General features: G+C 56.2%; 54 protein-coding genes and 1 pseudogene. 43 read left to right on the top strand and 12 right to left on the bottom strand.

Going from position 1 to position 49,952, the window contains the following annotated elements; all coding sequences use genetic code 11:
• The 25 genes from RTK01_RS03225 to RTK01_RS03105 all read left to right on the top strand — a co-directional run.
• On the top strand, window positions 1-1,260 hold a 1,260-nt coding region (locus tag RTK01_RS03225), incomplete at its 5' end, for a proton-conducting transporter membrane subunit (protein ID WP_312279598.1).
• A gap of 16 nt (window positions 1,261-1,276) precedes the next feature.
• Window positions 1,277-3,226, top strand: a complete 1,950-nt coding sequence (locus RTK01_RS03220; protein ID WP_312279597.1) for a proton-conducting transporter membrane subunit — start codon at window positions 1,277-1,279, stop codon at window positions 3,224-3,226.
• 186 nt (window positions 3,227-3,412) lie between these two features.
• Complete coding sequence (locus RTK01_RS03215; protein WP_312279596.1) at window positions 3,413-3,883, top strand: terminase small subunit; 471 nt, start codon at window positions 3,413-3,415, stop codon at window positions 3,881-3,883.
• Complete coding sequence (locus RTK01_RS03210) at window positions 3,861-5,105, top strand: PBSX family phage terminase large subunit (protein ID WP_312279595.1); 1,245 nt, start codon at window positions 3,861-3,863, stop codon at window positions 5,103-5,105. The genes RTK01_RS03215 and RTK01_RS03210 overlap by 23 nt, the downstream gene beginning before the upstream one ends.
• 19 nt (window positions 5,106-5,124) lie before the next feature.
• On the top strand, window positions 5,125-6,288 hold the full coding sequence (locus tag RTK01_RS03205) for a serine/threonine protein phosphatase (RefSeq protein WP_312279594.1): 1,164 nt from the start codon (window positions 5,125-5,127) through the stop codon (window positions 6,286-6,288).
• A gap of 46 nt (window positions 6,289-6,334) precedes the next feature.
• On the top strand, window positions 6,335-7,258 hold the full coding sequence (locus tag RTK01_RS03200; protein ID WP_312279593.1) for a hypothetical protein: 924 nt from the start codon (window positions 6,335-6,337) through the stop codon (window positions 7,256-7,258).
• A gap of 107 nt (window positions 7,259-7,365) precedes the next feature.
• Window positions 7,366-7,710: a hypothetical protein gene (locus RTK01_RS03195; protein ID WP_312279592.1), complete on the top strand. Its 345-nt coding sequence runs from the start codon at window positions 7,366-7,368 to the stop codon at window positions 7,708-7,710.
• Window positions 7,711-7,725: 15 nt separating this feature from the next.
• Window positions 7,726-8,757 carry a phage major capsid protein gene (locus RTK01_RS03190; protein ID WP_312279591.1) on the top strand — a complete coding sequence of 344 codons (1,032 nt, stop codon included), beginning with the start codon at window positions 7,726-7,728 and terminating at the stop codon, window positions 8,755-8,757.
• A 41-nt stretch (window positions 8,758-8,798) separates the two neighbouring features.
• Window positions 8,799-9,146, top strand: a complete 348-nt coding sequence (locus RTK01_RS03185) for a hypothetical protein (protein WP_312279590.1) — start codon at window positions 8,799-8,801, stop codon at window positions 9,144-9,146.
• Window positions 9,143-9,451 (top strand): hypothetical protein, encoded by a 309-nt coding sequence (locus tag RTK01_RS03180; RefSeq protein WP_312279589.1) that lies wholly within the window; start codon window positions 9,143-9,145, stop codon window positions 9,449-9,451. Before RTK01_RS03185 ends, RTK01_RS03180 begins: the two co-directional genes overlap by 4 nt.
• Entirely contained in the window at window positions 9,448-9,936 is a 489-nt protein-coding gene (locus RTK01_RS03175) for a hypothetical protein (RefSeq protein ID WP_312279588.1), read from the top strand. Before RTK01_RS03180 ends, RTK01_RS03175 begins: the two co-directional genes overlap by 4 nt.
• Entirely contained in the window at window positions 9,933-10,997 is a 1,065-nt protein-coding gene (locus RTK01_RS03170) for a phage tail sheath subtilisin-like domain-containing protein (protein WP_312279587.1), read from the top strand. Before RTK01_RS03175 ends, RTK01_RS03170 begins: the two co-directional genes overlap by 4 nt.
• 34 nt (window positions 10,998-11,031) lie before the next feature.
• The gene (locus RTK01_RS03165) at window positions 11,032-11,421 is read left to right on the top strand and encodes a hypothetical protein (RefSeq protein ID WP_294855579.1); all 390 of its coding nucleotides are present in this window, start codon (window positions 11,032-11,034) and stop codon (window positions 11,419-11,421) included.
• On the top strand, window positions 11,418-11,732 hold the full coding sequence (locus RTK01_RS03160) for a hypothetical protein (RefSeq protein WP_312279586.1): 315 nt from the start codon (window positions 11,418-11,420) through the stop codon (window positions 11,730-11,732). Before RTK01_RS03165 ends, RTK01_RS03160 begins: the two co-directional genes overlap by 4 nt.
• Entirely contained in the window at window positions 11,729-12,352 is a 624-nt protein-coding gene (locus RTK01_RS03155; protein WP_312279585.1) for a hypothetical protein, read from the top strand. The genes RTK01_RS03160 and RTK01_RS03155 overlap by 4 nt, the downstream gene beginning before the upstream one ends.
• Window positions 12,353-12,372: 20 nt before the next feature.
• The gene (gene safA, locus RTK01_RS03150; RefSeq protein WP_312279584.1) at window positions 12,373-12,948 is read left to right on the top strand and encodes a SafA/ExsA family spore coat assembly protein; all 576 of its coding nucleotides are present in this window, start codon (window positions 12,373-12,375) and stop codon (window positions 12,946-12,948) included.
• Window positions 12,945-13,886: a hypothetical protein gene (locus RTK01_RS03145; RefSeq protein ID WP_312279583.1), complete on the top strand. Its 942-nt coding sequence runs from the start codon at window positions 12,945-12,947 to the stop codon at window positions 13,884-13,886. Before safA ends, RTK01_RS03145 begins: the two co-directional genes overlap by 4 nt.
• Window positions 13,887-13,911: 25 nt before the next feature.
• Entirely contained in the window at window positions 13,912-14,334 is a 423-nt protein-coding gene (locus tag RTK01_RS03140) for a hypothetical protein (protein WP_312279582.1), read from the top strand.
• Complete coding sequence (locus tag RTK01_RS03135) at window positions 14,331-14,669, top strand: hypothetical protein (RefSeq protein WP_312279581.1); 339 nt, start codon at window positions 14,331-14,333, stop codon at window positions 14,667-14,669. Before RTK01_RS03140 ends, RTK01_RS03135 begins: the two co-directional genes overlap by 4 nt.
• An 11-nt stretch (window positions 14,670-14,680) precedes the next feature.
• Window positions 14,681-15,739: a baseplate J/gp47 family protein gene (locus tag RTK01_RS03130; protein ID WP_312279580.1), complete on the top strand. Its 1,059-nt coding sequence runs from the start codon at window positions 14,681-14,683 to the stop codon at window positions 15,737-15,739.
• Between the two features lies 1 nt (window position 15,740).
• Window positions 15,741-16,307, top strand: coding sequence for a hypothetical protein (locus RTK01_RS03125; RefSeq protein ID WP_312279579.1), 567 nt, complete (start codon window positions 15,741-15,743; stop codon window positions 16,305-16,307).
• A gap of 1 nt (window position 16,308) precedes the next feature.
• Complete coding sequence (locus RTK01_RS03120) at window positions 16,309-16,605, top strand: hypothetical protein (RefSeq protein ID WP_312279578.1); 297 nt, start codon at window positions 16,309-16,311, stop codon at window positions 16,603-16,605.
• Entirely contained in the window at window positions 16,602-16,868 is a 267-nt protein-coding gene (locus tag RTK01_RS03115; RefSeq protein WP_312279577.1) for a hypothetical protein, read from the top strand. The genes RTK01_RS03120 and RTK01_RS03115 overlap by 4 nt, the downstream gene beginning before the upstream one ends.
• Before the next feature lie 12 nt (window positions 16,869-16,880).
• Window positions 16,881-17,132 (top strand): hypothetical protein, encoded by a 252-nt coding sequence (locus RTK01_RS03110; protein WP_312279576.1) that lies wholly within the window; start codon window positions 16,881-16,883, stop codon window positions 17,130-17,132.
• A complete protein-coding gene (locus RTK01_RS03105; protein WP_312279575.1) occupies window positions 17,129-17,824 on the top strand; it encodes a CHAP domain-containing protein in 696 nt (231 codons plus the stop codon). Before RTK01_RS03110 ends, RTK01_RS03105 begins: the two co-directional genes overlap by 4 nt.
• A 57-nt stretch (window positions 17,825-17,881) precedes the next feature.
• Here RTK01_RS03105 and RTK01_RS03100 read toward each other — a convergent pair whose 3' ends face one another.
• A complete protein-coding gene (locus tag RTK01_RS03100; RefSeq protein ID WP_312279574.1) occupies window positions 17,882-18,172 on the bottom strand; it encodes a helix-turn-helix transcriptional regulator in 291 nt (96 codons plus the stop codon).
• Window positions 18,173-18,281: 109 nt separating this feature from the next.
• On the bottom strand, window positions 18,282-18,923 hold the full coding sequence (locus tag RTK01_RS03095; RefSeq protein WP_312279573.1) for a superoxide dismutase: 642 nt from the start codon (window positions 18,921-18,923) through the stop codon (window positions 18,282-18,284).
• Between the two features lie 170 nt (window positions 18,924-19,093).
• On the opposite strand from RTK01_RS03095, the gene RTK01_RS03090 reads away from it, so the two are divergent.
• Window positions 19,094-19,252, top strand: coding sequence for a hypothetical protein (locus tag RTK01_RS03090; protein WP_294855566.1), 159 nt, complete (start codon window positions 19,094-19,096; stop codon window positions 19,250-19,252).
• 72 nt (window positions 19,253-19,324) lie between these two features.
• Here RTK01_RS03090 and RTK01_RS03085 read toward each other — a convergent pair whose 3' ends face one another.
• From RTK01_RS03085 to RTK01_RS03070, 4 genes are all read right to left on the bottom strand, one after another.
• Window positions 19,325-19,570 carry an IreB family regulatory phosphoprotein gene (locus tag RTK01_RS03085; protein ID WP_294855565.1) on the bottom strand — a complete coding sequence of 82 codons (246 nt, stop codon included), beginning with the start codon at window positions 19,568-19,570 and terminating at the stop codon, window positions 19,325-19,327.
• Window positions 19,571-19,671: 101 nt separating this feature from the next.
• Window positions 19,672-22,374: a phenylalanine--tRNA ligase subunit beta gene (gene pheT, locus RTK01_RS03080; RefSeq protein ID WP_312279572.1), complete on the bottom strand. Its 2,703-nt coding sequence runs from the start codon at window positions 22,372-22,374 to the stop codon at window positions 19,672-19,674.
• 18 nt (window positions 22,375-22,392) lie between these two features.
• Complete coding sequence (gene pheS, locus RTK01_RS03075) at window positions 22,393-23,418, bottom strand: phenylalanine--tRNA ligase subunit alpha (RefSeq protein WP_312279571.1); 1,026 nt, start codon at window positions 23,416-23,418, stop codon at window positions 22,393-22,395.
• Window positions 23,419-23,796: 378 nt separating this feature from the next.
• Entirely contained in the window at window positions 23,797-25,278 is a 1,482-nt protein-coding gene (locus tag RTK01_RS03070) for a hypothetical protein (RefSeq protein ID WP_312279570.1), read from the bottom strand.
• A 210-nt stretch (window positions 25,279-25,488) separates the two neighbouring features.
• Here RTK01_RS03070 and RTK01_RS03065 point away from each other — a divergent pair, with 210 nt between their 5' ends.
• The 16 genes from RTK01_RS03065 (at window position 25,489) to RTK01_RS02990 (ending at window position 42,044) form a co-directional block, all read left to right on the top strand.
• Complete coding sequence (locus tag RTK01_RS03065; RefSeq protein ID WP_312279569.1) at window positions 25,489-26,391, top strand: NAD(P)H-hydrate dehydratase; 903 nt, start codon at window positions 25,489-25,491, stop codon at window positions 26,389-26,391.
• Between the two features lie 14 nt (window positions 26,392-26,405).
• Window positions 26,406-27,017 carry a hypothetical protein gene (locus RTK01_RS03060; RefSeq protein ID WP_312279568.1) on the top strand — a complete coding sequence of 204 codons (612 nt, stop codon included), beginning with the start codon at window positions 26,406-26,408 and terminating at the stop codon, window positions 27,015-27,017.
• A 44-nt stretch (window positions 27,018-27,061) separates the two neighbouring features.
• A complete protein-coding gene (alr, locus tag RTK01_RS03055) occupies window positions 27,062-28,234 on the top strand; it encodes an alanine racemase (RefSeq protein WP_312279567.1) in 1,173 nt (390 codons plus the stop codon).
• Window positions 28,235-28,440: 206 nt separating this feature from the next.
• The gene (locus RTK01_RS03050; RefSeq protein WP_293008253.1) at window positions 28,441-28,812 is read left to right on the top strand and encodes a type II toxin-antitoxin system PemK/MazF family toxin; all 372 of its coding nucleotides are present in this window, start codon (window positions 28,441-28,443) and stop codon (window positions 28,810-28,812) included.
• Between the two features lie 93 nt (window positions 28,813-28,905).
• Window positions 28,906-29,367, top strand: coding sequence for a hypothetical protein (locus RTK01_RS03045; RefSeq protein WP_312279566.1), 462 nt, complete (start codon window positions 28,906-28,908; stop codon window positions 29,365-29,367).
• Between the two features lie 132 nt (window positions 29,368-29,499).
• Window positions 29,500-30,015 (top strand): hypothetical protein, encoded by a 516-nt coding sequence (locus RTK01_RS03040; protein ID WP_312279565.1) that lies wholly within the window; start codon window positions 29,500-29,502, stop codon window positions 30,013-30,015.
• A 180-nt stretch (window positions 30,016-30,195) separates the two neighbouring features.
• Entirely contained in the window at window positions 30,196-30,651 is a 456-nt protein-coding gene (nrdR, locus tag RTK01_RS03035) for a transcriptional regulator NrdR (RefSeq protein ID WP_293008259.1), read from the top strand.
• Between the two features lie 753 nt (window positions 30,652-31,404).
• Window positions 31,405-32,412: a 4-hydroxythreonine-4-phosphate dehydrogenase PdxA gene (locus RTK01_RS03030; RefSeq protein WP_312279564.1), complete on the top strand. Its 1,008-nt coding sequence runs from the start codon at window positions 31,405-31,407 to the stop codon at window positions 32,410-32,412.
• Window positions 32,413-32,430: 18 nt separating this feature from the next.
• Window positions 32,431-32,886: a tripartite tricarboxylate transporter TctB family protein gene (locus tag RTK01_RS03025; protein WP_312279563.1), complete on the top strand. Its 456-nt coding sequence runs from the start codon at window positions 32,431-32,433 to the stop codon at window positions 32,884-32,886.
• 12 nt (window positions 32,887-32,898) lie between these two features.
• The gene (locus RTK01_RS03020) at window positions 32,899-34,428 is read left to right on the top strand and encodes a tripartite tricarboxylate transporter permease (protein ID WP_312279562.1); all 1,530 of its coding nucleotides are present in this window, start codon (window positions 32,899-32,901) and stop codon (window positions 34,426-34,428) included.
• Window positions 34,429-34,480: 52 nt separating this feature from the next.
• On the top strand, window positions 34,481-35,527 hold the full coding sequence (locus RTK01_RS03015) for a tripartite tricarboxylate transporter substrate-binding protein (RefSeq protein ID WP_312279561.1): 1,047 nt from the start codon (window positions 34,481-34,483) through the stop codon (window positions 35,525-35,527).
• 93 nt (window positions 35,528-35,620) lie between these two features.
• A complete protein-coding gene (locus RTK01_RS03010; RefSeq protein WP_312279560.1) occupies window positions 35,621-37,549 on the top strand; it encodes a sigma 54-interacting transcriptional regulator in 1,929 nt (642 codons plus the stop codon).
• Between the two features lie 85 nt (window positions 37,550-37,634).
• The gene (locus RTK01_RS03005; RefSeq protein ID WP_312279559.1) at window positions 37,635-38,939 is read left to right on the top strand and encodes an MATE family efflux transporter; all 1,305 of its coding nucleotides are present in this window, start codon (window positions 37,635-37,637) and stop codon (window positions 38,937-38,939) included.
• A gap of 261 nt (window positions 38,940-39,200) precedes the next feature.
• On the top strand, window positions 39,201-40,484 hold the full coding sequence (locus RTK01_RS03000; RefSeq protein WP_312279558.1) for a lactate racemase domain-containing protein: 1,284 nt from the start codon (window positions 39,201-39,203) through the stop codon (window positions 40,482-40,484).
• 96 nt (window positions 40,485-40,580) lie between these two features.
• Window positions 40,581-40,865, top strand: coding sequence for a UxaA family hydrolase (locus RTK01_RS02995; protein ID WP_312279557.1), 285 nt, complete (start codon window positions 40,581-40,583; stop codon window positions 40,863-40,865).
• A gap of 15 nt (window positions 40,866-40,880) precedes the next feature.
• Window positions 40,881-42,044, top strand: coding sequence for a UxaA family hydrolase (locus RTK01_RS02990; RefSeq protein ID WP_312279556.1), 1,164 nt, complete (start codon window positions 40,881-40,883; stop codon window positions 42,042-42,044).
• A gap of 283 nt (window positions 42,045-42,327) precedes the next feature.
• Here the strand turns inward: RTK01_RS02990 and RTK01_RS02985 are convergent, their stop codons facing one another.
• The 6 genes from RTK01_RS02985 to RTK01_RS02960 all read right to left on the bottom strand — a co-directional run bounded on the left by RTK01_RS02985 (window position 42,328) and on the right by RTK01_RS02960 (window position 49,214).
• Window positions 42,328-43,509 carry an amidohydrolase family protein gene (locus tag RTK01_RS02985; RefSeq protein WP_312279555.1) on the bottom strand — a complete coding sequence of 394 codons (1,182 nt, stop codon included), beginning with the start codon at window positions 43,507-43,509 and terminating at the stop codon, window positions 42,328-42,330.
• A gap of 4 nt (window positions 43,510-43,513) precedes the next feature.
• Window positions 43,514-45,010 (bottom strand): tripartite tricarboxylate transporter permease, encoded by a 1,497-nt coding sequence (locus tag RTK01_RS02980; RefSeq protein WP_312279554.1) that lies wholly within the window; start codon window positions 45,008-45,010, stop codon window positions 43,514-43,516.
• A gap of 13 nt (window positions 45,011-45,023) precedes the next feature.
• Window positions 45,024-45,488, bottom strand: coding sequence for a tripartite tricarboxylate transporter TctB family protein (locus RTK01_RS02975; protein WP_312279553.1), 465 nt, complete (start codon window positions 45,486-45,488; stop codon window positions 45,024-45,026).
• A 27-nt stretch (window positions 45,489-45,515) separates the two neighbouring features.
• The gene (locus RTK01_RS02970; protein WP_312279552.1) at window positions 45,516-46,529 is read right to left on the bottom strand and encodes a tripartite tricarboxylate transporter substrate binding protein; all 1,014 of its coding nucleotides are present in this window, start codon (window positions 46,527-46,529) and stop codon (window positions 45,516-45,518) included.
• Window positions 46,530-46,790: 261 nt separating this feature from the next.
• The gene (locus RTK01_RS02965; protein ID WP_312279551.1) at window positions 46,791-48,692 is read right to left on the bottom strand and encodes a sigma 54-interacting transcriptional regulator; all 1,902 of its coding nucleotides are present in this window, start codon (window positions 48,690-48,692) and stop codon (window positions 46,791-46,793) included.
• 84 nt (window positions 48,693-48,776) lie between these two features.
• A complete protein-coding gene (locus tag RTK01_RS02960) occupies window positions 48,777-49,214 on the bottom strand; it encodes a DUF3842 family protein (protein WP_312279550.1) in 438 nt (145 codons plus the stop codon).
• Window positions 49,215-49,669: 455 nt separating this feature from the next.
• Between RTK01_RS02960 and RTK01_RS02955 the strand changes: the two are divergent.
• A pseudogene (locus RTK01_RS02955) lies at window positions 49,670-49,952 on the top strand (TIGR00268 family protein); the annotation flags it as partial.

The following is a 49,952-nucleotide window of genomic DNA, read 5'->3' as shown; positions in this document are numbered from 1 at the left end:
ATTGATTGGTGCTCGATGGTATATGGGGCCATTGTGTCGGCCCTGTGGCCTCTGATTACGCTGTACAGTCTGGATTACATGTCCCACGAAGGACACGAAAGCCGGTTTTTCGGGTTCTGGATCGCAAGCTTCGGCGTGGTGCTGGGGATTGCGTTTGCGGAGGATTTTCTCACCCTGTATCTGTTCTATGAGCTGCTGACCTTAGCGACACTGCCGCTGGTAATGCACTTTATGGACGAGAAGGCCCGGTACGCCGGGAGAAAATACTTGGTGTATTCCCTGTCGGGGGCGGCGTTCGCTTTTATCGGCATTGTGTTTCTGCTGCGCTATGGGACAACGCTGGACTTTACCTATGGCGGTGTGCTGGACTTTGCAAAGGCAGCGGGGAACGAGACCACGCTGTGGGCGGTGTTCGTTTTGGCGTTTTTCGGCTTTGGCGTGAAAGCGGCCGTGTTCCCCTTTGGTGGGTGGCTGCCGGATGCGTCTGTGGCGCCTACGCCGGTGTCCGCCCTGCTTCACGCGGTGGCGGTGGTGAAGGCAGGGGCCTTTGCGGTGCTGCGGCTGATCTATTTTGGATTTGGCGCGGATTTTCTGCGGGGAAGCTGGGCGCAGTACGTGGTGATGACGGCGGCGATTCTGACGATCATTTACGGTGCGGCCAGGGCACTGCGCACGCCCCACCTGAAGCGGCGGCTGGCTTTTTCCACGGTGAGCAATCTGAGCTACATCCTCTTTTCACTGACGCTGATGCTGCCCGCGGGACTGGTGGGTGCACTGACCCACATGGTTTATCACGCAGTGGTGAAAATCACCATGTTCTGCTGCGCCGGTTCCATTATCCAAAAGAGTGGGCGAGAGTATATCTATGAATTCGAAGGATTGGGACGGCGGATGCCGGTGGTATTCGGGACGTTTACCGTGTCGGCCTTCGCCCTGATCGGCGTGCCGCCTTTGGGGGGCTTTGTGGGAAAGTGGATGATTTGCACGGCGGCGGTGATCTCGGAGAACCCGTGGGCCTATTTCGGAATCGGGGCTTTGATTTTATCCACGCTGCTGACCACGCTGTATATGATGACTATTTTCGTCCGGGCATGGTTTCCGGTGGGCGCGGTGGACCATGAGGCGCTTTCCAAAATCCACGACCCGGGACCGGCGATGACAGTTCCGTTGGTGGTGCTGGCGGCGGCGGGAGTGGTGCTGGCGCTGTTTTCCGCGCCGTTGATTGAATTCTTACAGGCGGTAAGTCTGAATACGCTATAAAAGGAGGAGACGCTGAATGAGCTCGTTTTTACTGCTGTTTTTGGTGTTTTTTCCGTTTTTGGCGGCGTATTTTGTATACCCCATGCGAAGAAGGGGACGTGAGTACCGCAATCTGTATGTCCGAATTATTCCGGGAGTGGAGATTTTTGCGGCGTTGCTGCTTCTGCTTGCGCCGGGAACTGCGGTGCTCCCTCAATTGTGCGGGCTGGGGCTGCGGTTTGAGGCGGGAAGCCTCCACACGACCATGGCTGTTATGGCGGCGTTTTTGTGGCTGATGACGGCGCTGCCCAGCAAGGAATATTTTGCGGACCGGGAGGGCGTGAACCGCTACTACTGCGCATGGATGGTGACACTGGGGGCGCTGATGGGCGTGTTTCTGGCGGCGGATTTTTTTACGCTGTTTATATTTTTTGAAATAATGTCCTTCGCTTCCTATGTATGGGTGGCGCAGAATGAGAATCCCGACGCACTGCGGGCCGGACAGACCTATCTGGCGGTGGCGGTGTTTGGAGGAATGATGCTGCTGGTGGGGCTGTTGATGCTGGACCATCTGCTGGGCTCGCTGGTATTTCGGGAGCTTCCCGCGCTGGTGGCGGCGTTGGAGGACGGACGGCGGGGAGAACTGCTGGCGGCAGGCTTGTTCTGCCTGACGGGCTTTGGCGCGAAGGCGGGCATGGTTCCCCTGCACATCTGGCTGCCCAAAGCCCATCCCGTGGCACCCGCGCCGGCGTCGGCACTGCTGAGCGGAATTCTCACCAAGAGCGGAATTTTCGGTATTTTAATCATTTCCCGGTATCTGCTTTTTTCAAGCGTCGAATGGAACGGGGTGCTTCTTATCTCCGGAACCGTGACGATGGTGCTGGGGGCGGTACTGGCGTTGTTCTCCGTCAATCTGAAGCGGGCGCTGGCCTGCTCGTCCATGTCTCAGATTGGGTTTATCCTGCTCGGCGTGGCCATGCAAGGGTATCTGGGGGAAGATAATGTGCTGGCGGCATGGGGCACTGTGCTGCACATGGTGAATCACGGGCTGATTAAGCTGGTGCTGTTTGTGTCGGCGGGCGTGATTTATCTGGCGACCCACGCGCTGGACTTAAACGAGCTGCGGGGCTGGGGACGGAACAGGCCCATGCTGAAAGCGGTATTTTTTGTGGGCGCGGCGGCGATTGTGGGCATACCGGGAACCTCGGGTTATATCAGCAAGACGCTGCTGCACGAGAGCATTGTGGAATACGTTCACTATCTGGAGCACACAGGAAGCTCTGCGGCCGGGTTCCAGACGGTGGAATGGCTGTTTTTAATTTCCGGAGGGCTGACGGCGGCCTATATGACGAAGCTGTTTGTGGCAATTTTTGTAGAAAATCGGGCGGAGCGACAGAGATTCAGCGCCCGTGAGTACATGACCCCGGCTACGGGTCTGGCGGTGGGATTGACGGCGTTTTTACTGGTGGTCTTTGGGTTGACGCCCTGGGTTTCCATGCAGGTGATCGCGGAGCGGTCCTCCGTGTTTCTGCGGGCGGGGGAAAGTCACGGGATATTCCGCTATTTTTCATGGGTGAATTTGCAGGGAGCACTGATTTCTCTGGGCATTGGCGCGGTGGTGTATCTGCTGATTGTGCGGCTGGCGCTGTGCAGGAAGACAGCAGAGGGAACCGTATACCTGGAGCGATGGCCCAAAGGGTTGGATTTGGAGGAGCTGGTATACCGTCCTGCCGTGCGGGGGCTTGCGTTCCTTGGGGCGATGTGCGCCCGGACGGCGGCGGGCCTTGGCGACCTTTTGGTAGTGGTGGGGGAGAAGCTGCTGTATCTGAAGGCGCCCGGCATCTTCGTACCCAAGAAGAACGAAAATTTTGGCGTATACGCCCGTAAGCCCAAGCGGTTTTTGATTGGCGAAACTTTTGCCTTCGATTTGACGCTGGCGGGAATCGGGTTGGTGGGGGCGCTGACTTATATCTTTTTTACCGGGTAGTGTCTGCACGGGAACAGAATAAAAACGGGCGGGAAGCTGATGGCTTCCCGCCCGTTTTCTGATTCATGCGGCGGGGCCGCCCACTCCGCCGAAGGGCGGATGTTTTTTTGAAAGTTTTCAAAGATGTACGCGGACGTGCAAATTTGGGGCAATGGGGGGACTGGTATAGAAGAGCGAGGTGATTGGATGGGAAAGAAACTGACGGGCGCGGAGCGGGATCGGTTTTGCCGGGAATTTCTGATCTCTATGGATCCAAACCGGGCGGCAAAAAGCATCGGGAGGGCTGATGGCTACGCGCTGCTGAGAAAAAGCGAGGTAGCCGAGCGGCTGAAATGGATGCGGCGGATGGAGCTGCCCACCCGGCAGGACATTTTGCGGCGGCTGGGGCAGATGGCGTTCGGGCGGGTGTCCGACGCGGCAAAACTGGCAAGCAGGGAGCTGGTGGAGGCGGGAGAGTTGGATTTGTCCGATGTGGCGGAGCTGAAAATTACGGACAAGGGCACGGAAATGAAGCTCATCGACCGGGTGCAGGCGCTGGAGACGCTGTGGGGCCTTTTGGAGGAAGGTGGCGAGGACGGTATGGAGCGGTTTTTGCAGGCTCTGAAGACCGAGGACGAGAAGGAGGGGCCCGGACGTGGAGGCGGTGCGGTTCTCTGAAAAGCAGCGGCGGGCGCTGCGGTGGTGGCAGACGGACGGGGAGAAGTACGACGCGGTGATCTGCGACGGAGCGGTCCGCAGCGGGAAGACCTTTTCTATGGGGTTATCTTTCTTTCTATGGGCCCAGAGCGGCTTTAATGGGCAGCAATTCGGCGTGTGCGGGAAGACAATTCTCTCGCTGCGGAGGAACGTGCTGGGAGAAATTGTGCCGGAGCTGAGGAAGCTTGGGATGCAGTGCACGGAAAAACGGTCTGAAAATCTGCTGGTGGTGCGCAGCGGAAAGCGGCGGAACAAATTTTACTTGTTCGGTGGGAAGGATGAATCCAGCGCGGCACTGATTCAGGGAAGCACCTTTGCCGGGATATTGCTGGATGAAGCGGCGCTGATGCCAAGGTCCTTTGTGGAGCAGGCCTGCGCCCGGTGTTCCATTGCGGGAAGCAAGCTGTGGATGGATTGCAACCCGGAAGGCCCGGGGCATTGGTTCTACCGGGAGTGGATTTGCAAGGCGGAGGAGAAGCGAGCGTTGTATCTCCACTTTACCATGGAGGACAATCCGGCGTTGTCGGCGGAGGTCAAGCGGCGGTATCGGAGCTGTTACAGCGGAATTTTCTACCGGCGGTTCGTGCTGGGGGAATGGGCTGCGGCCCAAGGGCTGGTATACGACTTCTTTGACCGAGAGAAGTTTTGCCGGAACGCGCCGGAGGAAGAGCCGGAGCGGTGGCGCATATCCGTGGATTACGGGACGGCAAACCCCGCGTCCTTTGGCCTGTGGGGCTTGTGGGATGGGGTGTGGTTTCGGGTGAAGGAATATTACTACAATTCCCGGGCGGAGGGACCGCAGAAAACCGATGCGGAATATGTGGAGGATTTACGGAAGCTGGCGGGGGAGCGGCGGATTGAGACAGTGGTGGTTGACCCGTCGGCGGCCAGCTTTATCGCGGCGCTGCGGCAGGCGGGATACGACGTTGAAAAGGCAAATAACGATGTGCTGGACGGCATCCGCACCACGGCGGACGCGCTGAAGAGCGGGAGAATCGTGATTTGCGAAAGCTGTGAGGACTGCCTGCGGGAGATGGAGGCCTATTGCTGGGAACCGGGAGGAAAAGACGCGCCTAAGAAGGAAAACGACCACGCCATGGATGATCTGAGGTATTTTGCCATGAGTCTGGCAAAGCCGCGGAGCGGCGGCTTCGCGGCGACGTGGGTGGAGCGGGAAGCGTAAAAATGCGGGAGGAGCGAGGATGAGATTCGGAAAGAGGAAACAAGAGCCGGGAAAGGCTGCCACTGCGGTACAACTGCGAAACGCGGAGCGGCATCCTTTCGGCGTGCTGGATGGGTATGTGCCCCTGCGGGGCGGCGAGCTACGGCTGTATCGGGCGATCCGGGAGGGCGTTCCGGTGGTGGATGCGGCGGTTTACAAGCTGATTCGGATGACCGGAGGCGTGGATGTAAAGTGCGCGGACGCGGCGGCGCAGCGGGCGCTGCGGGAATTTTTGCGGACAGTGCCAACGGGGCGCGCGCAGCGGGGCATTAACGCATTTTTGGAGTGCTATCTGGATTCACTTTTGACCTGCGGCCGGGCCATTGGTGAAATTGTGACGGCGAAAAACGGACGGGAGATCGGTGCATTGCTGTGCGGTCGGGCAGAAGACCTGGAAATTTACGAGGGGGACAATCCGCTGGATTTTCAGCTCTGCGGAACGGATGAGCACGGGAGAATAGGTCCGCTGCCCCGGCAGGAGCTGCTGCTGTTCACTCCCTTTAATCCGGAGACGGAAAACCCTTATGGAGTATCGCTTTTGCGCTCCATGCCGTTTTTGACGGATATCCTGATGAAGATTTACCACACGGTGGGAGTCAACTGGGAGCGGTGCGGCAACGTGCGGTTTGCGGTGACCTGTAAGCCCGGAGAGGACGGACGGGGACAGGCGGAGGAGCGCAGCCGGCAATTGGCGGAGGAGTGGTCCGCCGCTATGCAGGACGCAAAAAGCGGCCGGGTGCGGGATTTTGTGGCGGTGGGCGATGTGGAAATCAAGGCCATCGGCGCGGATGAGCAGATTTTGGACAGCGAGGTGCCGGTGCGGCAGATTTTGGAGCAGATTGTGGCCAAGACGGGGATCCCTCCGTTTATGCTGGGGCTGAGCTGGAATTCTACCGAGCGGATGAGCGCCCAGCAGGCAGATATGCTGACCACCGAGGTAGCCGCCATCCGGCGGACGCTGAATCCCGCTGTGGAGAGAATTTGCAGTCTGTGGCTGCGGATGCACGGCTACGGATGCGGATTTGAGACGGTTTGGGAGGATGTCAATTTGCAGGACGAGGTGGAAGACGCCCGGGCGGCATTATATCTGGAGCAGGCACGGAAGCTGAGAATTGAGAACGACGCGGCGGAGAAAAAGGCGTGATGCTGCGGGCAATTAGTTTACATAATAGTTAAAAAGGGGCGAGAAAATGGACGTGCGAAAGGATGCGGGCGCGGCGGAGCGGTGGGCGGCCGGAGAGGACGACATGGGTCTGATTAACCGCTTTTCCAAAGGGACGCTGACGGCGGAACAGGTATACACCTTTGCGGTGCGGCTGTGCGACAACGAGGTGGACCGGGACTTTGAGCGATTTGACGAGGCGGCGCTAAACGCGCTGGGAGATTTGTTTGTGGGGAAAAGCGGCGTGTTTGACCACCAGTGGTCCGCGCTGGGGCAGACGGCCCGGATTTATCGGACGGAGCTGGTGCGCGAGGCAGGCTGCAGCACGGCGGCGGGAGACGGCTATTGCTATCTCAAGGCGTGGGCCTATCTGATGAAGACCGAGAAAAACGCGGACCTGATTGCGGAGATTGAGGGCGGCATTAAAAAGGAAGTATCTGTTGGGTGCGCGGTGGGGCGGAGTGTTTGCTCCGTATGCGGCGAGGAAAGCGGAAGTTGCCAGCACCAGAAGGGACAGAGCTATGGCGGGAAGCTGTGTTATGTAGAGCTTCGGGAGCCGAAGGACGCCTATGAGTGGTCGTTTGTGGCAGTGCCTGCACAGAGAGAGGCGGGCGTGATGAAGCGCTTCGGCGGTCAGTCGGGCGCGGAGCTGGGGCAGTATGTGGGACAGCGGAAGGAATTTCAGGAGGCGTGGGACACCCTGCGCAAGCAGGCGGAGTTGGGGCGGAATTACCTTTCCGGTCTGCGCCGGGAGGTGGTGCGGCTGGCGCTGGTGAGCGACGAGGCTTTGAACGGAACGGTGTTTCAGTCCATCGCGGACAAGCTGGAGGAGGCGGAGCTGCTGGAGCTGAAAAAAGCCTATGAGGCACGGGCGGAAAAGGTATTTTCCGTGCAGCTTCGCCGGGTGGACCGGGGCGCGGAGCGGGGAGACGGCGAACTGTTTCGGGTGTGACGCGATCCCCGCTGCATTGAGAAAGGGCCGGAAAGCGTTGGCGGTGACGGATATATCAGGCGGCTTTTTGGCGTTTTCAGAGTAGATAAATTTTGAGGAGGAGCACGATGAACATTTCTTTTGAGGGAATCGGACAATGGGGGGCCACATTTTCCTGCACTGAGGTGCGGGAAGGCGAGCTGGTGAAAGTCAGCGGGAACGGAGCCGTCGGCCCCTGCGGCGAAGGGGAGAGCTTTTGTGGACAGGTGATTTCCATGGGCAAGGGCGGTGACGCCTGCGCAGTGCAGCTTGGCGGGTTTGTTACCGCCGGTTACACGGGAAACGCGCCGGGTTTGGGCTGGTGTGGCCTGAGCGGCGACGGTGACGGCGGCGTAAAGACGGACGCAGAGGGGCGGCAGTATCTGGTGGCAGAGGTGGACGCGTCGGCAGGCACCGTCACCTTCGCACTTTAAGAAGGAGGAAGAAGTATGGCTTATCATTACGAGAATATCAAGCTGGAAAAAGGTATGTACGGCAGAGCGGGCAGCAGCTTTTCCAAAACATTGGAGGAGCTGGACCCCAGTGAAAATTACAGAGGCACCCCGGCGGAGGGACTGGACGCGTTTCAGCGCCAGCTCAAGCGCTTTGACATCAAGGTGAAGGGCGCGGGCAGCGACATGGTGGAGAAATTTTTCAAGACCAGCGATTCCGCCGTGCTGTTCCCGGAATTTGTCTCCCGGGTGGTGCGCCAGGGAATGGAGGAAGAGAGTATTCTGCCTGCCATCACTGCCACGGTGACAAATTTCGAGGGAATGGACTATCGCTCTATTGCCTCCGTACCCACGGAGAAGGAAAAAGAGCTCAAGCGCGTGGAGGAGGGCGGCGCGATTCCCTCCACCACCATTCGGATGCAGGAAAATCTGGTGCGGCTGCACAAGCGGGGCAGGATGCTGGTGGCTTCCTACGAGGCGATCCGGTTTCAGCGGTTGGACCTGTTTTCCGTGACGCTGCGCCAGATTGGCGCTTACATCGGCAGAATACATTTGCAGGACGCCATCCGCGTGCTGTGCGACGGCGACGGCAACAAAAATCCGGCGAAGATTTACAGCATTGGGACAGAGCCCATTTCCGGGACCAAGGGAACTCTGAGCTATGACGCGCTGCTGGAATTCTGGAGCCAGTTCGACCCCTACACCATGAACACTATTTTGGTGGGCGGGGACGTGATGCTGAAGCTTCTGAAACTGAGCGAGTTCCAGAATCCTCTGACCGGTCTGAATTTTCAGGGGACCGGCACGCTGACCACCCCGTTGGGTGCGACGCTGCTGAGAACCAGCGCCATGCCCGCGGGCAAGCTGATCGGTCTTGACAAAGGCTATGCCTTGGAGCAGATTTGCGCCGGAGACGTGCTGGTGGAGTATGACAAGCTGATTGACCGGCAGATGGAGCGGGCCGCCATTACCTCTATTTCCGGGTTTGCGAAGCTGTTTACCGAAGCGAGCCGGGTGCTGGAGATCTGATAAACTCCAGCGCGAAAGCAGCAGAGAAGGGAGACGCGAGAATGCAGGAGGAAATTTTAACGCTGGCGAGGACTCTCTCCGGCGCGGGAGAGGATGAAGAAACGGCGCTGGCACTACTGTGCGGTGCGGCTGAGAAGGCGTGGACAGGAAGACTCCGGGAGGGCGTAGAGCCAGAGGAATGCCGGGAGGCATTCCTCTGCGCGGCGGCACTTTTTGCAGCGGCGGGCCTGTCGGCGAGCCGGGGCGGCAGGCAGTTTACGGCGGGGGATGTGTCCGTGACGGAGCCGGGGGGCGGCAAGGATGCGGAGGCCCTGCGCCGGGAGGCGGAGCGGCTGATGGAGCCCTATGTGACGGCGGCGGAATTCCGCTTTCGGGGGGTGCGGGGATGACGGGACGGTTGGACCGCATCTTCCAAAAATACGGACAGGCGGTGACGGTGAACGGCACGGCGGCACGGGCGTTTTTTCAGCCTGCAAGAAAATCAGAAAAAGACGCGCCGTTTGAGGTTACCTCTCTGGGAACTATGGATGACCGGCGGTGGACCTATCTTGGCAGAACGAAAGCAGGCCTGGGGGACCGGGTGGGATTTCAGGGGAGGACCTATACGGTGCGCAACTGCGAGGAAATACACCTGGGGGACGAAACCGTTTGCTGGTGGGCCGTTTTGACGGAGCGGAGAAAGGCGGCGGAATGAACGGACTGAATCAGGTGCGGGACGCGGTGATTAACGCGCTGAAGGGCGCGGGAATTGCGGCGATGTCCGCCTATGAGGGAGCGGCAAAGGAATATGAAGGGCCGGTGGTGTCTGTGGACGTGGCGGCGGCGGAGGGAAAGTCCGTGGGGCTGAGCGGATATCTTGGCGAGAAGCGGGATGAGACAGGCAGCGTCCGGGAGCTGTATGGAATGCAGATGGACGTGACGATCTCCCTCGGCGTGCGCGCGGCGGGGGCGAGTGACTGCGAGACGGCCATGGAAATTGCCGCCGGTGCGCTGATGGAAAAGCTGCCCGCAGGCCTTAAGCTGGAGAAGATGAGCTGGAACGGCATTGCGTGGGACAAAGCAACCGGAATGTTTTTACGGAAGGGGAGCGCGGCTTGCAGGGCTGTGTTCCTGGCGGAGGACTCCGGCGACACGGGGACTTTGCTGGACTTTATACTGAAAGGGACAATCAAAAAATGAACATGACCAAGCATGAGCGGCCGGGGGTGTATTCCTCCTATGACGTGTCCTCCGTGGTATCCGCCGGTGGCGGGACCAAGACCGTGGGCGTGGCCGCGAGAGCGGCCAAGGGCGACGAGGGCGCGATGGTGACGCTGACGGGGTATTCTGAGGGCATCGGGGCATTCGGTGAAGACACAAGCACAGCGGGAATGAGTGCAATTCTGCGGCTGCTGTTTTTAAATGGCGTGTCCAAGGTGGCGGCGGTCCGGGTGGCGGACGACGGCACGGTCTCGGACTATACGGCGGGATTTGAAGCGCTGGGCGGCGTAGAGGACGTGCGCATCATGGTATGCGACAGCACGGACGCTGCGGTACATCAGGCGCTGCGCACGGCCGTAGAAACCTTGTCTGCGGGACGCAGAGAGCGAATTGCGGTGGTGGGAGCCGAAGGAGCGACGGCAGCGGAGCTGACGGCCCACGCGGCGGAGCTGAACAGTGAGCGGATGGTGCTGACCGGGCCGGACGGGACGGCTGGTGAGGGTGCGCCCTCGGGCGTGCTGTGCGCGGCGGCGATGGCAGGCGCCATGGCCGGGGGAAGCGACCCGGCAGCTCCGCTGAATGGGGCGGCGCTGTACGGCTTGAGCGGATTGAGCACGGCTTACCGAGATAACGACATTGACGTGTTGGTGCGGGGCGGCGTGACGCCGCTGGAAAGCATGGCGGGAGTGATTTCCCCGGTGCGGTGCGTGACCACCAGAACCACCACGGACGGAGCGTCGGACGCCACTTGGCGGGAGCTGAGCACCATCCGGATTGTGGACGATGTGATTCCGGCGGTACGTTCCTCGTTGCGCAGCAAATTTTCCCGCACCAAAAACACGGCGCAGAATCGGGGAGCCATCCGTTCGCAGGTAATTGTGGAGCTGGAGAAAAAGCTGGCCGCGGAGATCATTGACAGCTACGGCGAGGTACGGGTGAGCGTATCTGCGGACGAGCCCACCGTGTGTCTGGTGGAATTCAGCTTTGCCGTGGCCCACGGGCTGAACCAGATTTATCTGACGGCCCACATCACGGTGTGAGCGGAAAACAAATATCTGAAAAGGAGCAAAAGCCATGGAGGTTATGGGATTTCCCACCAGCGCGGACATTTATCTGGAGCTGAACGGGAAAAAGGTGGCGGTGGTGCAGAGCTACACCGCCAAGGCCAGCAAGACCAGCAAAAACGTGGAGGCATTTGGAGAGCGGGAGCCGGTGGGGACCATCGGGGGACAAAGCAAGTACACTTTGGAGCTGACCCGCCTGTACGCCACCGACGACGCGATTTCCGACGGAATCAATTTTTACGAGCTCAGCGATTTTTCGCTGGTGATCTGCAAGCCGGACCGGAAGATCATCTACTCGGGCTGTCAGTGGAGCACGATCTCCGAACAGGGCGAACTGGACGCCATGGTGGCGGAAAAAATTACCGTGGTGGCTTCCCGGCGCATTGAGACGACGGCATGAAAACGGCGCCGGACAGACTGACGCCGCTTTCGGCGGGACTGCTGCTGGGTATTTGGCGGGATGTGGCCGCACAGGAAGAAAACGAGACGGTCCGAGGGCTTTTGTGCAATGCACGGGTGCTGGCGGAAAGCTGCTTTCTTGGAGAAGCGCGGCTATTTGAGAGTGCGGAGACGGTTCTGGAGGAGCTGACGGCGGGAGAGATGGAGACGCTTGTGCGGCGGCTGGCGGGGGAGGAACCTGCTTTGCCCGCCGGAGTAAACGTCGGGTTTGACCCGGAACGGTTTCGGGCGATGCGGGGAGAGCGGGCATGAATTACATAGAAGACGCGCTGCGGCGGCAGGCGGCGATGTTTGCCGTTTTGCTGGGTGGCGGGCAGCGGCGAAAGGAAGACGAGGAGAAACAGGCTGGGAGAAACGGGGAGACAGCGGCGGAGAGCGGCGGAGACGGCGCTCTCCGGCTCCGCTCCTTCGACGAGGAGCCGGAAGAGAGACAGGGCTTTCCGGGAGAAATGGCGGCATGGAATCGGCTGCTGGCACGACGCGGGGAAGGGCGGCTTCATCAAGCGACAGGGACGCGGGAGATGACGGTCGCGGAAATTCCCACAGCGGAGAGTATGGGAGCGGAGAGCCCATTTATGGGAAGTGGGCGGAGAGAGACAACACGGCTGAACGCTGGAGAGAATGCGGTTCGGAGGAAAAACGGTGACGGCACGGGACAAGGGGTTGGCGCGGCGGAAATGATCTCCCCGGAGGGAGTTTTCTTCGGGAGCGGAGGGACTCATGCTGGAATTGCGGGGACCGTTCCGGTGGCGGAGGGCGGAGTGTCTGCCGGGACCATGCTTGTAGTGGACGGAGGAATGTCCGCCGGAGAGCTGTCCCGGGCGTTTCAGCGGGACGCAAGACGGTATGACGGCGGGTATCCGCTGTATTGAGACAGGAGAGGTGAGATGGCGTGGAACTGACGCCGATGCGGTACAAGGACTATATATGGCCCCACAATCCGGAGACATATTCCGTCACATGGCAGAGAAAAATTGCGGTGCACAAGGTTCCCTTCGGGCGGTACTGTATGCAGGAGTTGGGGCCGGGGCACCGGGTGATGCGGGGACAGGGCGCGTTTATGGGAGCGAATGCCTATCAGGAATTTCAAAAGCTGGCGGCGGTATTTGAGCGGGATGGTCCGGGGCTGCTGGTGCATCCCGTCTGGCAGGCGGCGGAGGCATATTTTGTGTCTTTGCAGTTGACGGAGGAGCCGCAGCCGGATTTTGTGGGATATGCATTTGAGTTTTGGGAGGATTGCCGACAGAATGCATCTCTCACGGCGGCGGCGACTGCTGCGGAGAGTACCGGCACGGGGGAAACGGGAAAGAGCGCGGACTCCGCCGTATGGTACACGGTGAAGAAGGGAGACACGCTGTGGGGGATTGCAAAGCGGTATGGCGTGACGCTTCAGAGCCTGATTGCGGCAAATCCCCAGATTAAAAATCCAAATCTCATCTACGCGGGAAATCAGGTGCGGGTGAAATGACGGGAAGAATTACGACGTGCGACCATGGAATGTTTGATTTACCCGCGCTGCTGACTTGGGATGTATGCTATACGGGTACTGTGCCCTGCGACAGCTTTGCGGTGACGTGCCTTTACACGGCGGAAATGGAGCCGGTGCTGCGGCAGGCGGCGGGGTTTACGCTGATGGACAGGGACACCGTGCTGCTGCGGGGCATTGTGGATGAATACGAGATTCGCCAGACGGAGGAGGGCCTCAGCGCGATGGTTGCGGGACGGGGCTATGCCGCCCGGCTGCTGGACAACGAGGCACGGGCCGCCGCCTATCAGGGGGCGACGCTTGAGGAAATCGTCAGAAACCATGTGACGCCCTATGGGATTCCCTGTGATAAAACGGCAAGCCTCAGCAGCGGCGGGGAAATGTACACCGTGGCGGCGGGGAGCAGCCAGTGGAAGGCTCTAGAGGACTTTTGCAGGACCTATGGCAACTTTACGCCAAGTTTTGACCGGTTTGGACGGCTGTGGGCGGACAAGGGAGATGCGGGAAAAACATTTGAGATTACCGATTCAACAAACGTTTTGTCACTTGTAAAACGAGAGGATCACTACGGCGTGTTGTCGGAAATACTGGTAATCGACAAGACAAGAAACCAGACGTACAGCGTGCGCAACGAGGAGTGGATTGCCCAGGGAGGGCAGTGCCGCCGAGTTTTGTACACGCCGGGACAGAGCACCTGGGCCAAAATGCGGTATACGGGGGAGTATCAAATTGCGAAGTCTAAAGAGGACGAGACTTCCGTGGAGGTGACGCTGGCGGGGGGCTTTCTGGCATTTCCCGGCGACGTGGCGGCTTTAAGGCTGGCGCGGATGGGGCTGACGGGGACCTATCGCGTGGTGGAAGCCAGAACCCGGGCCGACGGCGGCGGAGAATCCGTTACGCTGACGCTGCGTGAGAAATGACCCAGAGGGAGAGGAGCAAAAAGCGATGTGGTTATCAAAGCAGACAAAGCCGGGGGTATCCGCGTCCGGGGCTGATCTGGGCGTGACGAGTATTTCGGGAGAAAGTGCGGGCGTAGTCACCAGAGGCGAGGTGCGGGCGCTCCCGGTTTATGGGCCGGGAGGATATGCGTGGCGGCCCGCGGCGGGAGAGACGGTGCTGGTCATCAAGGGCGGAACCGGCGGGGAGGAGTCCTGCGTGGCGGGTGCGAAGCAGACGGTCGCACCTGCCGGGCTTCGACCCGGCGAGGTATACATTCACGCCGAAGGCGGAAGCGTATACCTCAAAAACGACGGGACGGTAGAGCTGCAGGGCAGAATTGTTCTGACGGGACAGGTGGAGGTAACCGGAGCGCTGCGTGTGAACGGTAAGCTCTACAAGCCCTGCACATGCGGAGGAGAGTCAGAATGACAGAGCTTAAAATCAAAGACGGAGACTATGTGGCCGACGGTGTGGGCGGAACGGTTCGAGTGAAAGGCCGGGACGCACTGCTGCAAAGGGTGCTGTTCAGACTGACGGCAAGGCGGGGCGGTTTTCCGCTTTTAGAGGATTTGGGCAGCACATTGTACGCGCTGGGAGGCGAAGCCCCTTCTCACAGGCAAAGCGCCGCGGAAGCGGCGGTGGCACAGGCGCTGGCGGAGGAAAAAAATCTGCGTGTGGAGCAGGTGGGGCTGAATGGCGATCATCTGACAGTGCAGATGAACTATGAGGGGGAGGAGCTGAATCTGCAGCTTACGGTGCGGTGACAGAAGAAAACATGAGAACAACGGATGAAATTTATCAGGAACTGCTCTCGGCGTTCCGGGAGCGGTCCGGCTATGGCGCGGAGGATGCCTGCGATCTGGCGGTACGGCTATATGCGGTGGCGGCGCAAGTGCAGGCGCTGGAATGTCAGGCGGACTGGGTGCTGAATCAAAGCTTTCCACAGACGGCCCAAGGTGCTTATCTAGACGATCACGCGGCCATGCGGGGGATTGTCCGTCAGGCGGCGACCCGGGCGGCGGGGACATTGAGGTTTTCTGTGGAGGAAGCGCCGATACAGGATTTGAGCATCCCAATTGGAAGCGTGTGCATGACGGAGGGTGGGATGCGATTTCAGACCACCCGGGCGGCGGTGCTGGCGGCGGGGACACTGACGGCGGACGTGCCCGCAGAAGCGCTGGATTCTGGAAACGGTGGCAATGCCGCGGCGTGGAGTATAACGGTACTGGCGGCATGTCCTATGGGAATTACCGGGTGCACAAATCCGGCGGCATTTTCCGGCGGGTCGGACGCAGAAAGCGACGAGGCGCTCCGCGCAAGGGTGCTGGACAGTTTTGAGCGGCTGCCAAACGGGGCCAACGCCGCCTTTTACGAGGAACAGGCATTGCGGCATCAGGGCGTAGCCGCGGCAGTAGCGGTGGGCCGGGCGAGAGGTATCGGCACGGTGGATGTGTACATCGCAAAATCTTCGGGGGCGCCGGATGCGGCGCTGCTGCGAGCGGTGGAAGCTGATTTGCAGGCAAAGAGGGAGATTGCCGTGGATGTGCGTGTGCTGGCCCCGGAGGAGAGTCGCCTAAATGTGACGGTGGAACTGGACGTGGGTGAGAATGGGAACTTTGCGGCGGTAAAAAGCGCGGCGGAACAGGCAATTGCCGGATGGCTCACGGGAAAGCTGCTGGGAAAGCCCATTCTGCTGGCAGAGCTTGGTCGGCTGATTTACGCCGTGGGCGGCGTGAAAAACTATCATATTCTGTCTCCCTCCTCGGACAGGCAGGGAAGTGCCACGACTTTGTACATCCTCGGAGAGCTGCGCGTGACGGAAATGGGGGCGTGACATGGCGGGCTACGAATCGCATTTGAAAAACCTGCTGACGCCTTTGGGCATATATGACCTTCGGGACGAGACGCTGAGCGAAAGTGAACTGTTTGCCCAGGGCGCGGGTCTGGATGAGTGTTCGGACCGTCTTGAATATATCGAGCGGGAGACGCTGACGGGCACGGCAGAGGGCGAGGGGCTGCTTCGCCGGGAAGAACTGTTTGCAAGGCGGCCTGCGGCAAACACCGTTGCCCTCCGGCGGAGCGCCATCGCGGCACTGATGCAGGTTGACGCGGACAGCTTTTCACTGGACGCAATCAATCGCACCATCAGCGGCTGCGGGATCAAGGCGCTGGCACAGGAGATGGGGGGAGGCCACATCCGGGTGATTTTCCCGGAGGTGGGGGGGATTCCGGAGGAATTTACGCAGATTCAAAAAATTGTGCTGGACATCATCCCCTGTCACCTGGAGACGGAGTTTTACTTCCGCTATATGCTCTGGTCGGAATGTGAGGACTATGGGTGGACATGGAGTGCGGTGGAGACAGCGGCACACACGTGGCACAGCTTTGAATTGGCGGTGTAATATGGAACAGGAGTGGAGCGGACGAATCACGGCACTGGAAGAGCGTGTATCTTCCAACATTCGACGGATCGGCGCGCTGGAGCAGAGTCAGGAGACGCTGCGACGGTTGGCCACGGCGGTGGAGGTGCTGGCGACAAAGCAGGAGACGGTGGCCGACAGTGTGGCGCGGCTGGGAGAGAAAATGGATGCGCTGGAGCGGCGGCCGGGGAAACGGTGGGATGGACTGGTGGACAAAGTCCTTCTGATTCTGGCGGGGGCGTTTGTCACCTTCCTACTAACGAGGGGAGGCACTATATGAAGGGGAAATTGACGGCATCAAAAATCATTGCGCTGGGAATTTTGGGCCTGGACGCGATTTGCACTTGCGTGGTGCTGTATTTTTGCTATCTGGCAATCGGCAGCCAGTTTACCGGGACGCTGCCGTATCTCACTACGCTGATTGGAGCGCTGCAAGCGTCCACGGCGGTGGTACTGGCGGCGTATTTTGGAAAGAGCAAGGCGGAGAATACCCGGGGCGGCATCATTTATGACGCGGCGATGGGAATGGATGAGGATTTCTGAGAGGAGAATTTTATGAGAGAGTTGCTGAGAAAGCTCAGCTCGCGAAAGCTGTGGGCGGCTGTGGCAGGAATCGTCACAGGTCTTGCCATGGTATTTGGGCTGGATGAAAATGTGATTTCCACGGTAGCGGGAGCAGTGGTGGCAATTGCCTCGGTAATGACGTATATCGTTACCGAAGGCAGAGTGGACGCTGAAAGTGTTAAGCGGGCAGTAGACGCATCCCGGAACGCCGCAGACGCGCTGAAAAGCGCGGACAAAGCGTGACAGGGGCGGAAAAGCTGCTGGCCGTCGCTCGGCGGGAACTGGGAACGAAGGAGTCCCCCGCCGGAAGCAACCGGGTGAAATACAACACGGCCTATTACGGAAAGGAAACGACTGGGGACGGCTATCCGTGGTGCTGTGTATTCCTTTGGTGGTGCTTCCAAGAAGCGGGGCTGAGCGGGCTGTTCTATGGCGGCGGCAAAACCGCCTCCAGCGGCACTTTGGCAAATTGGGCCCGAAAAAATGGGCGGTTCGCGGAAAAAAACTATCGGCCCGGAGATGTGGTGTTTTTCCAATTCAGCGGAACCGTTATTGAGCACATGGGCGTGGTGGAACGGGTAAACACCGACGGAAGTCTTGTGACGATTGAGGGAAATACCGGCACACTCAGCGACGCCAACGGCGGAGAGGTGCAGCGGAGATTACGGGCTGCACGATATGCGGTGGGGGCGCTTCGCCCCGAGTATGAGGAGGAAAAAATGACCCAAAACGACTTTGACACGATGATGAACGTATGGCTGCAAAAACGAGGGGAGCTGCCTCCCGGCGATTTTTCGGAGGAGGCCCGTGCATGGGCGGAAAAAAGCGGGATCGTACGGGGCGCTGGCGACGGAACCTATCAGTATAAAAGTTGGTGCACCAGAGAACAGATGCTGGTGTTTTTGCAGAGGTTTTTGGAGACGCTTAAACAATAAGCTTTTCACCAAAAGCGCCCGCCGCCCATATGGGCGGCGGGCGCTTTTATAACGCACTTAAACGCGTCTTTTGGCATCGCGGAGGTCCTGAATCAACTGACGAATGTGGGCAATCTGCGCGTCGGTGAGGCCGGAGACATCGATGACCGCATCAGGTTGTCGGCTCAGAAGCGCATCGGTAGAGACGGCAAAAAAATCCGCCAGTCGCTCAAGTAGCTCCACGGAGGGCTGAATGTTGTTGTTTTCCCAGTTGGAGACGCTCTGCTTGGAAACGCCCAGCCTTTCGGCCAGACGCGCTTGTGTGATTCCGCTTGCCAGCCTCAGCCGGTGAATTTCGTCGCACAACATCGGGAGTTCCTCCTGAATCCAAAATTACAATATCATTGTAAAATTCAACTTGACAAAATGAAAATATAAAAGTATTGTAATATTGGATATATGAGAAAATTATGTTACTTTACGCCATTGACGGGCGATTTTGCACAAGCTGTGCGTACTGTTCGGAAAGAAGGGGCCAGTCAATGATCCGCCACCATGCGTCCAGATAGTCGGCACGGCGATTTTGGTATTGCAGGTAGTACGCGTGTTCCCACACATCGCAGCACAATAGGGGAACAAGGGGCAGGACGGTATCCTGATTGGCTACGTTCTGAAGAGATAGGATTCCGTTCGGGTCGGCGCACAGGCAGGTCCAGCCGGAGCCAAAGACGGAGAGCGCGGTGCTTTTCAGAGCAATCCTGAGGCCGTCAGTGCTGCCGAAAACAAGGCGAATGGCGTCTCCCAGCGGCGGCTGGGGGGACGAGGGGGGCAGGGCGTGAAGCGTGCGGAAATAGATGTCGTGGTTGAATACGCCGCCGGCGTTATTACGCACACCCTGACGAATCTGCGCAGGCAGATCCATCCAATGTTCGCAAAGCTGTATCAGGGACCAGTCCTGATAGGCGGGGTAGGGTTCCAGCAGCTTGTTCAGATTGTCCACGTAGGCCGCAAAATGCTTGTCGTGGTGAAAACACAGAAGCTTGGCGTCAAGCTCCGGCTCCAGCGCGTCGTAAGGATAGGGCAGCGGAGGCAAGACGAAGGGATAGTGCATTTCTTCCATAGGCGTCATCCTTTCCACATGTGTTCATCAGAGCAGTATACGCCGGAGTAGTCGAAATTATGTGTAGACCGGCGGCTGGAAAAATAACGCCCCGGCAAAAATTTCGGGACTTCGACAGAAAAAATAGGATATTCTGCTAGGCAACATATCAAGTGGGAGAAGATGATTTTATGACGGACGACGAATTGGATTTCTGCATTCTGTGCGGCCCGCTGGCAGACGCCGTGGAGCTGCTGGATGAAGGAAATGCCACGGCGGCCCGGGCAATTATGATGCGGGTTCTCAGACGGGCGCAAGAGCTGTGCGAGCGAGATCAGGGCATAAAATGACAATGGATGAAAAAAGCGTTCCCGGAAAGTGAAACTTTCCGGGAACGCTTTTAATTTTATGGTGCCGAGCGCCTACTGCCCCAAGTATTTCCGAACCAGTACCTGAAGCAGTTCGTCCCTGTCAATTTTGCGGATCAGCGTCCGAGCGTTGTTGTGGTTGGTGATATAGGTGGGGTCCTCGGAGAGAATATAGCCCACAATCTGATTGATGGGGTTATAGCCCTTTTCCTCCAATGCCTGATAGACCGTTGACAGGACATGGCGGATCTCCTCGTCCTTTTCCATCGCAAGATTAAATTTTCTGGTGAAATCGTCCATGAAGACACCACCTTTCCCCTTATACGTGTTTTATTATACTCGACTTTTTCCGGGCTGTAAAGAGCAAAGAAAAACTTTGACGGAGATTTTGCTGCCTTGACTTAACGCAGCGCCGCGTCCAGCTCGCTCTTCAGGAGGGCCAGAATTCCGGCCACCTCCGCGTCCGCCTCGGCGGCGGTGAGACTGCGGTCCTCCGCCCGGAAGGCAAGGTTAAAGGCCACGCTCTTTTTGCCAGGGGCGATTCCCGTACCGGCGTACACGTCGAACAGGGACACCTCTTTCAATAGGCCCTTGGAGCCTCTGCGGATGCACTCATCCAGCGTGCCCACGGTGACGGCTTTGCCGCACACCACCGCGATGTCTCGCGCCACGGCGGGGAAGCGGGGCAGGGATTTGTACACGGGCTGGGCCCCCATGGCGGCATAGAGCGCATCAAACCGCAGCTCGGCGGCGTACAGCTCGCAGTCCACGCCGTAGTTCACCGCAACATCCGGGTGAATCTGGCCCAAAATGCCAAGGATTTCCCCGTTCAGCAGGACTTTGGCGCAGCGGCCGGGATGGTAGGATGGATTTCCGGTTTCGGCCTCAAACACCGCGCCGTCAATGCGCAGGCCTTCCAGCACCGTTTCCACCGCACCCTTCACGGAGAAAAAGTCCACCTCGGGACCAAAGGAGCCAAGGGACAGAATCTTCGGCTCCTCTGCCACGCCGCTTTCATCCGGACCGGTTTTCTTGGGGAAATAGGTGCGGCCCAGCTCGTAGAGGTACGCGGCCTTGTTGCGGAAGTTGTAGTTCCGGGCCAGAATTTCCAACATGGAGGGAAGCGTGGTGGTGCGCATGATAGAGGTGTCCTCTCCCAGCGGATTCAGAATTTTCAGGGAGCTGCGCAGGGGGGAGTCCGCGGGGAGCTTAATTTTGTCGTAATAGGAGGGGCTGATGAAGGAGTAGGTGATAATCTCATCGTACCCCAAGGACCGGCACAGTGCGCCGACGCTTCTTTCCGCCAACTGGACGGGGGTGTAGCCGCCGCCGTGGGCGGACGCGCCGCCGGACAGGGTGACGGGGATGTTGTTGTACCCGTGGAATCGGGCCACTTCCTCGGCAAGATCCGCCATGCCCTCCACGTCGCTGCGCCAGGAGGGAACGGTGACTTCGTTGCCGTCCAGTTTAAAATCCAACGTTTCCAAAATGGCGCGCATCTCGCTTTCGGCAACATCTGTGCCAAGCAACGCGTTGATCCGCTCCGGTTCCAGTTTCAAAACCGTGGGGGCGGAATCTCTGGCGATCACGTCCATCACGCCGTCCACCACTTCGCCTGCGCCCAGCAGCTCCACCAGCTCGCAGGCACGCTGCACCGCCTTCATGGTATTCATGGCGTCCAGACCCTTTTCATAGCGGGCGGAGGCCTCGGAGCGCATATTCAGCGCCACGGCCGTGCGGCGGACGGATGCGCCGTTGAAGTTTGCGGACTCGAACAGGACCTGCGCCGTGTCCCCCACAATTTCGCTGTTAGCGCCGCCCATCACGCCTGCCACGCACACGGGCTTTTGCTCGTCGCAGATGCACAGCATACTGGGCGTCAGCTTCCGGACGTTTCCGTCCAGCGTCTGAATCGTCTCCCCCTCCCGGGCAGTGCGGACGATAATCCTTCCGCCCTCCACGCAGGAGAAGTCAAAGGCGTGCATGGGCTGGCCGTATTCCAGCATGACATAGTTGGTGATGTCCACGATGTTGTTGATGGGCCGCACGCCGGAGTTGCGCAGCCGCTCCCGCATCCATGCGGGGGACGGCTTGATTTTCACGTTTTTCACCATCCGGGCGGTGTATCGGGGGCACAGGTCGCCATCCTCGATGTCGATGTCCGCCAGCTCCGCGATGCTGCCGCCGCAGCCTTTGATCTCCGGAGTGTGAAGCTTTAAGGGCTTTCGGAAGGTGGCAGCGGCCTCCCGCGCAAGGCCGATGATGCTCAGGCAATCGGGCCGGTTGGGCGTGATTTCAAACTCCACCACATGGTCGTCGCAGCCAATCAGCTTTGCCACGTCGTCGCCGGGCTGCACATTCTCCTCCCGGAGAATCCAGATGCCGTCGGTGATGCAGTGGGGGAACTCGGATAGCTGGGCGTGAAGGTCGTCGGGCGTGCAAATTTTTTCCGCCTTTGCATCGTAAGCCACCATATCCCCCGCGTGGAGGTTCTGGCAGTCGTCATCAAGTATGGCGGTGCTGTCGCCAAGGTCCAAAACGGTGTGATACAGGCCGTCCGGCTGGGCGGCGCACTCCAGAACCTTCGCCGCGCAAACGGACCCGAAAAGCTTATGCCCCGGCTGGATATCCGCCGGGATAGAGGGCTCCTGTCCTTTCAGGGGGGTGTAGTCCCCCAAAATCGCCGCGGGTTTAATCGCAGCGTAAGGATAATCATGCTCGGCGGTGAGGTTCAGCTCCTTTAAAGAGCACAGCATTCCCTGAGACTCTATGCCCCGAAGCTTGCCGCTCTCAATTTTCACGCCGCCGGGAAGCAGCGCCCCGTCCTTTGCCACGGGGATAAGGTCGCCCACATGGATGTTCCACGCGCCGGTGACAATCTGGACGGCTTCATTGCCCGTGTCCACCTGCAAAACCCACATGTGGTCGGAGTCCGGGTGGCGCTTCATCTCTGTAATTTTGCCCACGACCACGTTTTTTATTTCCGCGCCAAGGTCGGTCGTGATCTCCTGCTTCGAGCCGGAGAGAGTCATCGCCTCGGCAAATTCTCGATCGGAGGCGTCCACCTCCACAAATTCATTCAGCCATTTTCTGGACAGTAACATCGTATCCCTCTCTCCTTCTCAGAATTGTTCCAGGAACCGCACGTCGTTTTCAAAAATCAAGCGCATGTCGCTGATTTTGTACTGGCCGAGGGCCAGCCGTTCCAGTCCCATGCCGAAGGCAAAACCCGAATAAACCTCCGGGTCGATGCCGCAGTTTTGCAGAACCTTGGGATGGACCATTCCCGCCCCCAGCACCTCGATCCAGCCCTCGCCCTTGCAGGTGGGGCAGCCCACGCCGCCGCACTTGTGGCACTGAATGTCCATTTCGCAGCTCGGCTCCGTAAAGGGAAAATGGTGGGGACGGAAGCGGGTGACGGTGTTCTCGCCGTAAATCCTGCGGATGACGGCGTTCAGCGTGCCTTTCAAATCGCCCATGGTAACGCCCTTGTCCACCACAATGCCCTCAATCTGATGGAACATGGGGGAGTGGGTGGCGTCCACCTCGTCCTTGCGGTACACCCGACCGGGGGACAGCACCCGGATGGGCAGCTCCCGGGATTCCATGGCGCGAATCTGCATGTTGGAGGTCTGGGTGCGAAGCAGAACATTGGAATCCTCCGTGAGATAGAACGTGTCCGACCACTCCCGGGCGGGATGGTCGGCAGGGGTGTTCAGCTTGGTGAAGTTATAGTCCGCCAGCTCCACCTCCGGCCCGTCCAGAATTTCAAAGCCAAGGGCGATGAAGATGTCTTTGATTTCGTCCAGCACGCTGTACATGGGGTGCTTGTGGCCCATGCGCAGCTTTTTGCCGGGAATTGTCACGTCCAGAGCCTCGTTTTCAAGGCGGGCCTCCATGGCCTTGCGCTCCAAAAGACCTGCCTGATTCTCGATGGCAGTCTCCAGCTCGGCTCGCACCTCGTTGGCAAGCTGGCCCATCACCGGGCGCAGCTCGGCGGACAGGCTGCCCATCTGCTTCAGCAGAGCCGTCAGCTCGCCCTTTTTGCCCAGATATTTCACCCGCAGCGCTTCTAAGTCCGCAGCGGCCTGAGGACTGGACACGGCTTCCAGCGCGGCTTTACGGATGGCTTCCAGTTGATCCTTCATACTTGATGCTCCTTTACCCTTTCTATTGCAGAAATCACGTATTTCAGGGGCGGACGGCATAAAAAAACGCCCCTCGTCCCCAGATTGGGACGAAAGGCTCAGCTTCCGCGGTACCACCCAAATTCGCGCGGAGTTCCGCGCGCGCTTGTACCCCTGTAACGGTGGGCCTCCGACCATGTCTCCATGGCAACTCCCGGGCGAACCAAACGACGCGCCGCGGGCCGGCTTGCAGCCGGTGACCAGCCCTCTCTTGGCGGCGGGGAATCGTTATTTTCCCGTTCAACGCTGTTTTCAACTACCACTTATAGCATGAAACCCAAGGAAATGCAAGAGGAAAATCCCCCGCCCGGCGTATTTTGCGCCAAACGGGGGAGTTTATCAGTCGGAAAGGTTTTCCATCAAAATTTTGGATACCACGCCGTCCTTCATGTAAAAGGTAACGTGGCCGCCCAGCATTTCGCTGTCGCCGGGCCAAATCCATGCCCCGTCGCCATCCTCCGCGCGGATTTTGTCGGTATATTCCGCTCCCTGATAGGCGGACAGAATTCTGTCTTCCCCGTCGCCCACGGACACGCCCAACCATGTTTTCACAGACGGGGAGACGGTTTCCATGCGGCTGACAAAGCTTGTTTCGCCGTCGGTATCAGAATAGGAGTCATATTTCACATCTACGCCGCCGTAGGAAAATGCATAGACCTTTTCCCCGTTGTCGCCGGTTCCGACGGATGTGGGCTTTTCGGGGAACTCCTTGTAGAGCCACGGGTACGCGCCACTCTTTTTCCCCAGAGTGAGACATTGCTCCTCCGCCACCAGACAAAACGCTGCGTTCGCGTCATCCTGACCAAGCTGGTTTGCCTGCAGCCATGCGGTTTTCAGGGCATTCAGCAGGACAGTCTCCGCGCTGCTTTTGGGCTGATAGGCGTTCAGAAGCGCCTCAAGCCGCTCATCCTCCTGCGCCGGATGCCAGCCGTAAATGCTCCAAGCGGGATGGGCGATTACGGAATCCCGATATTCCCAAGGGCTGTCCGGGAATACGGACAGAGCTGCAAACCATTCGTCCGGATGGTTTAAAAGCCGGAGGGCAAAATGGTCGCTTGCCCCTTCGGAAAACGCCCCGTCGGCGTGGAGCAGCCAGCAGGCCAATTTGAGGGCCGGCCAGTCCGCCATGTTTTCCTGTTCCATCGTGGACAGATCTCCATAGGAGAAGCGGAACACCGTCTTCGCCGTCTCGTCCAGCGCGTCGGAGGGGCAGAAGGTGGAAAAGCGCCAGCCGTCTGGCGTTTTGATGTAATCCAAAGTCTTCTGTGAGTATCCTACGGTGGCAAGGGGAACCTCCCATTCATAGCTGTCGGCGTAAAACGTCACGGTCACGGCCCAGTGGTTCTCGTCTGTCTGCTCCGCGCGCGCGGCTTTGCCCTTAAGATAAATGCTGCTGCCTCTGGCTCCATCGGCGGAATAAAGCCGTCCGTCGATGTCCCGGTAGCCCGTGCCGCCACCCATCAGTTTGTCCGCCAGCTCTTGGGTGAAGCAACTGCGCACGCAAACGTCCAGATCGGCGTAGGTTTTCAGACTTTCATGCGCCACCGCACGGTAGGAAAGTCCCTCCTGCTTGGGGTCGTATGGATTGCCGTCCTCCGCCACCGGGTCGCCCGAGGTGGGGAGGGAGCACAGATCAAACCAGTCGTAAACCTCCGCCGCCTTTTCATAGGCCGCCAGTACGTCCGCCTCCGTCAGCTCGGACGGAGCGGCTTCCTCATGAATAGAGGATGCGGAGGAAGTTCCTCCGGCGGGTTTCCCGCAGGCGGACACGGCCAGGGCCAGCGCGGCCAATAAAATCAGCGTCAAGGCGCGTTTTCTCATCAAGAGAGCCTCCTGTCTTGTTCAATTGAGTAAGACACTTCCATTAAAAGACGCTGGAGGGGGCGGAAAAGTTGCAGGCATTTGAAAAAGAGGGGCTGAAATTTTTCGGTCAGCCCAAACCCCTTGCAATTCGGCGGGGGGACACTATAATTAAGATCAATGGAAATGCATCTCCCGCCGTGGAATTATAAAGATGGAGGGAGACAAGGATTGGGCGCTGAGCCCGGAGAGGAGAACCCCATGAAAACGCAGGAGCTTACCATGGAATTTGTCCGGGAGGCGCTGCCGCCCCGGAAAACCGACGGCCATAAGGGTGACTTTGGAAAGCTGCTCATCGTGGGCGGCGCGGTGGGGTACACCGGCGCGCCCTACCTCGCGGCACTGGGGGCGGAGCGCTGTGGCTGCGGGCTGGTATATCTGGGCGTGCCGGAGTGTATCTGGCAGGCGGAGGCGGGCAGGTGTGTCTCCTCCATGCCCTTTCCCGTGCCGGACAAAAACGGGATGCTTTGCGAAAAGGCCCTCAGGCCCCTGCGGAAAAAGCTGGAAGAGTGCGGCGTGCTGGCCCTCGGCCCCGGCCTTGGCCGCGCAACAGACACGCAGAAGCTGGTTCTGGGTCTGCTGGAAACGGAAAAGCCCGTGGTGCTGGACGCCGACGGCATAAACGTTCTTTCCGGGCATATGGATAGTCTGGATGCGCGGCGGGGCCGCGTTACGATTCTCACGCCCCACGACGGGGAGTTTGCCCGTTTAGGCGGGGACTTGACGGTGGATCGGGCCGAAGCCGCCCGGGACTTTGCCAAGGCCCACGGCTGCATTCTGGTGCGCAAGGGCCACCGCACGCTTATCGCAACGCCTGAGGGACCGGTGCTTCAAAATCCCACCGGAAATTCCGGCCTTGCCAAAGGCGGCAGCGGGGACGTACTCACCGGAATGATCGCCTCGCTTTTGGCGCAGGGGGCAACGCCTTTGCGGGCGGCAGCCTGCGGGGTCTATCTCCACGGGCTTGCCGGGGATCTCGCCGCCGGGTGGCTGACGGAATACGGCATGACGCCCCGGGACACGGCGGAGGCGATTCCCAACGCGTTTCAAACAGTTTTAACGGAACAACATTAAGGAGGGATATCCGGGTGCGCAAACCGACGGCTTGTGTACCGATGATAACGCTCTGCCTGCTGCTGTGTGCTTGCGGCGGGGGAGAAAAGCAGACGGCTCAGGCTGCGCGGGCGCCCTATCAGGAGATGGAAAGCGCCCAGATGACCGCGGAGGTCACTGCATTTTACGGCGACGAGGTGAGCGCCTTTACCCTGCGGTGTGACTACGCCCCGGAGACGTCCACCGTGGAGGTGCTGGCTCCGGAGACGGCGGCGGGGGTGAAGGCCCGCATGGACGGCGACGGGCTGACGCTGCTCTATGAGGACGATTGCCTCCCGGCAGGCCCCTTAAGCGGAGAGGAACTCAGCCCCGCGTCCTGCCTGCCCCGGCTGATGAGCGCCCTGCGGGATGGGTGGCTGCTGGAGGAAAATGAAGAGGACTGGGGCGAGGATGCCTGCCTGCGCCTTGCGCTGGAGCAGACCGGAGCGGAGGGGGGCAGGATTGTCTCTACCTTGTGGCTGCGGGAGGAGGACCATGTCCCTGTCCGGGGAGAAATCTCTGTGGATGAAAAAATAATTTTGCAGGCGGAGTTTACGGACTTTCAATTCGGTGCTATACTTGAGGATAACGGAGGGGCCGGAGAATAACTGCGGCAAAAGACCCCGACAAATGAAAATTTGAAGGTGAGCGTATGGAAAAGTTCCTGAAAAGGACCTGGGCGGAAATCGACCTGGATGCGCTGGCGCACAACTACCGAACCATTCGGGAGAGGATGGGGTCCAAGTCGAAGTATCTGGGCGTGGTGAAGGCGGACGCATACGGCCACGGGGCCGTGTGGGTGGCGAAGAAGCTGGAGCGCCTTGGCGCGGAATATCTGGGCGTGTCCAATCTGGAGGAGGCGCAGGAGCTGCGCCACAACGGACTTACGCTGCCCATCCTTCTGCTGGGATACACCCCCGCCGACATGACGGAGGCGCTCATCGACAGCCGCGTGACGCAGGACGTTCCCACCCTTGAAATGGCGCGGGCCTATTCCGCCGCGGCTGCCGCCTGCGGCAAAACTCTGACGGTCCATTTGAAGCTGGACACCGGAATGGGCCGGTTGGGCTTTCGGTGCGATGAGGCTTATTTTGAGAAGAGCCTTGAAGAAATTTTGGAGGCGCTGAAGCTGCCAAACCTCGTCTGGGAAGGGGTCTTTATGCACTTCTGTGTGTCTGACGAGCCGGACAAGGAGGAGGGCCGGGCCTTTACCCGGGCGCAGTATGGCCGTTTTTCGCATATGGTGAACGAGGTGGAGAGCCGCGCCGGGATGCAATTTTCCATCCACCACTGCTGCAACTCCGGCGGCGTGGCGTTTTACCCTGAGTATGCGTGGGATATGTGCCGCCCCGGCGTGATTCTCTTTGGGACGGAGCCGATGAGCCGCACGCTGGGCCTGAAGCCGGTGATGACGCTGAAAACCACCGTCGGCCCGGTGAAGGACTACGCGCCGGAAACCTCTGTCAGCTACGGCAGGACGTATTTCACCGAAGGGGAGCAGCGCATCGGCGTGCTGCCCATTGGGTATGCCGACGGGCTCCAGCGCTGCCTTTCCAACAGGTGGGAGATGCTGACGCCCAAGGGTCCCGCCAGAATCCGGGGCCGCGTGTGCATGGATATGTGCATGGTGGATCTGACGGATTTGCCGGATGTGCACACAGGCGACGAGGTGGAGGTCTTCGGCCCCAACAACCCCGTGGAAAAAATGGCGGAGGCCGCGGGCACCATTACTTATGAGCTGACATGCGACATTTCCAAGCGGGTGCCCCGCGTCTATCTCGAAAACGGAGAGATGAACGACCGTCATTTGCAGCTTTTGCTCTGAGCGGCCTTGCCGATTCAGGCGTCCGCGAAGTTCCGCTCCACCGCTCCAAAGCGCACCTCGGCCCGCCCGGGCGCATAGAATAAACCGGGGCCGGTCGAACCGGAAAAACGGCGTATAAATTTTCCGGCTGCGTGGGAGAATGATAGTGGCCCCGCTGAAAGAGTGTTTTCAGCGGCGGGTACTATTTTCGGCGGAGTGTGAACTTTGTGGATACAAGTGTTGTGAAACGCGGCGACATTTATTACGCCGACCTTAGCCCGGTGGTGGGAAGTGAGCAGGGAGGCGTTCGGCCTGTGCTGATTATTCAGAACGACACCGGCAACAGATACAGTCCCACCGTCATCGCAGCGGCGATTACCTCTCAGACGGGGAAAGCCCGTCTGCCCACCCACATAGACCTTCCTATGTCGGATAGCCGGGGCCTTTCCAAAGATTCCGTGGTTCTGCTGGAGCAGGTGCGGACGCTGGATAAGCGGCGGCTGAGAGAACACATGGGCCATGTGGATGAACAGGTGATGGAAAAGATTGACACCGCAATTGCGGTGAGCTTCGGCCTGCAGCATGACCAACTGGTCTAGGCGGGTATTTTAACTTCAAGCTGGCGGAATGCCGGAGAAAAGAATACATAATGGTATTCTTTTCCCTGGCGCCGCCTGTGACGGGAGGGCTTGATGAAACAAAAGAAAAACAGATGGTACCTGCGGGCCGGGGCGCTGATGTTGGCCTCCATGGCGGCAATGATTACATTTTCTGCGGCGGCGGAGGCGGGGTCCCAGGGGGATCCGCTGGTGACGCTGAGCTATCTAAACGAGACGTTTTTGCCAAAAATTCTTTCACAAGTGCAGGGAAAGGGAACAGGCAGCGCCGGGACAAGCTTTACCGTGGTGGATTTGTCCAAAGGGGGGAGTTTGAACCTCTCCGTGGGTGCGGAGGTGCTGCTCCGGGCGGGAACGGCTTCTTGCGGTGCGGCGTCCTCTCCGGGCCTTGTGGATGAAACCACCGCTGAGGTTCTTGAAAACGGCGGCGCGCTGGTGAAAAACCATTTATACATGGCAACCGTGGAAGGACGGACGGTAAAAGCCGGGTCCGACGGGGTGAAGCTGCTGGTGCGGGGGACGTACTCCGTAAGCTGACGGCAGAGGCGAACACATAAAAAACAAGCATACATAAAAGCCCGCCGCCCGCGCATAGGATAGCGCAGGCGGCGGTTTTTTTGTGCCCTTCGTGGGCCGGTCCCGCGCCGCCCGAAGGGAGAGGAAGCCGCCATGGACAAGTATCCGCTGTATCTGGACGGCAAAGCTGCCGGGGAGCTGAGCGTGACCGAAGCCGGAATGTACGCCGACTACCGCGCCGCGTGCCGCATTCCCGGCCCGGCGTTTTTGCGGGCATATCTTGTGGGGGAGCAGGGCGAAATGCTTTTGGGCGTTCTTGCGCCGGAGGGCGGGGCCTATTCCATCCGCCGCAGGCTGAGCCGCAGGGAGACGGCGGACCTTGGAAAGCTTCTGCGGTGCGATGCGCGGCGGGAGGGGGAGCGGGCATGGGAACGGGTTCCCGCGCCGGAGCGGCTGCTGAAATCCCAGTGGCTTTCCCATATGCTGCAAGGAGTTCCCGGCGTGCTGACTCAGCAGGGAGAGAAGCGGCTGCTGGTGGCAATCCCCTATGACCCGGCAAAGCCCTTTCCGCTGACTCCACTGTTCTGCTTTGCAAAAATCTGCCGGATCGAAGGGACGCTGCACGTCGTCTATGCCTTTGATTCGCAGGAGCGGCCGATCATGCCCTGAGCCGTTGATTCAAAGAATGCCCTGCAAAAATTTTTTATAAATAGTAATTGACGTATACCACAACGCTTTGCGTTGTGGTATACTGTACTTTAAAGAATCATTTGCGGCGCGGCCTGCCAGTTTTGCTTCCGGCCCCGGGCCAGAATGTACAGGCCCCGCCGGGAGGAAGGAGAACGCCCGATGAAATGCCCCTATTGCGGGTTCGCAGAGAGCAAGGTTGTGGATTCCCGCCCCACTGACGACGGAGCCAGCATCCGCCGCAGGAGGGAGTGCCTGTCGTGCAATAACCGGTTTACCACCTATGAGACGGTGGAAAGCCTGCCCATGGTGGCGGTGAAAAAGGACGGTAGCCGCCAGAGCTTTGACCGCAGCAAGGTTCTGGGCGGCATGATCCGCGCCTGCGAGAAGCGGCCCGTGCCGTTGGCAGAGCTGGAACGCATCGCCGACGAGGTGGAGCAGGAGCTGCAAAACGGACTGGACCGGGAAATCACCACGGAGCACATCGGCGAGCTGGTGATGGAAAAGCTTCGTAAGCTGGATCAGGTGGCCTATGTCCGCTTTGCGTCTGTCTATCGCCAGTTTAAGGACATTGATACCTTCATGTCGGAGCTGAACAAGCTTTTGGCAGAGCAATAAGCCTGGCACCGTGCCATGGATAACAGTCTGGAAGTCCCACGTTTTCGACTGGCTTTGTTAGTCCCAGCCGACCCGCCAAACCATGATATGCCCGCGGACGGCCGGACATTGATAGACCGCGGAAGCCCGACCGGCATGGATATGCGGCGTCTTGGATATGACTTGCGATCCATTTTTACACCAATTTAATTGCAACAAGCCTGAGGATACACGATTTTTACGTGTATTCTCAGGCCTTTTTATTGCTGATGGAATTGGTATCCTTTATCTATCAGCTCTTATCTATTTATGAAATTATATACAACCTGTGCTTATTATCCCGATAACACTTGCTTGGAGCGGGTTTGCGTTTAAGAAACACGTATTTAGCTCTGCTACGCGCTTGCTAAAAGAATATGCGATGGCAAAGTGATTGCCGCGTTTCGCACCCTTACAAATTGAAACTCAATGAAACGCAATGGAAACGTTTTGGTTCAAATACGTTTCATCTGAAATTGCGCCGACGATAATTTTTGCAATAAGGACAGGATGTGCCGGATAAAAACAGGGGATAAGAAAAATACAATATGCATAATTGCTAAAAATTTAACTAAAAATTTATATACTTCACAAATTAGACATATTTTTAAAATGTTGTACAGACGGAACAAATTGCTGGTACACCTTTTGCTACATAAAAACGAAACAGTGTTTACGCCAGGGCCGCTATGTCGGCCCGACGAAAACAGCGATTGATTTGACGGAGGTATTATTATGAACAATAGACCCATCCTCGGGGTCCTGCTCGGAAACTCTGCCGGAGTAGGCCCGGAGCTGGTTGCAAAGTTGGCTGTGCAGGACACATATAAAGCCTATTGCCGCCCTGTTATTATCGGTGATCTGCGAATGTTTGAACGTGGTTTGCAGGTTATCGGCGGTGACGTTCCTTACTACCCGATCAATGATTTGAGCGAATGTGACTGGGAGCGCGGCTACCCTGTTTTGGATTTAAAGAACCAAGACCCCTCGCTGGTTCCTTATGGCGAAGCCGTTCAATATTGCGGAAAAAGCGATCTCGATCAGATGGATACTGCAATTGAATTGTGTAAAGCCGGAAAAATTGAGGGCTTTGTGTTTGGCCCATTCCACAAGGGCGCTATGAAGATGGCCGGAATGCATGTGGAGAGTGAGCACACTTATCTGGCAGACAAATTCGGTGTGACAAATCCCTTTGGTGAGATCAATATGATGGACGATCTGATGACCGTTCGTGTTACCAGTCACATCCCGCTGAAAGAGGTCAGCGAAAATCTGACGGAAGAGACTCTGCGTGAAGCCATTACGTTGGGCGAGATCACCGGTGAGAGCTTTGGTATTCGGCCCCGCATAGCGGTTGCCGCGTTGAATCCTCACTGCGGTGAGTTTGGTTTGTGCGGTCGCGAAGAAGTGGATATACTGGCACCGACAGTGGAAAAGGTTGTTGCCGAAACCGGCTGGGATCTCACTGGTCCCTACTCTGCGGATACGCTGTTTATCCGTGCGCTGAATCACGTGGAATTCGATGTTGTGGTGACTCTGTTTCATGATCAGGGACAGATTGCGCTGAAACTCGTCGGATTTGAGCGTTGCATCACCGTTGCGGGCGGTCAGCCCTATCCCGTTGCCACCTGCGCACACGGCACTGCCTTTGACAAAGTGGGGACCGGAAGCGCCACCACCACCTCTTTTGAAAGAGCGGTTAAGGCGGCTTCTAAAATGGCGTTGGCCAAACGCACAAAATAATTGAAGGAGTAAGGAATTGTGGAAAAGAAAAAGTTTAACACGCAGACTTTGGTTCCAATTGTCACTGCTGCTTTTGCCGCTGTATTTATTTTTCTCGGCATTAAACAGTATGGATTTTGGAACAATCAGCCTATGCCCGGCTTTTTCCCGGTCATCATTGCAGTGATTTTGTTGGTATCGAGTATTGCCTCGATCATTCAAATAGCAAACAGCAAAGATCAGTCCTCCACGAGGTACAACAAAAATGAGCTGATGGTCATTCTTGGCGGAGCCGGTATTATCATTGGTACCTATGTGGTGGGTCTGATAGCCAGTTGCTTGATCTATCTGTTCATCTGGCTGAAGTTTGTTGAGCACGCCTCCTGGAAAACTGTGGCCATTATTGAAATTTTTCTGGCCGCGATTATTCTGGGCGTTTTTGTCTCATGGCTGCAGGTCCGCTTTCCGATGGGCTTGTTCCAGTATATTTTGTAAGGAGACCTGGTTATGGAGAATTTTACATCATTACTGTCGGGCTTCCACACACTGATGACTGTGGAAAATATCGGAGTGTGCATGCTGGGCGCCATTCTGGGCCTCATCGTGGGCGCCATGCCGGGTATCGGTTCGCTGGCTGGCGTTGCGCTGCTGCTGCCGCTAACCTATAAGTTTAATCCCACCACCGCCATTATCATGCTGGGCGCTCTGTATTATTCCAATATGTACGGCGGCGCTTTCAGTGCCATTCTATTGAACATCCCCGGAGATTCTCCTGCTATTACCACTGCGCTGGACGGCTATCCCATGGCCAAGAATGGCCGCCCCGGCGCCGCGTTGGTCACGGCCAACCTTTCCAGCTTCATCGGTGGCACCATCGGTATTTTGATTCTGACCTGCACCGCCTCCGGCCTTGCCAATTTGGGACTGAAGTTCGGCTATGCGGAGATGACGCTAGTGCTGCTCATTGCTATGACTTCCATCAGCTGGCTGATTGGCGAAAATCCCATGAAGGGCATCGTCATTACAATGTTCGGCATTCTGATTGCCAGTATGGGCATGGATACACTGTCTGGAGCACCCCGCTATAACTTTGGCAGCATGTATCTGCTGGGTGGCATTCCGTTTACCTCGTTTGTCATCGGCTGCGTGGGCTTTGCTCAGGTCATCAAGCTCATTAACGAGCGGGAAGCCGACGACGCCAAGCGCGGCAGCCAGGAGCGCTCGGTGAAGCTGTCCATTAAAGACAGTATGCTCACAAAGCATGACCTGAAGCGGCTGCTTCCTGTGGCGCTGCGGTCCGGTATCATGGGAACCTTCATCGGCGTTCTGCCCGGCTCCGGCGCCACCACCGGGTCCATGGTTGGCTATGCCATGCAAAAGAAGTTCAAAAGCGAGCAGCCCATGGGCACCGGCGCAATCGAGGGCATTGCCGCTTCTGAGGCTGCCAACAATGCGGCTGCCGCCGGTGCGTTCGCCCCGCTGCTGGCTCTGGGCATCCCCGGCTCTGGCACTGGCGCGGTGCTGCTGGGCGGACTAATGATGTGGGGTCTGAATCCCGGCCCGCTGCTGTTTGATACCAACCCCGAATTTTGCTGGGGTTTGATTTCCTCTTTGTATCTGGCGAATCTCTTCACTCTGCTGGTGGCAATTTTAGTCATCCCTTTCCTGATCAAAATTCTGAGCGTTCCCGTGAAATATATGATTCCCATTATCACCTGCGTGTGCATTGTGGGCGCATATTCCACCTCCAATTCCATGTTTGGCGTGATTGTCATGTTCATTTCCGGTATCGTTGGATATCTGCTGGAAAAGAACGGATTCCCCACCGCGCCCATGCTGCTGGCTTTCGTGTTGGCTCCCATGCTGGAGAAGAACATGCGTAAGGCGTTCATCGCGTCTCAGGGTGGGCTGAAAGTATTTGCGGATTCTCCCCTGAAGCTGGTGCTGCTTGCAGTTTTCCTGGTGCTGGTTTTGACTCCCATGTTGAAAAATATCCTGCGCAAGCTCAAAGCAAAGAAGTCTCAGGTTCACGCCTGATCTTCGATATTACCCTGTTACCCCAGAAAAATTAACATAAGGAGAAAATATCATGAAAAAGGTTTTTGCATCCGCTCTTGCATCCCTGATGCTGATGTCGCTGGCCGCCTGTGGCAGCTCTTCATCTGCATCTTCCGGTTCCGCTGGTTCCGGCAGCGCCCAGCCCGAGGGCTTTGTTCCCACAAAAAGCGTCACCTGGGTATGCACTTCTTCCGCTGGCGGCGGCTCCGACATCTTCACCAGAAAGATCGGGGAGATCATGACCAACGAAAATCTGGCCAACGGACAGACCATCATCGTCTCCAACGAGACGGACGGCTCGGGCGAGGTTGGCCGCAATAAGGTTGCGACCATGGCGAACGATGCAGATTACACCCTGCTGACCTTCAACTCCGGCGATCTGACCCCCATGGTTAAAAACACGAATAACCGTTCCAGCAACTTCCGCATCCTTGCCATCATGGCAGTAGACAAGCAGCTGCTGTTCTCCTGCCCTGCTTCCGACTCCAAGACTGACTATGCCAAAAACGGCGGGGACCAGTCGGATTTTGCCGCTGCCATTGAAGCTGCCAAGAATGGCACGTTTGTTGTCATCGGCGGTTCCAAGGGCGATGATATTGAGACCTATAACAAGCTGATCAAGGAAGTGGGCCTCACCGAACAGCAGATGGGTTACATCACTTATGACTCCACCTCTGACGCGATTACTGCGGCATTGGGCGGCAATGTGGACTTCGTGATCTCCAAGCCCGCAGCAGCTTCTCAGTATGTGGAATCCGGCGATCTGGATCCCGTTTTGGCTCTGGCTGAAGAGCGTTACGCCGGGAACCTGGCAGACGCTCCCACTCTGTCCGAAATCGGTGACTACGAGAACGTGGAAGTTCCCGTGTGGCGTGGTGTCGCAGCTCCTATTGCTATGAGCGACGCAGCTGTTGCTTATTGGTCCGACGCTCTGGGACAGGTGTCCAAGATCGAGGCCTGGCAGAACGAGTATTTGCAGACACATCAGCTGTTTGATCAGTATATGAACTCTGACGAGGCCACTCGGTATGTCACTGCTTACGAAACCGTTTATATGGCGGATAACGGCTTGAGCTAACTTACAATGCATAGTATGATTAAGCGGGGCTGCTTTTTGCAAGTCCGGATAGTCAAGTGATGGTGGCAATTGCTGTGGGAGGAAGGGTGTCGTATGGTCAGAATTATCATTTTTGTGCCGTCCCCGGATTTAATTGAACAAATGGAAGCAAAGGTGGAGAAGATTCGCAGCAGTGAATTGCATATTGATGTGGTTCATCGTTTCGGAACTCCGGAGATTCTCAATCAACTGGGGGGCTATGATGTAATTGTGGCGAGGGGCATCACCTATCGCAAAATTTGCGAGATCTATTCGGGAAAGCATGTGACCTGTCTGGATTTCGACGGGACGGATATTCTGGAGGCTCTGATGCTCTGCCGGGACAGCTTTCACCCTTCCGTTATCGGGTTATGCCTGAAACGCGGCGAGCTCAGGAAGATATTGCCCGGCTTAAATGAACTGTGTCGGGCGGACGTGCGCCTATACGATGTTCTGGATGAAGATAGCGCGTACGCGGCTGTGGACGCCTGCCAGAGGGATGGCGTGGACGCCATTGTCAGCGGCGGAACTGTCAGCAATATCTGTCGGGAGCGCGGAATTCCGTGTACCTATATCCATATTCAGCCCGAAACGTTGGACCGCGCTGTGTCAGAGGCGATGAAAGCGGCCCGCAGCATCAATACCGAGCGAACGAAAAGCAATATCATTCGTATGATTCTGGACAACAGCGAAGACGCGGTGCTTGCCGTGGATGAAACCGGCTGTATTCTGGAAGCGAATACAAAGGCATATCAGCTTTATCAATTGGATTTTGCGTCTGACTGGCAGGGGCGGTTAGTCAGCGAAATCAATTCCCAACTGACTTTTATCGGCTCCTCCAGCATTTCGTGCCGGGATGGGGACGAGGGCATTTTGAACCTGAACGGGCAGAAATACTACGTGAAATACAAGCTGATCTGTGGAGAGGCCTCCGGCGTAGGCACGCTGATCACCACCAGTGCCGCTTCCAAGATCATGCAGGAAGAACGCCAGCTACGCAAGGATCTCACGTTCAAGGGCCTGACCGCGAAATACTCGTTTCGTGATTTAATTGCCTTCAGTCCTGCCATGCGCAAACGCGTTGAAATCGCCAAGAAATTCAGCACAGCCAGCTCCAATGTGCTGATTACCGGAGAAACCGGAACTGGTAAGGAGCTATTTGCGCATAGCATTCATACGGCCAGTAATCGGGCTGATCAACCCTTTGTGGCCATTAATTGCGCCACACTTCCGGAAAGTCTGCTGGAAAGCGAATTGTTCGGCTATGAGCCGGGTTCTTTTTCCGGCGCTTCCCGCATGGGAAAAACGGGCCTTTTCGAGCAGGCCCATCACGGAACTATTTTTTTAGACGAGATCGGTGAAATTCCGGTTGCTTTGCAGGCAAAGCTGCTGCGGGTGCTTCAGGAGCGGGAAATCCGGAGGATTGGTAGTACTGCGGTCATCCCGATTGACGTGCGGGTGATCGCTGCAACCAATGTCAATATTCAAGAGCAGATCGCGCAGGGCAAGTTTCGGAGCGACCTTCTGTTTCGTCTGAACGCTCTGGAAATTTATATTCCGCCGCTGAGGGAGCGGCCGGACGATATTCTGCCGCTAATGGAGCATCAGCTTTGCATTTTTGCCGCCGAGCAGGGTAAAATTCCGCCTCGGCTGACATTGCGCGTGCAGGAGATTCTGCGCCAGTATTCCTGGCCGGGCAACGTGCGTGAACTCAGAAATGTCTGTGAGCGGCTGGTAGTACTCAATGACGCACAGGCTATCAGCACGGACACGTTGGAAGAACTGAATTTGCTTTTTGCTGATGGGCAGAGAGCGGGGGGCTTGGAAACTTCCGGGCAGGCTCCGTCTGCCTTCCCTACAGCTCCAGCGCCGCCTTCGCTGTATTTGCCGGTCCCTGTGAAAAAGAAGGAGCTTGCCCGGGAATTGGGAGTCAGCCGGACCACACTCTGGCGGATGATCAAGCGGCAGGAAGAGAAAAACAAATCCCCAGATTCCGAAAAGTGAGCCTGTCACGGGGCAAGGCGGTAAACTCTATCTAGAGAAAGAAGGTAACTATTTGCAGCGCGATCATGATTTCAGTCAAGGGAGTATGGCAAAGAATATCACCGTCATGGCTGTTCCAATGATCATTGCACAGTTGATCAATGTCCTTTACAACATAACAGACCGTTTTTTTATCGGACGTATCGGCGGGGGGCAATCCTTGAGTCTGACCGGCGTCGGTATTGTTTTTCCAATCATAAATATTATTACTGCGTTTACAAATCTCTTCGGCATGGGCGGGGCGCCTCTTTGTTCGATTGCACGTGGGCGAAAGGATGATGAGACGGCAGAGCGAATTATCGGATCTTCGTTTTTTATGCTGGTCATTACCGCACTGATTCTGACCTTCATAGGCGTTGCATTTCAAAATCCGCTGCTGCGGCTTTTCGGCGCCAGTTCCGAAACCTTTCCATACGCAAAGGAATATTTCTCAGTCTATATTTGGGGAACAGCGGCGGCTGTTATCGGGCTGGGGATGAATAATTTTATTAATTGCCAGGGCTTTGGAAAGGTGGGAATGGTTTCTATTGCCGCAGGCGCGGTGATCAATGTGGTTCTCGACCCGCTGCTGATCTTTGTGTTTGATTTAGGAGTGAGAGGCGCTGCCATTGCTACGGTTGTGGCCCAGTTTGTCTCTGCGGCTTGGGTGCTGCATTTTTTGACAGGGCGGAGGGCGTTGCTCCTGCTACGCAAGGAACATATCCGCTGGCAGCCTGCCGTGCTGTTGCAGACCGTGCAGATGGGCTTTGCAAATTTTGTAATGGCGTTTACAAATGGAATCACGCAATTCGCTTATAACCGTGCGCTGATGAATCTGGGCGGCGATGTGTTTGTGGGTGCCATGACGGTGATCACCTCCGTGCGGGAGATGGCGATCATGCCCGTGCATGGCATCACAGCCGGGTCACAGCCTGTTCTTGGCTATAATTATGGGGCCCAAAAACTTGACCGGGTAAAAAAGGGGATTGCCTTCACAACCGGCGTGTGCATTGTGTATACCGCAGTGGTCTGGGGCGTGTTGTTTTTGTTCCCACAGGCGGCTATCCTGCTGTTTACAGATGATCCAAAGCTGTTGGAAGTCGGTGTGGATATGCTGCATATCTATTTTTGGGGCTTTTGTCTAATGGCACTTCAGTTTTCCGGACAGGCCACCTTCACCGCGCTGGGAAAGGCCAAGTATGCCATTTTCTTCTCCTTGTTCCGCAAGGTTGTACTGGTGATTCCGCTGATCTGGCTGCTTCCTCGCTATATGGGGGTATCCGGTGTGTTCTGGTCGGAGCCAATTTCCAATTTGATCGGTGGAGGCGCCTGTTTTGCAACAATGCTGTGGATGGTGAAAAAGAAGCTCTGAGCGGAAGGCGGGGACCACCTTTTAAAAGATCTCTGCCCCTAATAAATCGGAGTTGGGCATGAGCTTTTTTGAGACTTCTTCGTAATGAGCCTGTCTGCTCTAAGCGATGAACTGGCACAGGTCTGACAACTGCGGTCATGGCCGGGGCCTTCAGATCCAGCCATGATCAAGGTTATAATTTTCTGCGACGGGGTGTCCAACTTGCATTTGCAATCTGTGTTTCAAAAATAGGCATCTAGGCGTGGACTAGGAGGACAGTATATGAAAACAATTACCAACCTGATAAAAGATGTTCCCATTCCCAAAATGGTGCGGATACGGGAGCTTTACGATTCCACCAATATTCCAGAGGAAAAAATTGCGGCAACGGTTACCTCCGAGCTCTCCAGAGAGGTGATTGCGGAGAAAATACAACCCGGAATGAAGGTTGCCATTACCTGCGGAAGCCGCGGCATTAACCACTATGCAATCATGACCAAAGCCATTGTGGATTTTGCGAAGTCCCGGGGCGCGGAACCTTTTATTGTGGTGGCCATGGGAAGCCACGGAGGAGCTACCGCGGAAGGCCAGAGCCAAATTCTTGCCGACTATGGCATCACAGAGCAAACGATGGGTTGCCCGGTGAAAAGCTGCATGGATACAGTTCAGATCGGTATTTCCGAAAAACGGCATCAATCCGTTCAGATTGACAAAAACGCGGCGGAGGCCGACGGGATTATTCTCTTAAACCGGATTAAGCCCCATACGTCTTTTCGCGGCAAGTATGAAAGCGGCCTGATGAAAATGATGGCCATCGGCCTTGGTAAGCAAAAGGGCGCCCATGATCTGCACAGCCAAAGTCCGGCGATTATGCACGAGCTGGTAGAGGAATACGGCCTTACGATTCTGAAAAACGCACCGATTATCGGTGGAATTGCAGTGATCGAAAACGCTTATGATGATACCTATCTCGTTAAGGCGTTAACCCCTCAGGAGATTATTGATGAGGAGCCTAAGCTCAAGGAGCTCTCCTATAAGACCATTGCCCGTCTGCTTTTTGATAAATGCGACGTGCTGGTTGTGGACCAGATCGGCAAAAATATCAGCGGAGACGGTATGGACCCCAATGTAACAGGGCGCTTTGTCCAACCCAAATACTGTTCGGGGGGGATCGACGCGGAAAAGGTGGTTGTTCTTGACCTTACGGACGAAACCCACGGCAATGCGCAGGGCATTGGGCTGGCCGAAGTGACGACCCGGCGGCTTTACGACAAGATGAAGCTGGAGATGACGTATCCAACCGGTGTTACCAATACGTTTTTACATTTGATGAAGATTCCCATGATCATGGACAATGACCGTGAGGCATTGCAGCTGGCGCTTTGCTGCTGCCCTGATGCCGAAGATCAGAACAACATGAAGATGATCCGCATTCACAATACGGCCCACATTGAGTATATTGAGATTTCCGAGGGTCTGCTGCCGCTGGCCAAGGCCAACCCGAATATTGAAATTCTCTCCGAGCCCTATGAACTGAAATTTGACACACAGGGCAATCTGTTTTAATGAGGGGATGCCCGCGGATCGCGGGCCATCCCTTTCCCGCCGCCGTTGGACTGATAGGCTTAACGGCACAGACATGCTAAAAGGAGGCGTGCATTTATGCGCAACGCAATGATCATTGATTCCAAAGACAATGTGGTAATCGCCATTGAGGCAATTCAGAAGGACGATGATATCATCTATGTCTGCAACGGAGAGACACTGCGCTTTCCGGCTCTGGAGGATATTACGATTTACCATAAGGCGGCCTGCCAGAACATTCCGGAGGGCAAGTCCGTCTCCAAGTACGGACAGCATATCGGCATCGCCGCCTGCGATATTAAAAAAGGTGAGCATATCCATGTTCATAACGTCACCAGCCACAGGGAAAATCTCGACGGCTGACAAGAGGAGATATCAATGAATTTTTTTGGATATCAGCGTCCGGACGGGCGGGTGGGCATCCGCAATCATGTGCTAATTCTGCCGGCCAGTGTCTGCGCATCCGATACCACACGAATTATTGCCAGTCAGGTTAACGGAGCCGTAACCTTCAACAATCAGCAGGGCTGTTCTCAGGTTGCTCCCGATCAGCAGCTTACAATGGACGTGATGGCCGGTTACGCCGCGAACCCCAATGTCTACGGAACCGTGGTTGTATCCTTGGGCTGTGAAAACTGCCAGATGGATTTGGTAGTCAAGGCAATTGAGGAGCGCACCAACAAGCCGCTGCATCAAATCATCATTCAGGAGATTGGCGGAACGCTTAAGGCCGTGGAACAGGGTGTTCGGTACGCAAGAGAGCTGGTTCAGGAGGCGTCATTGCTTCAAAAGCAGGAGTTTCCCATGTCCGAGCTGATTCTCGGCACGGAATGCGGCGGCTCCGATCCCACCAGTGGTCTTGCGGCGAATCCTGTTATTGGGTGCCTGAGCGATCTGCTGATAGCAGACGGGGGAACCTCCATTCTCAGCGAGACAACGGAGTTCATTGGTGCCGAGCATATTTTGGCAAAGCGCGCCAAAACTCCCGAGGTTCACGACCGTATTTTGGAAATTGTACACCGCTATGAAAAAGCGTTGCAGTTGATTGGGGAAGAAGTAAGAGAAGGAAATCCTTCTCCGGGCAACAAGGCGGGCGGCATCACGACCTTGGAAGAAAAGTCGCTGGGCTGTATTCATAAAGGCGGTCACGCACCTGTCAGCGCCGTTTATGACTATGCCAAGCAGGTTGCGACAAAAGAGGGCTTGGTGATAATGGATACCCCGGGCAACGATCCCGCTTCTGTTGCAGCGATGGCGGCCGGCGGCGCGCAGATAGTGGTTTTCTCATCAGGCCGCGGCAGCCCCACGGGAAATCCCATCGTGCCGGTCATCAAGATTACCGGCAACAAGCTGACCTTTTCAAAGATGAAAGACAACTTGGATTTGGATGCCTCCCCGCTTATTTACGGGACCAAGACGCTGGAGGAGTTGGGCGACGAGCTCTATCAAATGGTCAAAGAAGTCGCCTGTGGAAATCAGACCAAAGCGGAAGCGCTGGGCTTTACCGAAATGGCAATTGCCCGTGCTTGCAACTACGTATAAGGCGTTTCCTTGAAATTGATTTTCGGGTGAAACAGATAAAAAGAGAGTTTTTCATAACGCAGTTTGGAGCTGCCGGGAACATCCCGGCAGCTCCCTTTTTATTGGCATATAAAAGACCTCCTATCGTAGTTTTTATTCTACGACAGGAGGCATTTTTGGTAGTGTTAAGAGTCATGCACAAATTAGTTTGCGACAAGGGGTTGGAGAAAATCTTGGACTAAGCACAGCGTCCTAAATTTTGCCGGTTCTATGTTTGGGTTTGCCGGAAGTATCAGAGAAAGAATCAGAGAATGGGCTTTTTAAAAATCCGTCCCTGCTTCATCACAAAAGAAACCCGGCTTAAAGACGAAATGTTCTCCAGCGGATTGCCGTCCACCGCGATCAGGTCAGCGGCAAGGCCGGGCTGGATACTGCCGGTCCGCCGGTCAATGCGGCACATTTTTGCGGCGTTCACCGTCACGCCTTTGATTGCGTCAAGGCTGCTGGCGCCGCATTGGACCGCGTATTCCACTTCTCTATAAAGAAGACCGTGATAAGCATCGGTGCCCAAAGCGAACTTGACGCCGCTTTTCATGACCTTCTCCATGCAGGAAAAGGCGGCATCCCGCGTCCGGCGGCAGCAGTCCACACTTGCCGGAGAGAGAAATTCCTCCCTGCTGGGGTCCAGAAGAATGCCGGAGGTCAGATCCAGCCAGCAGTCATACTTGTTCACCAGCTCAAGCCCTGCGTCATCAATGCAGTAGGCGTGTTCAATTACGTCCACGCCTTCTTCAACGCAGTCCACCAGACCCTGACCGCCGATGCAGTGAGAGGCAACAGGCAGATTTTTGCCAGTAGCTTCCTCTACAACGGTGCGGATTTCTTCACGGGTGAGGAAGTGGGGGATAAAGGACCCATTTATGGGAGGCATTCCCGGTGTTGCAAAAATTTTTAATAAGTCAGCCCCTTGGAGCATATTCTCTCGGGCGGTGCGCCGGAATTCCTCAGCCCCGCTGTGAGGCACCCCCACAAAGCCGTGACCGTGGATGCACCTCATGCCAATACCCGCACATAGCAGATTCGGCCCGATTAAGCGGTTCCGCTGAATCTCTTTCCTGAGTTTTATGTCTAGATAATGGCGGTCGCCCATACACCGGGCGGTGGTGACTCCCGAAAGCAAATCGTCTTGCAGGGTTTTGACCGCCGTGACGGTCAGCTCACACTCGCTGCCATCCATCATTTCCAGATGACTGGGCAGACGTGCGTCCATTCCCACATGATTGTGACATTCAATCATTCCGGGTATGAGCGTGAGATTACCCAGATCCACCAACTCGAACTGGTCGTGGCTTTCGGACAGAAATGCTGCCTGGGGCAATATTTTTTCAATTACGCCTTCATGAAGAATCACGCAACCGTCGCGCATTAATTCCAATTCCGGACCGTTGAAAATTTTTCCCGCCAGCAACACGGTGTAGCTTGCCATAGGGTTAGCCTCCTTTTATCGCTGTGGCCTTCTTTTTGTCCTTGGCGTTCTTGATAAAAGGATAAACGTAGGAGAACAATGTAAAGGCAAGAAAGATAACAAACAGGGGACGGTCAAAGACGTCCAGAAGCTTTCCGGAGTACAGGGTAGCTGTCTGGGAGAGGCCCTGTTCCAGAATTTTTCCCAGCAGCAGCGCGAGAGCCACCGGGGAGAGTGGATAGTCGTTTTTGACCATGATATAGCCTACGATACCCGCGATATACATCATCAGAACGTCCCACATGTTCTTGTTGATGGAGAACGCGCCCACGGTGGCAAGCACCACAATGGAAGTGGACAGCACCGACTTAGGAATCAGAAGGATTTTTCCGGAGACCTTGCAGTAGAGCCAGCCAACGAAAAACATCATGATATTGATGACGATAAATCCTACCAGCAACGTATAAACCTCTGCGGCGTTTTGAGAAAAGAGCAGCGGGCCGGGGCGAAGTCCGTGGATAATCATTGCGCCCAAAAAGAGGGCCGCGGGGGCGCTTCCGGGAATACCCAGCGTCAAAAGGGGAATCAGAGATCCGCCCGTAACGGCGTTATTGGCCGTTTCTGAAGCGATAATTCCCTCTAAGGAGCCATTTCCATATTCTTCGGGATGCTTGGAGGACTTGCGTGCCTCGTTATAGGCAAAGAAGGAGGCAATGTCCGGACCGGCGGCGGGAATAATACCGATGATCACGCCGATGACGGACGAACGAATGAAGTTAAAGATATTGCTGGTGAGGTCCTTCATGTGAATGACCATCTTGCTCACCCGGCTCACATCGCCTTGCGCCGACTCCCGCTCTTCAAGCATTTTCAGCACCTCGGGCAGGGAGAACAGGCCGATTAAAACGGGAACTACATCCACGCCGCCGGTGAGCTGATAGAATTCGGCGGTAAACCGGGGGAAGCCCAGAATGGGGTCCTGTCCCACGGTGGCGATGAGAAGGCTCACAAAGCCCACCAGCAAACCTTTCAGAAGGTTATCAAAGGAGAGCGTACAAACAACGCTTAGGCCGAAGATGGCGATCATCATCTGCTCAGGCGCGCCCACCTTCATAGCGATCAGCGCCAGCAGCGGCGCGCCCACCAGCAGGGCGAAGGCGCTGGCAATTCCGCCCACAGTGGAAGCGAAAGTGACCATGGCCAGCGCCAAGCCGGAGTCGCCCCTCCCCGTCAACGGAAGCCCCTCCATGGCGGTGGGGACTGAGGCGGGGGTGCCGGGAATGCCGATCAGAACGGCAGGAATTGAGCCGCCATAGACGCCGCCGCAATAGATTCCCGCCAGCAGAAGCATAGCCGCCTCCGGCTCCATGACATAGGAAAAGGGGATAAATACCGCGACGCCCATGGTGGCGGAAAAACCGGGCAATGCGCCGAACAGTACGCCTACAAAAAGGCCAGCGGTGCAGATAAGTAGATTATAGGGCTGAAAAACATGGGTCAAGCCCAAAATGATATTGTCCATATATTTGCTCCCCTTACATCAAAAATGTCAGCCAGGTTCCGCGTGGAAGTGTGACCAGCAGAAAGCGCGTGAACAAAAAGTGCATGCTGAAGGTCAAACCCAGCGGGAGCAGTACCAACAGAGAAATATTGCGTATTTTCAAGAACAAAAGCGATCCCAGCACAAAAAGAAGCGTTGAGACAATGTAACCAATCTTGTCCAGAAGGAAGATATAGGCTGCAATCAAAATGGCATAGCTGATGATCATCAGAAGCGTTTGCTTGAAGTCGGGGGCTACCTCCGCGGCCTGCTCGCTACGGTGCTTTTTAATAGATTTGAACAGCAACGCGCCGGTGAGCAGTGCGCTGCAGATGATCAGAAAGGTTGGATAACCTTTTGCGTCAGAGGGAATACTGCCGAGCTGAACCACAAACACTCCCAGAAAAATGAATAGACCGATGCAAATCAGAATGTCATTGAATGATTTTTTAAGTTGCATAGTTTTCTCCTCGTAGATGACCGTGTTTTATTCCAGACCAGATTCAATCATCTCTTTATAAGTTTCATGGTTCTCCAGATAGAAGGTCTTAAACTCCTCGCCGCTGCACAACTCAGCCATAATGCCGGCCGCCTTGGCCTCGGCCTGATAGTCGGGGTTGTTCCAGGCGGACTCAAAAGCGGCGACCAGCTCGTCAACGACTTCCTGAGGGGTTCCTACGGGAGCAACCAGACCTCTCCACATGGTGTGCGTGTAGTCAACGCCCTGCTCTTTGATGGTAGGGATGTCGGGTACCACGTCAAACCGCTCGGCGCTGGTAATGGCAACAGGAATCACATTGCCTGCCTGAATCTGAGGAATTGCCTCGGAGACAAAGGGAACGGCCAGATCCACGTCGCCGCTTGCCACTGCGGTAATTGCCTCAGAGCCGCCCTGATAGACGATTCTCTTAAAGTTGATGTCCAACTTCTGCTCCAGAGAAATGCGCAGGAAGTCATGGCTGGTCCATGCGCCGCCCAAAGCAAGTGATAGCTCGCCGGGGTTGGCTTTGCCTGTTTCCAGCAGGCTGGCTATATCGGTGATGCCGGATTTTTTGCTGGCCACGATGATGTGGGGGTCGGCGGAGTATTTCAAAATGGGCTCGAAGGAATCCACGCCATACTGGATGCCTTCAAACAGGAGATTGTCATTGGAGTTTGTGCTGGCGAAGTATCCCAGCGTGTATCCGTCGGGGACCGCACTGGCGAGCTGAGTCAGGCCCACGGTGCCGCTGCCGCCGGTCACATTCTGGATAACAATTTTCTGCCCCAAAGACTCCTCGGCGTATTTGGACAGAGTGCGCACCGAAATATCCGCGCCTCCGCCTGCGGCAAAGGGAACGATTACCTGAACGACCTTGTTGGGGAAGTCAGAGCTGCCTCCTACGGAAGCCGAGCCGCCCGACTGAGAAGCGGGGGGAGCAGAGGAACCCCCACAGGCAGCCATAGAAAGTGCCATGGTACCCGCAAGTGCCATTGCCAGAATTTGCTTTGTTGAAATCATGATAATTTCTCCTTTTCCGACCAAATTTTCCCTAAAAAATTTTGTCTCTATGCTTTTGTAAGCAAAGGATATGCCACATGTCTTTTTTTCTTAAATTTCAACTTATATTTGTTGGTACTCTCTAGACAAGCACGAACCAATTTGTTCAAAATACCAAAGATCATTTTAATTTAAACAAATTTCAAGTAAAAAGGCACAAACGATATTGCATATTTGCAATATCGTTTGTGCAATGCAATTGCAATTAAGAAATTTACACTGTTATTGAATTCCGTACCTCTTCATTTTTCGCCACAGAGTGCTGGTATCCATTCCCAGCGCGGCGGCGGTTTCTTTGCGGCTGCTGCCGTGCATCTGCAAAGTGTGTTCTATCAATTCTCGCTCGGTCTTCCGCAGAGCCTCATGGGCTGAGGGAACGCCCGTGCTGCGTCCCGATGCCGGGAGAGGACTCATTCTCATGTCTAGGGCGGAGGATACGGCGGACACGCTTGCATACTCCTGTGTACAAAGTACGCAAAGTCGTTCGCAGAAGTTTCGCAGCTCTCGCACATTCCCGGGCCAGTCGTAAGAGCGGACCAACTCCTGCGCGGTGGGCTCCAGACCTTTGAGCCTGCATCCGTTCTTGGCCCGCTCAATGTCTATAAAGTGGTCAATCAGGCAGGAAATATCTTCCCGCCGCTGCCGGATAGGCGGAATAATCAGCCGCAGCACGTCCAGCCGGTAGAGCAAATCCATGCGAAAGGAGCCTTTGCCAACTGCTTCTTGCAGATCGCGATTGGTGGCGGAGATTACCCGTACGTCGATGGGAATGACGGTGTCGTGGCCCAGACGCAGAATCTCTCGCTCTTGAAGAACACGAAGCAGCCGCCCCTGAAGTTTGGCAGAGATGTCACCTATTTCGTCCAAGAAAATGGTGCCTTTGTGGGCAAGCTCAAAAAGGCCCATTTTGCCGCTCTTGGCCGCTCCTGTGAAAGCGCCCTCCACATACCCGAACAGCTCCGACTCCAGCAGATCTTCCGGCAAAGATGCGCAGTTGATGGCAACAAAGGGCTCGTTCCGTCGACTACTGGCGTTGTGTACCGACTGGGCAAACAGCTCCTTGCCTACGCCGGTCTCTCCCAAAATCAGAAGGCTGGAATTGGAGTTGCTGTAACTTTGCGCCACCCGGATGGTCTCGGCAGTGGCCTCGTCCCGGTAATAAATATTTTCAAATCGGTACTTAGAAACAAATCCTTTTTTATAAAATCGCTTCCGGATTTTTCCCTCTTCCTCTTGAATCTGCGTGATGTCTTGAAAAGTGAGTACGCAGCCTACGTTGCATTCCGTTCCTTCAATGGGCACACAATTTACCATGATCGTTATATCCCTGACCCGGTGGATTTCCGAGAGAATTTTGATCCCTCGTTCCACCACCTCCTGATAATGGATGTCCGGAAACCATGCGCAGAGCTGTTGACCCAATAGCTCCTGCTCAGTCACTCCCAGCAGGTTATAGCAATAATTGTTGGCAAGGGTGATCATTCCCTTGTGATTGGTGGAGACGATCCCCTGAAAAGAGTAATTCATGATGTTGGCAATTTGGCTGCTTTTCAGCCGCTCGGCCCGCGTGATCTGGACCGTTTGAAGTGCCTCGTCGATCGCGGAGTTGATTGCTTCTTTCCCGGATTCAATCAGCACCGATGGGACCCCGTATTCCGACGCGATGGCAATGGTGGAGCAGCCGCCCACAATTGCCTGCGCACCGTCGGCAATGGCGTGCTCGGTTAACTCCCGCAGCTTTAGCTCGTCGTCCGCGGCATAGCATCTGATTTCAATATCCCGATAGACGGCTCCGATGTTCTCTGCGCCGTAAACCATGTTGCTGGCGCCCACAATGGCAATTTTTTTAAAGGTATGCGTTCGAAGAAAGCTGTCCACGGCGGCAATGACATCGTAGCCGGTGGTCTTCAGCTCCGCATAGGGGATCCCTAATCGTTTCAGCTTCAGCGCCGTAAATCCGCGGGAGATAATGGCGTCTCCATGTAGGGCCGCAGCCAGATCATTATTAAACTGATCGGCCATGATCTCACAGGAGATTTCGTCCCGATCAGAACGCTCTTGAAATACTTGTTCAATTTTTCCGCGTAGTTCCTCATACGGCGCGAGAAATATCAGATGAATCATTGGATGTCCTTTCTCCGCCGCTCGGCAGGGGTATTGGTTATGCGTCCGGCTATTTTTACAACCTTGGAGGAATGTGCTGCTTTCTTACTGATCTACAAGATGGGAAATCTCTTCGTTGCAAAGGCGTACCGCCTCGTTTAAATAAGTCTGCATTGATTCCTGCGCGCCGACCGCCAAACGAATATTGCACTTTAAAGACGGTAAAAGAATCTTCACCGCATCTGCTGAACCGATTGCCGCCGCCATGGCCGGCGTGACCTCACCCAAAAGTCCGTTCGCGACAAGAACCCCTATGGGACCCAGCAGAATGTGCATACGCGAGGCGTTGTATACGATGGCATTCTCGCCAGTCGCACCGTCGTCCGCGCCGCCTTTGAACATGGTAGCGGTGGCGGCGGCATTTGCCCCTAAGGCACGAATTGAAATGTCCGGATTTGCCTTTTTGAGCTGCTGAATCAAAGCACCTCCAAGGCCGCCCCCTTGTCCGTCGATGACGGCTATTTTGATGTTTTCCCGTTTCATAAAGCTAGTCCATTCTCCGGATACGTTAAAGTGCCGGTATTTGTATTTGTTGAAATTCACACTGCTCTCAGCAAATTAATTCATATTATACATTATCATATATAATATTAATATAGAACAACATATCCCCAAAATATAAATATTATTGCTAAAATATTTGCATTTTCCCCATTGACAGATTTATGCAGGCTTGCTATGCTTACATATATGGTCTGAAGGCCATGTCAAGCGGATAGAATTCCGCTCTCTTTCCAATGGCTTGCCGGCAAATCTTTTGTACAGACGGCTTATATGGAAAGTTTGTGTTTTGCCAGAAGGCATACCTATATTAGGTATGCCTTCTTTTATTTTGCGTTGGTTGAAAAAGGCAAGTTATTAGGTGTAGCGGCTGTTCGCAAAACACAGTTGCAGCGGACAAGGCTAATTTGCTCCGTACGACAGATTTGGAGGTCACAATGAATTTACAGGACTTTTTTGCACAGCACCCGTCTGGCGCGCTGGCCTTTTCGGGCGGCACCGACCCTTCGCTATTGGCATGGGCGGCCATGCAGTACGGCCGGGACTGGCACGCCTATTACGTCAACTCGGCGTTCCAGCCATCGTTTGAGCTGGCGGACGCTCGAAAGATTGCGCAAGAGGGCCGCATTCCCCGGGCGGTCATGGAAGGAGACAGTCTGGCGGACGAAACGGTGGTCGCCAATCCGGAAAATCGCTGCTACTACTGCAAGCGTGTCGTTT

Origin of the sequence: Oscillibacter sp. (assembly GCF_031978065.1) — a bacterium.
GTDB lineage: Bacteria > Bacillota > Clostridia > Oscillospirales > Oscillospiraceae > Oscillibacter.
The sequence above is the reverse complement of the archived record's forward strand: the minus strand, read 5'-3'. Positions and strand labels throughout refer to the sequence as shown.

Coding starts and splice junctions, on each gene's coding strand:
- RTK01_RS03220 (WP_312279597.1), top strand. CDS start 1,277: ATGAGCTCGTTTTTACTGCTGTTTTTGGTGTTTTTTCCGTTTTTGGCG.
- RTK01_RS03215 (WP_312279596.1), top strand. CDS start 3,413: ATGGGAAAGAAACTGACGGGCGCGGAGCGGGATCGGTTTTGCCGGGAA.
- RTK01_RS03205 (WP_312279594.1), top strand. CDS start 5,125: ATGAGATTCGGAAAGAGGAAACAAGAGCCGGGAAAGGCTGCCACTGCG.
- RTK01_RS03200 (WP_312279593.1), top strand. CDS start 6,335: ATGGACGTGCGAAAGGATGCGGGCGCGGCGGAGCGGTGGGCGGCCGGA.
- RTK01_RS03195 (WP_312279592.1), top strand. CDS start 7,366: ATGAACATTTCTTTTGAGGGAATCGGACAATGGGGGGCCACATTTTCC.
- RTK01_RS03190 (WP_312279591.1), top strand. CDS start 7,726: ATGGCTTATCATTACGAGAATATCAAGCTGGAAAAAGGTATGTACGGC.
- RTK01_RS03185 (WP_312279590.1), top strand. CDS start 8,799: ATGCAGGAGGAAATTTTAACGCTGGCGAGGACTCTCTCCGGCGCGGGA.
- RTK01_RS03180 (WP_312279589.1), top strand. CDS start 9,143: ATGACGGGACGGTTGGACCGCATCTTCCAAAAATACGGACAGGCGGTG.
- RTK01_RS03175 (WP_312279588.1), top strand. CDS start 9,448: ATGAACGGACTGAATCAGGTGCGGGACGCGGTGATTAACGCGCTGAAG.
- RTK01_RS03170 (WP_312279587.1), top strand. CDS start 9,933: ATGAACATGACCAAGCATGAGCGGCCGGGGGTGTATTCCTCCTATGAC.
- RTK01_RS03165 (WP_294855579.1), top strand. CDS start 11,032: ATGGAGGTTATGGGATTTCCCACCAGCGCGGACATTTATCTGGAGCTG.
- RTK01_RS03160 (WP_312279586.1), top strand. CDS start 11,418: ATGAAAACGGCGCCGGACAGACTGACGCCGCTTTCGGCGGGACTGCTG.
- RTK01_RS03155 (WP_312279585.1), top strand. CDS start 11,729: ATGAATTACATAGAAGACGCGCTGCGGCGGCAGGCGGCGATGTTTGCC.
- RTK01_RS03145 (WP_312279583.1), top strand. CDS start 12,945: ATGACGGGAAGAATTACGACGTGCGACCATGGAATGTTTGATTTACCC.
- RTK01_RS03140 (WP_312279582.1), top strand. CDS start 13,912: ATGTGGTTATCAAAGCAGACAAAGCCGGGGGTATCCGCGTCCGGGGCT.
- RTK01_RS03135 (WP_312279581.1), top strand. CDS start 14,331: ATGACAGAGCTTAAAATCAAAGACGGAGACTATGTGGCCGACGGTGTG.
- RTK01_RS03130 (WP_312279580.1), top strand. CDS start 14,681: ATGAGAACAACGGATGAAATTTATCAGGAACTGCTCTCGGCGTTCCGG.
- RTK01_RS03125 (WP_312279579.1), top strand. CDS start 15,741: ATGGCGGGCTACGAATCGCATTTGAAAAACCTGCTGACGCCTTTGGGC.
- RTK01_RS03120 (WP_312279578.1), top strand. CDS start 16,309: ATGGAACAGGAGTGGAGCGGACGAATCACGGCACTGGAAGAGCGTGTA.
- RTK01_RS03115 (WP_312279577.1), top strand. CDS start 16,602: ATGAAGGGGAAATTGACGGCATCAAAAATCATTGCGCTGGGAATTTTG.
- RTK01_RS03110 (WP_312279576.1), top strand. CDS start 16,881: ATGAGAGAGTTGCTGAGAAAGCTCAGCTCGCGAAAGCTGTGGGCGGCT.
- RTK01_RS03100 (WP_312279574.1), bottom strand. CDS start 18,172: ATGTTGTGCGACGAAATTCACCGGCTGAGGCTGGCAAGCGGAATCACA.
- RTK01_RS03095 (WP_312279573.1), bottom strand. CDS start 18,923: ATGGAAGAAATGCACTATCCCTTCGTCTTGCCTCCGCTGCCCTATCCT.
- RTK01_RS03090 (WP_294855566.1), top strand. CDS start 19,094: ATGACGGACGACGAATTGGATTTCTGCATTCTGTGCGGCCCGCTGGCA.
- RTK01_RS03085 (WP_294855565.1), bottom strand. CDS start 19,570: ATGGACGATTTCACCAGAAAATTTAATCTTGCGATGGAAAAGGACGAG.
- pheT (WP_312279572.1), bottom strand. CDS start 22,374: ATGTTACTGTCCAGAAAATGGCTGAATGAATTTGTGGAGGTGGACGCC.
- pheS (WP_312279571.1), bottom strand. CDS start 23,418: ATGAAGGATCAACTGGAAGCCATCCGTAAAGCCGCGCTGGAAGCCGTG.
- RTK01_RS03070 (WP_312279570.1), bottom strand. CDS start 25,278: ATGAGAAAACGCGCCTTGACGCTGATTTTATTGGCCGCGCTGGCCCTG.
- alr (WP_312279567.1), top strand. CDS start 27,062: ATGGAAAAGTTCCTGAAAAGGACCTGGGCGGAAATCGACCTGGATGCG.
- RTK01_RS03045 (WP_312279566.1), top strand. CDS start 28,906: ATGAAACAAAAGAAAAACAGATGGTACCTGCGGGCCGGGGCGCTGATG.
- RTK01_RS03040 (WP_312279565.1), top strand. CDS start 29,500: ATGGACAAGTATCCGCTGTATCTGGACGGCAAAGCTGCCGGGGAGCTG.
- nrdR (WP_293008259.1), top strand. CDS start 30,196: ATGAAATGCCCCTATTGCGGGTTCGCAGAGAGCAAGGTTGTGGATTCC.
- RTK01_RS03030 (WP_312279564.1), top strand. CDS start 31,405: ATGAACAATAGACCCATCCTCGGGGTCCTGCTCGGAAACTCTGCCGGA.
- RTK01_RS03020 (WP_312279562.1), top strand. CDS start 32,899: ATGGAGAATTTTACATCATTACTGTCGGGCTTCCACACACTGATGACT.
- RTK01_RS03015 (WP_312279561.1), top strand. CDS start 34,481: ATGAAAAAGGTTTTTGCATCCGCTCTTGCATCCCTGATGCTGATGTCG.
- RTK01_RS03010 (WP_312279560.1), top strand. CDS start 35,621: ATGGTCAGAATTATCATTTTTGTGCCGTCCCCGGATTTAATTGAACAA.
- RTK01_RS03005 (WP_312279559.1), top strand. CDS start 37,635: ATGGCAAAGAATATCACCGTCATGGCTGTTCCAATGATCATTGCACAG.
- RTK01_RS03000 (WP_312279558.1), top strand. CDS start 39,201: ATGAAAACAATTACCAACCTGATAAAAGATGTTCCCATTCCCAAAATG.
- RTK01_RS02995 (WP_312279557.1), top strand. CDS start 40,581: ATGCGCAACGCAATGATCATTGATTCCAAAGACAATGTGGTAATCGCC.
- RTK01_RS02990 (WP_312279556.1), top strand. CDS start 40,881: ATGAATTTTTTTGGATATCAGCGTCCGGACGGGCGGGTGGGCATCCGC.
- RTK01_RS02985 (WP_312279555.1), bottom strand. CDS start 43,509: ATGGCAAGCTACACCGTGTTGCTGGCGGGAAAAATTTTCAACGGTCCG.
- RTK01_RS02980 (WP_312279554.1), bottom strand. CDS start 45,010: ATGGACAATATCATTTTGGGCTTGACCCATGTTTTTCAGCCCTATAAT.
- RTK01_RS02975 (WP_312279553.1), bottom strand. CDS start 45,488: ATGCAACTTAAAAAATCATTCAATGACATTCTGATTTGCATCGGTCTA.
- RTK01_RS02970 (WP_312279552.1), bottom strand. CDS start 46,529: ATGATTTCAACAAAGCAAATTCTGGCAATGGCACTTGCGGGTACCATG.
- RTK01_RS02965 (WP_312279551.1), bottom strand. CDS start 48,692: ATGATTCATCTGATATTTCTCGCGCCGTATGAGGAACTACGCGGAAAA.
- RTK01_RS02960 (WP_312279550.1), bottom strand. CDS start 49,214: ATGAAACGGGAAAACATCAAAATAGCCGTCATCGACGGACAAGGGGGC.